The sequence below is a fragment of the Psychrobacter namhaensis genome, from assembly GCF_016107545.1.
Classification (GTDB): domain Bacteria; phylum Pseudomonadota; class Gammaproteobacteria; order Pseudomonadales; family Moraxellaceae; genus Psychrobacter; species Psychrobacter namhaensis.
On the sequence record NZ_JABASS010000005.1, the window covers coordinates 115,344 to 173,014 of the forward strand.

Sequence of the window (57,671 nt, forward strand, 5' to 3'; positions counted from 1 at the left end):
TCAAACAAGTTGTACATTAAGCCGATTTTTGTGGCTGCTTGAGATCTAAGCCTACCGTACATTGCTGTAAATCTTTTTGCATTTTTTTCACATATGGTAGGTTTGAAGGGTCTTTTTTGTCTTGCGCGTAGCTTTCAATTTCCCACATTTGACCGATAGTCATATTGCTGCGTACACCAATCGTGCAATTACACAGTTTGGTCGCATCGCCTTTATCAGCGACTTTATATTTGACCGCACCAGTGACACAGGTATTGATATTTTTTTGTTTAATGTCAACAGCATTTGCTTGTGGCATGGCAAAAATGGCCGCTAGGGCTAGGGGTAATACTGGCAACAACTTCATAAATGTCCTCGTAAATGTGGTATAAGTTTTTTAGATTTTGTACTCAAATTAGACTCAATTCGCTAATAGGTGAGTAATCCGTAACGCTGCTTATATCTCATGATAAATGCAATCGCTCATACCATAACAAGTATAGCGATTAAAATACAACGGCGACGTGCTGTGTTAATGCAAGCGAATGTTTCGCTAGTGTTGACTGCCGCCATTTGCTAGGGCAAATACTGTCTATTAAGACTGGTAGAGGGTTGGGTCAGTGACGCCAGCCTGTGCAAATCCTTGACGGCGTAGCGCACAACTATCGCAGACTCCGCAAGCAAGACCGTTGATATCAGCCCGGTAACAAGAAATCGTTTGCCCATAATCAACGCCGAGTGACAAACCAAGCTCAATGGTTTTCGCTTTTGATAGCTGCTGCAACGGCGTTTGAATAGACAGGTGGTGACCTGTGACGCCAGCTTTTGTGGCAAGATTGGCCATGTGCTCAAAGGCGGCAATGTATTCTGGACGACAGTCAGGATACCCAGAATAATCGACTGAGCTGACGCCAATGACGATATGATTGGCATCGGTTACTTCGGCGACTGCCAATGCGTAAGATAAAAATATCGTGTTACGCGCTGGCACATAAGTGTTGGGAATGGCATCGTTATCAATCTCATCGCGTTTCTTATCAGGGAACTTATCCGCATCACCGTCAGGCACAATCATGCTGTGATCAGTCAGGGAGGAGCCACCAAGTTGAGCGATATCAATATCGATAATTCTGTGATTGACCTCGGCTGCCTCAGCGATGGCTTTGGCCGCGACAAGCTCACTATTGTGACGTTGGCCATAGTTAAAGCTGACTGCCGTCACAGAGGCATAGCGCGCCTTGGCCCAATACAAACAAGTGACCGAATCTAGCCCGCCTGACAGTAGCACGACGGCATTTTGATGTTTATGCGAGGTAGGTAAGTTAGCATCGGACGCTTGAGTGCTAGAAGGGCTTTGCGAGGTAACGTTGGTCATAGTGGTATCTATTATTGGTTTACGTAAATGGTTATTTTAGCAAAAATCGCTCCATTACAGAACCATGTGGCCATGATAAAAGCGCTCTTACCTGTAGAGTGTATTGAGTTATTTATCCCACTCCCGTCGCTTTAAAAAATCTGTGTGTATAAAATGTGCTACTGAGACAAAGTGATCGTTGATAAAGAGACTCACGAATAAAGGAGCTTTGGGTAATAAAGAAGTTGTGACGTTTAACTTTATAATTTAATGTCATATTTTCAATCTATTAGCAATATTTGTTATAATCCTGCTTCTAAAGTAGGCGTGCTAATGATTTTTGCTCACTGCTTTATCATCCCAATTTATGGCCAATGGCTTCATAGCAAAACCACCCTTGTAAAGATATTGAGTAACTTATGACCGCAGCGACCTTGTTTACGCCAAAAATTACGCCTGATTTTGATGATACTGGCTTAGATAACCATGCTTTAGACGCTAATATGGATGGCATGGAATACGATGATGGCGCTGACGATGAGGATTATGAAGACAGTGCTGTGACTGGGCAGTCAGCGCCCACTGAGTCGGCACAGTTTCGTAAGCTACAGAAAAAACTACGTAGGCAAGTGTCTTGGGCGATTCGTGATTTTAATATGATCGAAGAGGGTGATGTGGTGATGGTCTGTGTGTCAGGGGGCAAGGACAGCTATACACTACTGGACATTCTACTGCTTCTCAAGCGCATCGCACCCATTAGTTTTGATATCGTTGCGGTCAATCTTGACCAAAAGCAGCCCGGCTATCCTGAAGATATTTTGCCCGCTTATCTAAACGAGCAGGGTATTGCTCACTATATCTTAGAAAAAGACACTTATAGTATTGTCAAAAGCGTGGTGCCCGAAGGCAAAACGTATTGCTCAGCCTGTTCGCGCCTACGTCGCGGTTCTCTGTACGGCTTTGCCAAACAAATTGGAGCGACCAAGATTGCCTTGGGTCATCACCGTGATGACATGTTGGCCACTTTCTTTTTAAACCTGTTTCATGGAGGTGCCCTCAAATCGATGCCTCCTAAGTTGCTCAGTGACGACAAGCAAAACCTACTTATTCGCCCATTGGCTTATGTCGAAGAAAAAGACATCATTGACTATGCTCGCCTCAAAGAATTTCCCATTATTCCCTGCAATTTATGCGGTAGCCAAACTAATCTACAGCGTGCGATCATCAACGACATGTTGCGAGAGTGGGATAATGCGCACCCTCAGCGTTTGGCGTCCATTTTTAAAGCCATGCAAAACGTGGCACCGTCACAGTTAGCGGATCGTGAGTTGTTTGATTTTGAACAGTTAAGTCTTGACCGTGATGATAATGAGCGTTTATTTGAAGGGGATAATATTCAAGCAGGGCAGACCGACAGTTTGGCGGAGATTGGCTTGCCAGTATCGCCAAAAGCGCAGACGTTTAGCTCGAAGTTTGCTAGCGATAAGCAGGATTCGGCAAGTAAGAATAAAACGGCAGAGGGCAGCCGTAGCACACAGAAAATCCCAACCATTAATCCTGTTCTTTAACGGTTTATCAGAGCGTGTCCTCGTTTTAAGAGTAATGAGGGCATGCCTGAGCCGTTAAATAACTCATAAAAAAACCAGCTCATATTTAGTATGGCTGGTTTTTTTACATTGTCAGATGAGGTAATGGTAAACGTTAACTTTCGGCAAAAACAGGTAATGGATCGAAATTAACCTCTGAGCGTGGCAATTTTGCGACATCTTGCATGCGCCAATCTTCTTTACCGTCATTACTTACTTGCAAGTAGTACTTGGCTTTTATAGGATCCATGTCTACTTGCGCGCTGTACTTATTGCCCTCGACATGCTGAAGCACCACATCACGATCTTTTTTGACGTCAGTTGCGTGTGAGATAGACAGGTCCAGCTTTTCTGGATAAACGAGCGGCGTACCATCCAGTAGTTTACCTGACTGCAAGCTTTGCTCAGGATAATTTAAATAAAAAACAATCTCGCCATTATCAGCAAACTGCATTTTGCCATGCAAGTCTAAATCAGCCGTGAGCTTGTCACGTGACACATCTTGATAAAGTGTCTTGCCATCCATATACCAGTCGTCACGTACCACGCTGTCACGGATTTGATAAGAATAATAAACAAACCAAAGGCAGGCGATCACAACCGCAGCTGGCATGCCAATCACAAAGATAACGACCATGTAATTTTTATACCATGGCTGCGTGTCTTGATGCTTAAAGTTCGGTGCTGGAGTAGACATAAAATACCTATTAACTGTATCGACTAACTGTATCGACGGATAATCTGACGGCTAAATACTGCCAGTTTTATGATAAATCGTAACCCCGTTAGTCCTTGACTAACGGATGCAATATAACAGACTACATAGCTAGACTTTTAATAACTTACTGACCTTGAGTGGTAAAAATATTTTGCTTACTGACCTTGTACTGGCCATCTTCACTGGTCACATTTAAGGTCACAGGGGTTTGCCCAAACTCAATCACATCGGGGTCGCCATAGATACTTACGGGCATATCAAAGCTTTCGCCCGCTTCTAGGGGTACATCATTAAATCGCAGCTCTAAGCTTAAACCCTCTTGCGGTGCAAGGGTTATCGTATAAGAATGAGCGTCCTGCGTCTTATTGGTCAGTTTAACGATATAGCTGTTTTCAATCATGCCTTGATTATTGACTGAAGACAACTGATTACGGTCACGACGAATATCAATCTCTAACGGCACTCGGTCCGTCAAAGCATATATGACGCCACCACATAATATGGCTAACAACGCTAAGTAAGCAAACAAGCGTGGGCGTAACACGCGGCTTGGCTCTTTTTCTGCCAATTGACGCTCTGTCGTATAGCGGATAAGCCCACGTGGGTAGCCGACCTTGTCCATGATTTCATTACACGCATCGATACAAGCCGCGCACTGGATACATCCAACCTGTAAACCGTCTCGAATATCGATACCAGTCGGGCAGACCTGCACACACATTTGACATTCGATACAATCGCCTAAATCTTCAGGATTTGTGCCTTTTTTACGAGGGCCGCGTGGCTCGCCGCGCTCATAATCATAGGAGACAATCAGCGTATCCTTGTCAAACATGACACTTTGGAATCGGCCATAAGGACAGATTTGAATACACATTTGCTCACGCATGTAACCGGCATTAGCATAGGTTGCAAACGTAAAGATAAACATCGATATCCAGACCCACGTTGGCCAGTCGGGAAGTGGTATGAAGCCTATCATTTGCCAGCTTTGATACAAATAATCTGTCCCAGCGACGTAGCTTACAAAAGTCGCTGCTGTAATCACTGAAAATACAAACCAAATAAAATATACGACAGAGCGTTTAAATACTTTTTTTGCGCTCAGCGGTTCTTTATCAAATTTGATTCGTTTGTTGCGATCACCAATGACCCACTTTTCGACATACTGATAAAGATGCGTCCAAATCGTTTGGGGGCAGGCATAGCCACACCAAACGCGCCCTGCATACACGGTCACCATAAACAAAGTAAAAGCTGCAATGATGGCAAACGCAGCAATAAAGTAAAAATCTTGGGTCAAAAACGTCATGCCAAAAATATAGTAATGCTGTGAGGGAACATCAAACCATATTGCTTGTCTACCATTATATCGTAGCCACGGCAAAAGCAGAAACGCAGCCAAAAGCGCATACATCGTGATGACACGAATATTTTGATAAAAACCTGTGACAAACCTAGGGTGAACGCGATGTTTGGTGGCATCAAGATCAACTTGCTGTACAGGAATTTTATTGGGTTGTTGTGCTGACATAAACGTGCCTCTTTTAAAAAAGAATCAGTTTGCTGGCATGATGAACAAACACCTTTGATAATGAGATGTATGAGTGTGCGATGTTATCAATGTCAGTAAGTAGCGGCGCGAACTTTGAACCACAAAGTATCGAATCCACCTACCAAATGATCGATTGTATATAGCTAAATGAGAATCGGTAAGATCTGCTAAAACCAGTGACTAATACACGGTTTTTAGGTGCCGTTATTTTAACATTCTCCCTACTATAAATGGGGTGATAATCTTAAAAAGCAAATAATATATAGTAATAATTATCGATAGCTCAGTCGTGCAAGATGCCCTAAATAAAGGCTTGATGACAGACGTATAAAAAGGGAGAACTGTTTTTACAGTTCTCCCTTTTTTGACACTTATCCATTTATTTCTAATACAGCATATAACGAAACTATATTAGTTAACAGTCGCTTCCACAGTTTCTGGAACCTCAGTGGTAGCAGTTGCTGCTTTAGCAGGCTGCGCGGTCTTATCTGACAGTGAGTAAACATAAGCAGCAAGAAGCATAATACGCTCATTACCTAACTTAGTTTGCCATTCAGGCATCACACCAGCACGACCATAACGTAAAGTCTCACGAATGGTTTCGCGATCGCCGCCATATAACCAAGTATTATCCGTTAAATTAGGCGCGCCAGTAGAGTTCATACCTTTAGCGTCTTCACCATGGCAAAGCACACAGTTGGTAGGCTCATTAAAGATGACCTTACCTTGAGCGACCTTCGTTTGATCAAGATCGTAACCTGGCTGGTTGCCTGATATCGATAACACGTATTCAGATACCGCACGTATGCCATCTTCACCAAGTTGATCACGCCACGCTGCCATACCACCGACTCGGCCGTTATGCAGCGTCGTCAAGATGTTTTCAGGGGCGCCGCCATATAACCAATCATTATCGGTTAAGTTTGGATAACCTGTGGCACCTTTAGCGTTAGAGCCGTGACACACTGAACAGTTCTGTAGAAACAAGCGGCTACCCACTTTTAAAGCATTGGGGTTTTCAGATAACTTTTCTACATAGGGAGCGAGATCCGCCACCTTTTCATCAATCTGAGTTTGCAGATCTGCTGGCGGATTATCACTATGACGCATCGTCGCTTGCATATCCGCAAGTGTCGCTAAAGTCGATGTGGCCCCGCTGGCATCCGCTTTTGCTAAGATGTTTTGTTCAAAGTTATCCGTAAATACTTTGTTATTGCTCTCAAGCTCACTATACAGCTCGTTTTTAGAAGACCATGGTACTGTTTCGCCATCGACTTCTACGGTGGCAATACCGTCCCATTTTGACGGAAAAATAGCTGGAAAAAATACCCAGTATGCAATACCCCAAACGATAGAACCAAAAAATATCACTAGCCACCATTTAGGCAATGGCTTGTCATACTCTTTAATGCCATCATAAGCATGGCCTGTGGTACCGTCCTCTTCTAGTTCTGGCTTGTACTTCAATACCATTAGTAAGACACCGAGGATAGCAGCCCAACACATGATACTTAGTATGGTAATCCAAGAACTCCAAAAAAATGTCATCGTTTATCCTTATTGCGCTGCTCTTCAGACAGAGATTCTATATCCTCGTCATCAAGCGCAAGTTGTGCATCTTCTTCGAAGCGTTTTTTGTTTTTTGGCGAATACGCCCACCATGCAACACCTACGAAGGCAACAAAGGCAGAAACGGTCGCAATTGTTTGTAATTCACCAATACCCATTAGCGCTGTCCTTCCATCGCGGTGCCTAACTGCTGTAGATAAGCGACCAAAGCATCAAGTTCAGTGGCACCAAGTACAGCATCGGGTGCTCCTTCGATATCTTCTTCAGTGTAAGGTACACCAAAGCGATCGCGGAATAGACGCATTTTAGTTTGAACGTTTGCACCATTCACTTCGTTGGTAGCCAGCCATGGGAAACCAGGCATGACTGATTCAGGGACCAGTGAACGTGGATCGATCAAATGCTGCTTTTGCCAGTCTTCAGAATAACGTCCACCAACACGTGCCAGATCAGGTCCAGTACGTTTTGAGCCCCATAAGAATGGGTGATCCCACGTAGATTCAGCAGCACGTGAGTATGGTCCATAACGTTCAACTTCAGCACGTAGTGGACGAATCATCTGAGTATGACAAACGTGACAACCTTCACGAATATAGATGTCACGACCTTCAAATTCTAGTGCAGTCCATGGCTCCATAGAGGGCAGGGGAGCATTCACCCCACCTTCTTCAGGACCCTTGTTGTCATATATCAATGGTACGATTTCAACTAGCGTTGCAAAGCTAATAGCAATAACGATACCGATAACCAACAAGCCTGTATTTTTTTCAATAATTTCATGCGGTGTACCAGACATGATCGCTCCTTATACGTTAGCTGCCGAAGGTTTATCAACACTAGGTTCATGATCAGTAGGATCTGCGATATCGACAGGCTTACCTTCTGGCATCTTAAGTGTTTTATAAACGTTATATGCCATCACAAACATACCCGATACATATAATAGGCCACCAAAAGCACGACCAATATACGGGAAATGCGAGAATTCAACGGTATCAACGAAACTATATACCAACGTACCATCTGGGTTAGTCGCCAGCCACATCATGCCTTGACCAATACCTGAAATCCACATGGATACGATATAGAAGATAGTACCCGCGGTCGCCAGCCAAAAATGCGTCGTGATTAAGCTGATAGAATACATTTTTGGTTTGTTATAGATACGTGGTAACAACACGTATAGTGAACCAATGGTAATCATACCTACCCAGCCAAGCGCACCTGAGTGTACGTGACCGACTGTCCAATCCGTGTTATGCGATAGCGCATTGACGGTTTTGATAGACATCATTGGGCCTTCGAACGTCGACATCGCGTAGAACGACAATGCCACAATCATAAAGCGAATGATTGGATCAGTACGTAATTTATCCCAACTACCTGATAGCGTTAGTACACCGTTAATCATACCACCCCAAGAGGGTGCGAATAGGATGATTGAGAAGACCATTGCCAATGACTGCGTCCAATCTGGAAGCGCTGAATAATGCAAATGGTGACCACCAGCCCACATATATGACGCAATCAATGCCCAAAAGTGAACGATCGACAAACGATAAGAATAAATAGGACGACCAATCTGTACCGGAACGAAGTAGTACATCATTCCAAGGAACGCTGCCGTTAGATAAAAACCTACCGCGTTATGCCCGTACCACCACTGCACCATCGCATCGGTCGCACCGCCAAATAACGAGTAAGACTTAAATGCGCTAACAGGAATCGCCATACTGTTTACGATATGTAGTAGGGCAATCGTAATAATGAAGGCAGCAAAGAACCAGTTAGCCACATAGATATGTGAGGTTTTACGTTTGATGAGCGTACCGAAGAAGACAATGGCATAAGATATCCATACCAGAGCAATTAAAATATCGATTGGCCACTCAAGCTCAGCGTATTCCTTGGTCGACGTTAAACCTAGAGGAAGGGTAATGACGGCTGATACGATAACCGCTTGCCAACCCCAAAAAGTAAACCAAGCTAAGTAAGGCGCGAATAACCTTGTCTTACAGGTGCGCTGAACAATATAGTAAGACGTTGCGAACAGGGCCGAGCCTCCGAACGCAAAAATAACCGCATTAGTATGTAGCGGTCTTAAACGACTAAAGGTCAGCCATGGGATGTCAAAGTTCAGTGCTGGCCATGCTAACTGTGAAGCAATGAACACACCAATACTCATGCCGACGATGCCCCATACCACGGCCATTATCGTAAAGAATCTTACGACAGTAATTTCGTACTCACGGTCCACTGGGGCGACTGCTGTGTTTTGTAAACTCATTGGATGATTCCTTTACAGCCCGAATTATCAACAGAATTAACTAACTCTCCGCATCATCTGCACTATACAAATAATCACCAGATAACGATTGCGGTACATGCGGTTTTTTGACCTACTTATGACAGTCACGTTATTAACTATCAATCTAAGCTTTCGCTCTACATCAGCTAGTATTAGTAGACAGAAGAGACGTTGCAAACGCCCTGCGCTTGTCGCTAATTGATAGTAGGATTATTAATAAAACGTCAAAGTACATAAGAAGGTGCGCCGTTTTTGAGCATCAAACATCTCATGAGGCTAAGTATTTATCTTAATTATTACCCAAAATCTGTACGAATGAAGATAGATACTAATATCCATAGGATCGTAAAAAACACATTAACCCTAGATGTGTGCTAGCGGCAGCTGACAAAAAAACATGTTTACGTAATGTTTAGTTAAAACTCCTGACTCTGTTTAAGGGTATTGTAACGCAATCCTAATGAAATATCATCAGAACTATGCGGCAAAATACAAACTCTTTGGTAAAAATACTAGCGAGCAACTTATTATTAAGACGCTATCGCCCTATTTTATACTCTATTTTGTCACTATTCTAGCGGTACATTTGAGTGAGGAAATCATAGATCATTGCCCAGCGTTGGCATGACTGAGGGAAGGACTTTTGTAACAATGGCAACCTTAGAGAGATAAATAGGTTTTACTTATCATCAAGCCGCCCTTTATAATAAGGCCGAACACGAATGATAGTGGCGTTCTTTTATATCGCTGTTATCAGCAACTACTCTATAATTTGGTATCCCGTTAGGCGAGGATACTAAAAAACTTTTGCCTAATATAATACTAATTAAGGACAATAATATGGCCGTATTTTTGACAGATGAATGGTTTGAGCAAGTTGAACAGATGGGTCGTGAAGCAGGCGAACTTAACTTACCACCAGCACTTGCAAATATGATCGTCAACCTAAAAGTCTCTGACACTGAGAAAGATATCGAAGCTAACTTTGCTAATGGTTTACTGCATCGCGGCTTAAATGACTCGGCAACGACAACTTTATTACTTGATCGTAGTATCTTACAGTCCATCATCACAGACTTTGATACCAATCAAATTATGGGTGCATTTATGAGTGGCAAGATTCGCGTAGAAGGCGATATGTCACAATTAATGGCGGTACAGACCGCTCGCCCAAGCGCCGAGCAAAAAGAGCTGTACACCCGTATCAAATCAATGACGACGATGGCTTGATCTTAAAGTTGTACGGTTTTTTCAAACCGTGAGAGTCCATTTGGCAAAAAAATCCCCTAATTGACGTTAGGGGATTTTTTATGGTTACCGTCAACAGTAAAGCGTGTTTATCGTTGCATTAACTGGCTTTTGATGGCTGTGCTGTCTTGCTCTGATTTTCTTTATAAATTGCCGCTTGGAGCCAGACGTTTGCTTGTACATAATCCTGCACTTTAATAGAGGCCGTCTCTGGAGTATTAAGCGCGCCAATACGTACCACAAATGGATCGGCGTCTTGCTCACGTAGTATCACCACGTCAAACAGAATAACTGACTTTTCGTTAAACACCGTCTCTTGTTTGCCGAGCACCTGACCTTGGCACCATGCTTCATCTTCTTGCCCCAGCGTATCACCAAACAGATACGCACACATATGACCCAGATTAATCTCTACAGGCGCCATCTGCTCTTTGGTTTCTGGCTTCCATGCTTTAATTTGCTCTTGTAGGTCATCTGGTAGCTTGCCATCATTGGCCGCCACAATGTCGTTAAACGCACGGTGGTAGCGGATGGCTTCTTGATCCTCAACCATAATGACTTCATCTTGATCACTCAGTTTAATCTCATGCGCCCACGCACTCAAATTCACAAAATAAGAGGTGTCTCGCTGATACAAATGGCGATTGGTAGTATAAAGTTGGTCAAAAGCATAAATGATACTGCCATCAGCGGTACGCAAACGTAGGACTGCATCGTGTGAGTTGTCATTAGCGATGACGCGCTCAATTTTACAATTGAGTCCATAAGGGCTATCCACACAAGGGTAGGCGTTGATAAAGCACTCAGGCTTACCATTTTTCATCGCGAGTACTTGATTGATGTGACAAGGCTGGTCTTCAGACAGCAGTAAGCAGCTATCTTGAGCGCTCACATTGCTATTTAGGCCTTTAGGCATCGCTGCTTGTTCAATCATTTTTTGCAACCACTCTGGTACGTCATGACTCATGTCATCGGTCAGAATGCGCCAATGGTCGGCATGGCCCGCAGATTGCTCATCAGTTAAGGTGATTTTGGTGGGAGACTGGATGTTTTTATATTGATAATTAATGGTCATGAAGATACTCAAAGTTAAGTCAGCGTGAGGTTTGGACCTAAAACTGCTATTGCTTACGTATCAGCCAATATTTAACATAATTGGTTTTGATCGTCAGCAATTTGTCATCAGCAAAGGGTCAACAAACAACAATGAACGGTGAATGACAATTGTCCTTAGCATACAATATATAGGTATTGACGCAAGTAATAGCAAGTCCCTCATAAAAAATAGTAACAAAACCGGATTTTTTACCAAAAAATACCGCCAGTTTTTGCTAATGACTGGCACATCTCAGTCAAATTGTGTCAAACTAGCTCCCTTTTGACGGCCATCTTTGGCTCGTCTGAAACCCTGTTGTTGTGTTCGATTTATATGTGAGTGGGGCAAATGCAAGCATACCATGCATTTGCTGTTGCTCGTTTTATAGCCTATATAAAGTCGCACGTAGATAAGATAAAGAGTTTGAATATGTTTCGTCCTTTAGCGTTATTTATCGGCTTACGATACACCCGAGCAGAGCGTAGTAATGGTTTCATCTCCTTCATATCGCTTATCTCGATGATTGGTTTGACTCTTGGGGTAGCCGTATTGATCACGGTGCTATCGGTCATGAATGGTTTTGACCGTGAACTAAAAACCCGTATTTTGGGTATGGTACCGCAAGCAACGGTGGTCTCAACGGAGATTATCGGTGACTGGAAGCAGTTGGCTGACAAGATTAAAGAAGACCCAGAAGTGGCAGCCGTGGCTCCCTTTATCCAGCTGCAAGGGATGTTGACCTCAAATGGTCAGGTCGCAGGTATTATGGTGACTGGTGTTGATCCTGAATATGAAAAAAACGTCTCCATCATCAATGAGCACATGATTGAAGGTAGTATTGACACTTTACGAAATGGCGACTTTAGTATTGTGTTGGGGGAGGAGATGGTGCAGTCGTTAGGGCTGCAGTTAGGGGATAAAGTGACTTTGGTGCTGCCAGAGGCTTCACCTTCACCCGCAGGTGTGATTCCGCGCTTTAAGCGTTTTACCTTGACAGGTATCTTTACCATTAGTCCAGAAGTAGACAGTCTCATGGCCTTTATTCCCATGGGTGATGCCGCAAAACTGCTACGTCTTCCAGATGGGGCGCAGGGCGTGCGCATGAAGCTCAATGATATCTTTACAGCGCCAATAGCCGCAGAAAAAGCCGCCGCGATAGCACCTCAGCAGTTGTATCCTAATGACTGGACGCAAACTCACGGCAATTTGTTTGGTGCAATTCAGATGGAAAAAGCCATGGTGGGGTTGTTGCTGTTCCTTATTATCTTAGTCGCTGCCTTTAATATCGTCTCCAGCCTTGTCATGCTCGTGACGGATAAAAAAGCAGACATTGCGATTTTAAAAACCTTTGGCGCATCTCCTCGTCTGATTACGCAAGTGTTTATGGTACAAGGCGTGGTCATCGGTGTGATCGGTACGATTGCTGGCACGATATTGGGTATTATATTTGCACTCACAGTCAGTGATATTTTGGGCTTTATTAATCAAGTCTTTGGTCTGAATCTGTTTGATGCTTATTTTGTGAATTACCTGCCATCGCAGTTGCGTTTGCTAGATGTGGTGTTAATTACTGGTGCATCGTTTGTACTGAGCTTTTTGGCAACCATCTATCCAGCAAGGCGTGCGGCTAAAATTCAGCCAGCGCAAACGCTACGTTATGAGTAGTCCAAACGCACCAATACCGACATAAATAAAATAAAGGAAGCATCATGTCTGCCATTTTAGAGGCAAAAAACATCAACAAGATATATGATGAGGGGGCGGTCAGTACGCAAGTATTGACTGGCCTTGATTTGACCGTTCATGCTGGCGAGCGCATTGCTATTGTTGGTACCAGCGGTTCAGGCAAAAGTACCTTGCTACACTTGCTTGGCGGCCTTGATACGCCAACCAGTGGAGAAGTCTGGTTACACGGTCAATTGTTAAATAGTATGAATGAGACTGAACGTGGGGCAATGCGTAATAAGCATTTGGGATTTATCTATCAGTTTCATCATCTATTGGCTGAATTTACCGCTGTTGAAAACGTTGCTATGCCTTTACTGATGCGTCCAAAAGTGTCGGTCACTGAAGCGCGTCAACAAGCAGTTGCTATTTTAGAAAGTGTGGGTCTTGAGCACCGTTTGGCGCATCGCCCAGGTGAGTTATCAGGTGGTGAACGTCAGCGTGTGGCCATTGCCCGTGCGCTTGTCACTAAGCCGTCGCTTATCTTAGCCGATGAGCCGACAGGTAATTTGGATTATGACAATGCACAAAGCGTTTTCGGACTGCTGTCAGAATTGCAAAATACCATGCAAACAGCATTACTTATGGTGACCCACGATCGCAATTTGGCGGCGCTAGCAGATCGTCAGCTACTGCTACGTAATGGTCATTGGGAGCAGTATTAGACGGGTTACAAGCAAGGCTAGATAGTTGAGTAAGGCCTGTTTACCATTGTCCTATCAACAAACGCATAGCAGAAGTTACAATTAAGAAGTTATAAACGAGAAAAGAGGTTATAAACAAGGTTGGCAGTGAGCGGCCATGTTCACTTATAGGAAGGTATATAATGACTGAAGATGACAACCCAATCGATGCCTTTGGCAGTGCTGAAGAAGGCGTAGAACCATTAAAACCTTATATGGATCCGACGTTGTTCGATACGATTGATAAACAAGCACAAATAGATTTACTCACCCCTGTTTTTGATGCCATCACTTTGGCGGGTGTTGATTATGACCTAAAGGCTCAAGATAGTGCGACAGGCAAGCGCTACACGCTCCTAAAAGATGAGGAGGTGATTGATGTTTTTGTGATGGACATGAATCTTACCGACAACATTCTTGATGCTATAGAGCAGAACAAAGAAGACTGATTTGCCCAAAGAAATATGGTGGCGTTAAGGTAAAAACCCTAAGTTTTTGGTGTTTTATCAGAAGACTGCTGCTGACGCTTTTGCCAGCTGACGACGGTTCTATAACGCCAAACGGCTTTAAACGCCAGTCCACAAATGAGGCTGGTGACAATCGCTAAGATGGTCAGCCCTATACAAAATGCCGCAATCGATACGGTGCCGCGATAGGTGATGAATGGATTGGCACCGTCTGATAATGCCCATAAGCTAAAATCAGCAATCATTCGACCGATGAGTCGTAGGCTAATCATTGGTACGTCGATGATTTTGGCGCCGACATAGTAGCCTGCATAAAAGATAGGCAAACTGGTGAGGGGATTGGTGATCCAAGTGAGACCAAGTGCCATAGGAACATTGGCACGGAAAACCAATGAGCCGATTAGCGCCAGTAACATTTGTCCTGGCAATGGGAAAAAGGCACTAAGCACACCAATGTAAACCGCTTTATTTAGGCTATGACGATTGAATTGCCACAACCGAGGGTCAGCCAAATGTGGTGCGAACAGTTTTAAGGTGCGACTTTCTAGGATTTTCTCTGGTGTAGGAAGCAGGTCCTTCAGACGTTTTTGGGGCACAGGATCGCCTTTAATCGTTAACGACAGTCCGCTCAATCGCATTGATGGACTGCTATAAAGTGATATTATTAATAAAAAATATGGGTAAGGGTATATAGGATGATGATGCCAGATTATCGTCAGCGCAATATGTCTAATCAGTATAGGGTAATATAAATATAAATGCTATTGCATCACGTATCAGTTGTTATGGCGGATTTAACCACCCGTTTATGCTCAGGTATTTTTTTCGATCATACATAACCGCTCATACGAGTATAGTACTGTCGTTAGCTGGCTTATAATATTCATATCATCAAGCAAGGAGCGCTGGTGTACTGGTTGATGGGTAGTTTGATTGTTGTCGCTATGATGGGCGTTTTGGCGGTCGCGGATAGTGTGGCGATGCCGATTGGTTCACTGCTCGTGGATAATACTATTGCGCCCGCCTTACCTTTATCACTTATTACTCTTGCCATCACTCTGCTGGTGCTTGCTCAATTTAATGTCCCTTCCGTAAACAGCAGTAGTATTTCTCAAAATTCTCCTAGCTATTTATCTTGTCATCCCAACCGTGCCTGCCGTATCCTCAATCATACTTTAGTCGTTGCATTAGCCATGGCGCTCGTTATGGGCAGTGCCTTGCAAGCGATGATTAGTCATCAGCAAGCAGAAATGACAGAAGTTACTAAGCCCATGCGCGTGCAGGCACTAGTGACTATCGAGGGGATAAGTGACAGTGTCTATGACGCTGCCACAGATAGTAGTTATAGACAAGTTGCTACCATCACTTACGTATCACCTTTAGTGTCTGAGTTAACCACTCAAGATTTAGATACGCTTACAATGAGTGAGTTAGATAAAAATAGGAGTAGTGACAGCAAACACCGCGTACTACTCAACGCTTATCCAAAAAAGTCGTCAAATAACAGCCAGCTTGCACGCTTAAACCACTTGCAACCAGGCGATCAGTTGTTTATGAGCTTAACCCTTGCGCCTTTGGCTACTTCTGAGCAAGCGATAAACAATCCGTCTGGTTTTGATAGCTATCGCTGGCTACGAGGTCGTCATATTGATGGGGTAACGAATGTCTTGGCCACCAGCACACCGATTGTGAGTACCAGTTCATCAGCATTAGCGCCTACTTCTCACTCGTACCTACAGAGTTTGCGCACGCGTATTGATCAAGGACGTTGGCAGTTACGACAGCACTTTTATCAAGATTGGGCAGAGCAGACCACAGACGCGCAGCAAGCAAAGGCGGTCACATTAAGCTTGCTCACAGGCGATCGCAGTTTAATCAATCGTGATACCAAAGACTTGTATCAGCTGGCGGGCATCTCGCATTTGCTTGCTATCTCAGGGACGCACATTTTGTTTTTAGCGATCATGTTGGCTGGGGCCGTTGTACTGATCTTTAATCGACTGTGTCCTCTGGTTTATCGTTACGTTCCGCGTTGGCAAGTACGTTGGTGGGTGATGATTGGGGCGGCTTTTATCTATGCGCTATTCACTGGGTTTGATGTGCCAGCAGCACGTACTGCATGGATGCTATTGGCGATAGGGGTGGTGCGTTTAACATTGTTGCCGATTAGTACTATGCGTGTTTTGTTGGCGCTAGCAGTACTGATGGCATGGCAAGACCCATATGTACTTTGGCAGGCAGGTTATTGGTTGTCTTTTATTGCCGTGGCCTTGTTACTCAAATATGACGACACGTCATACAAGTATGCGCAATCTACTGTCGCGTCCCATAGGACCAAGGCAGGAAATGCGCTTGTTAAGCGTGTTTGGGCTCTATCTAAGCGCATGTTTAGATTACAATTTTGGTTATTTATTACTTTATTACCCATCACATTGCTATTGTTTGGCAAAGCATCGCTGTGGGGACTGGTTATAAATCTATTTGCAATTGGTCTGTTTGGCTGGGTGATCGTTCCGCTGAATCTACTGGCTGGACTGTGTTACCTTTTATCTCCCGTTATAGCTGATAGTATTTGGGCGCTCGTTATTGCCATCGTGGCTGGTTTGCATGAATGGATAACAGGGCTAACTTCAATGCCCGTGTTGGCAAAAGCGTGGCTGTACACACCAATAAACATGGCCATACTGCTTATGGTATTACTAAGCATATTGCCTTGGCTACTACCACGAGGGTTAGTTAGTCGTTGGCTGGCACTGCCTCCTCTAACCTTGTTAATAATGACGGTCTATGCCAATCAGCAGTCACTGATGACGATACCGACGTTGTACATTTTGCCAACGGGTGATCGCTATGTAAGCGCCGTGTTGTTGCAGTATCCTATTGTCAATGATGAGAATGCTAGTAAGAATAATAATAGTCAGTCACTAGCGACAGGCCAAACGAAGAAGAACGTTAGCTGGCTGTTTTTAGCCGATCATCGGCCCACAACCACACGAACGGTGCCAAGTCATTTGACGGCAGACAAGCTCTCTATGAGCTTAGAGCAGCAGCTAGGCAGCTTATCAGTCAACAAACTAGAAGGCATCGTCGTGCAGAGTGCTAGGGTTGGTTTGACTGCCACGCTGACTACTGACCATAAGCGCACGGTCTCGAATGCTGCGCCCTCTGAGCTACTACCAATGACAGTGGCTCAGTTAAATCAGCGACTACCTGTCAGTCAATACTGGCAAGCAGGACGCTCTGATCGTTGGCCTAAGATGCAGCAAGCCTATCAAACAGGCAATCACTCTAAGAGCTTATCCACATCGGCTATCAGCGCTCAACGTTGCGAACAAGGAAAATTATGGCAATTGGCGACTGGGGGTTTGTCCATAGAGGCGATGACGGGCTGGAGCAAGATAGGTGATGCCAACGTTTGGGACTGTACCGTGGCTATCGATACTCATTTACCCATGCGAGTGTTAATATATAATGCTGCCGATCCAATGAGATCGCTATCTGCCACTGCTCAAACACTCACACCAAGTGTCCAATCATCGCCTCACCATACTCAGGCGTCTTCATCACGCGTTGTTTTAAATGCAGACACGCATCAGCGCGTTTGGCAAATGTGGTCATTACTGTGTGTCGCTGAGAAAACGGATAAAGAGACAAGGTTTGATGACGTCATTTGGCTGGGTCATAGTGCCTCTGATATAACGGCCGATGTGTTACGGCAGCAGCGCATAAATAAGATCATGACTTATGATGAGAAGGCCTTAGAAGTAGCCTTAGCGTTAAATACTACCGTAAGTTCGAAATAAAATCGATTCGTTAGTAGTTAGTAGTTAGTAGCCACGCGCGACTGGTATAAATTTTCCTTACTTACTGTTATCACAGAGGCCACAAAAAATTCATTCCAGTCGCGCTGTATCGGTTTTACAGTGAGCCGCCTACATTGACCATGCTAGTGATACAGGCCATTAAAAAAATGGCTTATATGATCAGCGTTACAATATGGTGATATTTCACAGTTATACTATTGAACCAGAATTGAAATACCACCATACTTAGCAGCTTGTGAATACAGATGACAAATACAGTGAGGGGACATGATCTTCTTACTCTATCTATTTTTTATGTCATTTTTATCGTTTTAGATTGTTTCTGACTTAGGAAGTTATATGCCCAACTGGCCACCAGACCCCAACAAACGTCCTGACAATTCGACAAATCAGCCCACACCGATTCAGCAGCCAAACCAGCCGAGTGGACAAGAATGGCGACTGCTGGAAACTACTTTATTGGCTAGTGTGGTTGAGCAGCGTCGTGCCCGTCGTTGGAGTATCTTTTTTAAACTACTCACCTTTGGCTACCTATTGCTGATATTTTTGCTGCTTGGGCGTAGTTGTACCAGCCAAGCGCCTACAGGGTTAGATGGTGTTGATACGAGCCAGCCGCATTTAGCGGTGGTTGAGCTGCAAGGTGTGATTAGTAGCGGTGATGTGGCCAATGCTTATGATGTCAATGAGGCATTAACTCGCGCCTTTGAAAATAATAACTCAAAAGCGGTGGTATTAGAGATCAACTCGCCTGGTGGGTCACCAGTACAGTCTGATGAAATTTGGCAGAATATGATGGACTTGCGCCAAGAATATCCTGACAAAAAGCTTTATGCGGTGATTGGTGATATTGGTGCATCAGGCGCTTATTACATTGCGTCGGCCGCAGACGAAATTTATGTCAATCCCTCAAGCTTGGTTGGTTCTATTGGTGTGATTATGCCAAGCTATAACATTGAAGGTTTAATGGATAAGGTTGGTGTAGAAGATCGTACGATCACGGCTGGTGAATACAAAGATATCTTAAGCTTATCGCGTCCATTGACTGATTATGAAGAAAATCATGTCGAAAAAGTCTTGGCCAATACGCATCAGCACTTTATCAACGCGGTCAAAGAAGGTCGCGGTGACCGCCTAAAAAATCCTGAACAAAACGAGCTGTTTTCAGGGTTATTTTGGACAGGTGAGCAATCTATTGAGCTTGGCTTAGCAGACAAAAAAGGTAGCATCGCAACCTTAGAAAAACAGTTAGAGCTTGATAATGTAGTCAACTACAGTCCAACAGATCCGTTCCAGATGTTTATGGATCGTTTTGCTGTTCAGTTGGGTGCAGGCATTGGTTCTAGTGTCAGCCTTGATAAAATATTACCGCAAGAAGAAGGTAATGCGCAGATGCGTTAAGCGTTTTATGTTTTAGATTTAGCGTGTATGATTGTTGAGGCTGAGCGTAGGATTATGCTCAGCCTTAATTGTATGTAAGCGTTAAGCACCATAAAAAATATTTACAATGAGAGCCGTCATGAGTGATGAAATCAGTTTGCAGACCTTTGCTGCGCTATCTGTCTCTAAATTAACAAAAAAGCCCGTTCTACATTTTGCCCACGCCAATGGGATGCCAAGTGCGGTCTATCAGCCTTTTTTTGAGAATCTGGCGAAATTTTTTACGATTGAGTATATTGCGATGTTGGGTGCCACGCCCGACTACCCAGTCGATGACCACTGGCGCAGTCTCACGCAGCAGATTGTCGATAGTGTAAAACACACCTGTGAGAAGCATGGTGTCACACAAGTCGTCGCGGTCGGTCATTCGCTTGGTGCCATGTGTACGTTGCAAGCCTTGTATCGTGCGCCTGACTATTTTGCCCAAGCGGTACTGATGGATCCCCCTTGGATTTATGGCAAAGTCAGTTTGCTGTGGCATTTGGCAAAGACCGTAGATAGATTGCCATTCATGAATCATCGTTTGATGGATAAATTATCGCCAGCTGGCGTGTCCAAACACCGCCGTGACGTGTGGGATAGCCGCGCAGAAGCCTATGAAAAAATGCGACACAAAGGGTTTTTTAAAAATTTTGACGAGCGTAGTTTTCAAGGATACATCGATCATGGCTTACATGAACGTGCAGACGGTAAGGTGACATTGGCCATTCCTAAGGTCAGTGAAGTGGCCGTATTTCGTACCAATCCCTCTTGGTATTGGCTTGCACCAAATCGTGGGCCTAAGCCGCCTGTTACCTTGATTATCGGTGCAGACAGCATATTTTTAAAACGACAATTTCCGCAGCAAGTCAAATCAAGATTAGGCATTCCTTATCAGACTCACGCTGGTGGCCATATGTTCCCACTTGAATATCCAGACTCTGTCGCGCAGCAGGTGTTGACTGTGATTAAGCAGCAGTTACCAAGCTAGTCGCTAATGATTTATTGTTGACGTTTATGATAGAGATGGGCTGATAGAGCACTTTTTGAGTTATGATACTATGCTAAAAAACGTTACCGCTTCACACAATTTGACGACGGCAGCTAATAAGCCACCGCCACTATTTTCACGCTTAGGGGCGTTTTTGCTGACGATAGGAATGGTGCTGGCGTTTTTTATCAGTCAGCTACTAGGTGTGTACATCGCTGGCACGTTAGTATTACCGGCTCATAAAACCTCAACCGCCAGCGAGATATTCTTTTTCGGTAGTAATGATGGGACAGTGGTGAGCCTCTCCATTATGATTGGCTGTGTGCTCTTAGTAGCGATTAGCGTTTTAGTGATTCGTTTAAGAGGGGGGCGTGTTCGTCAGTATCTGGCGTTAAAGCCTTTTTCCTTTGCAGTAGGCATGGGCATGTTTGGGCTGCTGTTGCTATTTATGATTATCAGTCAGGCGTTGACGTACTGGTTTGATGAGACACCATTGGTATTCGTCGATCCTTTATATCAGTCTGTCAGTTCAGTATGGTTGCTGGTGGTTGCAATGGTGATCGTTGCACCGCTATATGAGGAGTTGATCTTTCGCGGTGTACTATGGTCGGCGATTGCTGAGCAGTATACGCCGCTAGCTGCTTCAGAGCATCGCGGAGCGATAGTCGCGAGCCTTGTGACCAGTTTGATATTTGCGGTGATTCATGTGCAGTATGGCATCTATGAGATCAGTACCATCGTGGTGTTGGCGTTGATATTTTGCTATGCGCGTGTCAAGTCGGGTTCGTTATTATTGCCGATGTTATTGCATGTCATTAATAATGGGGCGGCGATGTGGCAGTATCTTGCGCAAGCGGCGTAAATACCCTAACGGTTATCACTATGACCGTTAGGGTATTTCGATAAAGCTGACTATGCATCAGGATTTAATAGTAAAACCTCGTTTGCTGCGCGTTTGACATCATCGAGGGTTAGCTGAGGTTTGCCACTCAGTGCCTGTCGCCACTTGCGTGCCCCCATCAGACCTTGAAACAAGCCTAGATAGTGGCGGGTCATCGTGGGCAGCGCTTCCCCTTTTTCAATTTGCTCTTGTAGATAAGGATATAGCTGTTCTAAAATTTCTGAACGCTTAGGGGCTGGCTTGCCCCATAAGCTATTGGCTTCTGCCAGCAAATAAGGGTTGTGATAAAATGCTCGTCCAATCATCACGCCGTCGATATGCTGCAAGTGGGCTTCAATATCAGCGACGGTATCGATACCACCGTTAATTTCAATATCCAGTTCTGGAAAGTCTTGTTTTAGACGATAGACATCATCGTAACGCAGCGGCGGTATCTCACGGTTCTGCTTGGGACTAAGCCCTTGTAGCCAAGCAGTACGCGCATGAACGATAAAACGTGTACAGCCAGCAGCAGCAACCGTCTGGACAAAATCTACCATAAACTCATAACTGTCAAAATCATCAATACCAATCCGATGCTTCACTGTCACAGGTATGTCGACCGCGGCTTGCATGTGTGTGACTAAGCCTGCAACGATTTTAGGCTCTGCCATTAAGCAAGCCCCAATCTTATTGTGCTGCACGCGATCAGAGGGGCAGCCAACGTTGATATTGACTTCATCATAGCCGTACTGCTGAGCAAATTCGGCGCACTGTGTCATCTCAGTGATGTCTGCGCCACCAAGTTGTAGCACGAGCGGATGCTCAAGCGTATCAAAGCGCAGATGCCGTGCTCGATTACCATGTATCAAGGCACCCGTACTGATCATCTCGGTGTATAAATAGACATGCGGATTAAACAGCCGCGCAAAGTAACGGTAATCTGTTGTCGTCCAATCAATCATGGGGGCGACAGAAAGTCTCTTGTTGGTCATATCAACCATGGTTCTTTGCCTTAATATTTAAATGTTTGAACATTGACACGAAGGTTTTTATCGTAAATAGAGGAATAAGGCGTAACGGATGATAGACCGCATCACACCTTAAGTTTAATCGACACGCTCACTAGATAACATGATTGAGCTTTTTGAATTCAGGCAAGTTATAAAAATATATGCCCATGATGATGCCAATGAAGCCGATAAAAGCGATATAGAGCGCTGGTGAAAAGCTCACATACAAAGTGGCATAGCCAAGCCCAAAAGGCACCAATACACCCACAATACCGTAGGCCACATTATAACAAAAAGTCATCCCTGTTAGCCGTACATTGGTTGGAAATAACTGTACTAGGATAGCGGGTATCATACCAACGATACCGGCACAAAAACCCAAAAGCGCATACATGATTAAAATATAATCACCGCTTCCCTGCAGATGGTAAAAGAACACAAACATCTGAGCGATTAATAAAATGGAACCAATCGTCAAAATTTTACCAAAGTTTTGATGGTTGGATATTATTCCATAAAACACACACCCAAAAATCATAAACACAATACCCAAACTGTGAGAAAAATCAAATAAATCGTTGTCTAGTGTAAAGCGTAATTCAATTAAATCAGGGAGCAAAAGCACAATGACCGTGGTGATACTAGACACAATTACAGTGAGAAGCATACCAATAAATATGGCGTGTTTGCAGTGCTTAAAGAGGAGTCTGAATGGCTTGGCAACGTAGTCATTCGGTTGGGATTTTTTTAATTCAATAAAAAAAGGTGACTCATCTATCCAGCGCCATGCCAATAGCGGCAAAACACTCAAGATAGCTGCGATAAAAAATGGCAAACGCCAACCGTAGTCCGCCAGCTGCTCAGTACTCATGGTATTCGTCAGCCAAAGAAAAAAAGCGTTGGAGAATAATACGCCGACATAAAAACTGGCCGTGACATAACTACAGGCCACTGACAAATACTGCCGAGGAACATGCTCTGCTACAAAAACCCAAGCGAGTGGGACAAAAAGCCCAAATGCGATACCTTGTATGAGCCGTAGGGTAATAAACAAGGCGGGCGCGATCAAACCCCATTGTGTATAAGTCGGCAAGCATGCCATCGCCAATAAGCTGCCTGCGGTCACTAACAGACTGATTAATAGGACAGGCTTTCGGCCTTTAATATCACCATAACGACCAAAGATGATACCGCCAATAGGACGGGCTAAGTAACCAATCGCAAAAAGTCCAAGCCCTTGAATTTTTGTAATAGCGGGATTGACATTGGCGGGAAAAAAAGCGGCCGCCACAATGTCTGAGAGATATAAATAAATCAAAAAATCAAAAAATGCGACTGCGCTGCTGAAGCACATAAAAAGGACTGTATTTCTGTCTTTAGAAGACATTAGTGCATATTGAGAACGAGAAGGCATAATAGGTCGCGCATCCACATGTAAAAGTGCTCGTTAAGACAGTTATCTAGGTAACTGGCTATAATAAAAAACGACAAATCAGTACAGACAGTGATTTGCCGAAAAAATAAAGGGGTTTGAACTAAAAAATGTTTGAAAAAAAATAATTGACTTAAGGGCGCTCAAGCCAAAAGTGGTCCACTCAAGCGCTCTATTGCTAGTTAAATATGAATGAATAAGTTTTCTTAGGTTTCTTAGGTGCGACAGCTATAGTAGCCAATCGATCGGTAACCATGACATGATAGTGAGCCAAATATGGTCACCCACATCGACGCGCGGCTCTGAATCGTAAACCACTTTTTGATCGTCTTCCATGGTATGCCACTGCAGTTTGCCGTTATCCAATAATTTCACTTCATAAGCTTGGTTTAATAAGTCATCACTAAGCGCGCCATGTAACTGTTTTGCAAGCTGATCATCATTGATAATCACGCCCATCTCAGTATTGATGTTGGCAGAGCGGGGGTCGACATTATAAGAGCCTATGAATACTTGATAGTCATCAACGGCAAAGGTTTTTGCATGTAAGCTGGTTGAGGATTGACTGCGGGCTTTCCATAATTTGTTTTCACGTTTTTCTTCAGACGCTGTCGATTTTAGCTCATAGATTTTGACGCCGGCGCGTAGCAGACTAGGACGCCATTGGCTGTAGCCAGAATGAACGGCTGTCACATCAGTGGCATCAAATGAGTTGGTCAAAATTTTAATGTCAATACCAGCCTCAGCCAGTTGTACCAATGTATTGACGCCATCTTTAGTCGGTACAAAGTAAGAGGAGATGATGGTTAGTTGCTTGGTTGGACTGCCTAACAAGGTACGCAGCTGATGCACCAAGTTGGTCTCAGACGGGACTGTTTTGGTAAGCTTGCCCACGTCATCACTCAAAAATTGCATGTCTGTCCAGCGAAACGGCACCCGTTTATTGATTAAATCACTGTCTATCGTGGATTCTTCAATAGCGGCTTTATACACAGTCAAATCGCTATTGGTGTTGTTTGCTTTTTCTGGACCAAGCTTGTCTAAAGCCGCTAAGAAGTCAGAGGTTTCGCTACTGTCCGGTGTGACTAAGGTTTCGATGTCAAATGACAAAGGAGATGACCAGTAACTGGCAAAGCTGTTATCAATGTCTGCGACTACTTTACCGATGAGTAAAACGTCTAAGTCCGCAAATTGGCTATTTTGATCATTACTGAGATATTCGTTGCCAATGTTACGTCCACCAATAATGGTGATTTGCTTATCAAAGGTCATACTTTTATTGTGCATACGGCGATTGATACGCGGCAAACCTGTGACATAATTCAAGGTTTGAAATTTGCGGTGCATCAAAGGGTTAATAATACGCACTGCAATGTTAGGGTGACTAGAAAAGCGTAACAGATGCTGATCGAGTTTGGCGTTATTATTAAAATCGTCTAATAACAACCGTACAATCACGCCGCGCTCTGCTGCTTTCCATAAGTCTTTTAAGAGTAGCTGACCGGCTTGGTCGTCATGCCAAATGTAGTACTGAGCGTCGATATTGCGTGTGGCCATGTCTGTTAAGATACTGCGGGAGGCAAAAGCGTTGGCACCTGTCACGATTGGGTGATAGCCTGACAGATCCGGATGAATGTCGTTTTGCTCGCTAATAGCGCCCACCAGATCGACACTGTTGTTAGTGGTGGCGGCTGTGTCATTTTGTTCTATTTTTTGGTTATTCTCTGGTTGATATAAGGCATTAATTCGTGCTGATAACGCTTGGCTCTCAGGCAAATGGGGCTGCTTAGGTAAACTCTGACAGGCACTAAGACTCAAGGTCAGTCCGAGTGTTAGACTCAATGATAAGTTGCTTGGTTCCATACTGAGCATCGACATAAATGAGTTACCTTAGTGAGCCTTAATACAATCAATAAGTGGCTAAAAAATGAGCTTGCGCTTGCGGTCGGTTTTTATAGATGATAGCACTGATTATGAGGCGTATAATAATTTCGTCCAAGTCAAAATCTAAATCGCCGCTAAGCTTAGCAGCTGTAAACCTCTCTGCCTATTATAAATACGTTATTTTTATTGTATTCAGTGCCGAATTCAAAACCGGGCAGTCAGGGTTTTCTCTCGGCTGCCATTCCGCGTTAATAATCCGCGTTAATAAATAGAGAAACGGGTATGCAAAAACAACATTTAGCACTCACCTGAAACCAGCTGTTTGGAATAAGTTGACATGATATGATAACGCTGGTGCCCTAGAGGGTGTCCCCAATTCATTCGATAGTCAAAAAATACGCAGTCATTTTATAACAACTCAAGCAACGGAACCTTTATGAGTCAGTCGCAAACCCAAGACGAGAACAATTTAAACCAAAAAAACGCAATGGACAAATTAGATCCAAACTGGCGCAACGATGCCTTAGATTTAGGGCTTGATTATGGTATGCAGACCATCGCAGTGCGGGCGGGTCAACACCGTACGGATGAAGGGGAGCACTCAGAGCCTATTTTTACCACCAGCTCTTATGTTTATCACTCAGCGGCTGATGCAGCGGCGCACTTTAATGGTACCAAAACCGGCAATGTCTACTCGCGTCATACCAATCCAAGTGTGCGTACCTTTGAGCGTCGATTGGCGGCATTAGAGAATGGCGAACGTGCCGTTGCGACCGCCTCTGGTATGGGCGCTATTCTCACGATGTGCTTGGCGTATCTAAAAGCGGGCGATCATCTACTGGCGGCTAATCAGTTATTTGGCTCCTCTATTGGTCTGTTTAATAACTATATGGCGAAGTTTGGTGTTGAAGTCAGCTACGTTGATTGCTTCGACAATGACGCGTGGGCAAAAGCGGTACAACCAAATACCAAGGTGATTTATTGTGAAAGCCCAAGTAATCCGTTGGCACAAATTTGCGATATCGGTTATTTAAGTCAGTTGTGTAAAGCCAATGACCTCTTATTGGTGGTGGATAATTGTTTTGCCACTCCGGCACTGCAACGCCCGCTAGATTTGGGTGCTGATGTTGTCATTCATTCTGCCACTAAATATCTAGATGGACAGGGCCGTGTACTGGGCGGGGCATTGGTTGGTAGTGATGCGCTGATGCAAGAGGCGTTTACTGTCGTCCGCTCAGGTGGTATCAGCATGAGTCCATTTAATGCTTGGGTGTTTACCAAAGGGCTTGAGACGCTTAAATTACGTATGCAAGCGCATTGTCATAATGCCAACCAAGTGGCCCAATTCTTGGTCAATCATCCTAGTGTGAGTAAGGTGCATTTCTCAGGATTGAGCGATCATCCCGCGCATGAGCTGGCAACGCGCCAACATCATATGCAAGACGGCTACGGTGCTATCATGGGGTTTGAAGTGATGCCATCTGACAGTAGTGATTCAAATAGGCGCGATCCAAAAGCCGCTGCTTGGCACGTGATTGATTCAACCCAAATGGTCTCTATTACCAATAATTTGGGCGATGCCAAAACCACGATTACCCATCCTGCGACCACCACTCACTTTCGCTTGACCGCTGAAGCCCGCGCCGAAGCAGGTGTCAAAGATGGCTTGATTCGTCTATCGGTCGGTCTTGAAGATGTGGAAGATATTATCAAAGATTTGGCGCGTGGTTTAGACAGTTTGTAAAGATAACGGTATAATCGTCAGTAACGCATTCACGTTACGTTATCAATCATTACTTATTACTATAAAAGACAAAGAGGCAACTATGAATATTCAAGCACTGATGCAACAAGCTCAAACGATGCAAAAGAAAGTCGAAACAAACGTTGAAAATGCCAAAAAAGAGTTGGCTAACAAAGAAGTACAAGCCGAGGCGGGCAGTGGTTTGGTAAAAGTAACCATGACGGGTCGTCATGTGGTTAAACGTTTGACCATCGATCCAAGCTTGCTAGAAGATGAGCCAGATATGATCGAAGATCTTATTGCCGCTGCTATCAATGATGCGGTACGCCAAGCGGATGAGCTATACGAAGAAACCATGGCGGGCGCTACTTCAGGTATGGGTCTACCACCAGGTATGCAAGGTATGTTCTAATATCCGTCCCAAAAACAAGCTAACTTTGTCAGACTCGCTAAGCCTACTAAAAGTAGCGCTAGCACTCGTCTTCTTCGTTATCTTGAGTTTCTGGGATTGATACACGACTTGTTTTATATTTAGCTAACGGTATGTTATCTGTCTATATTCATGAAGGAAATGGGGTTGTTATCGACACGATACGACCCCATTTTTATAGCTATGGTTTATAAATAAAGGAAGTAACTTTGCTGACAGCCAAATTTGATCAGCTGGTCAAACAGCTGCGTGTTTTGCCAGGTGTGGGGCAAAAAAGTGCCCAACGTATGGCGCTACATTTGCTCACCAAAAAACGCCCGCAGGGGATGGCGCTCGCCCAAGCGCTTGATGACGCGATGCGTGATATCGTCGAATGCCAGCGCTGTCATAGCTTTAGTGATGATACTGTCTGCCCGTTGTGTCAAGACCCTAGGCGTGATGATGGAATGTTATGTGTGGTTGAAACAGCGGCAGATGTTATGGCGATTGAGCAGACCGCAGGGTACCGTGGACGCTATTTTGTGTTAGGCGGCCATTTATCACCGATTGATGGTATCAGCGCGGACGACTTAAATATTGATCAGCTGGTATGGCGAGTCAAGCAAGAGCCGGTTGGGGAGTTGATACTGGCAACAGGTACGACCGTTGAAGGACAGACCACAGCCCACTTCATCAGTGAGGCGGTGAGCCGCCATGTCGATAAAATTACCCGTTTAGCGCAAGGGGTGCCCATGGGCGGTGAGCTTGAATACCTTGATAGCATGACGCTCGGTCAAGCCATGCAAAATCGTTCTTTTTTGTAGCACCGCTCCTTTTTATATAGTCCATTCTATTTAAGATCGATACAGAGTGAATGGGATAAATTTTTCGCAGCCTTTGTCACGCCTGCGAACAGCAAGCAAGAAAAATTTATCCCATTAGAACGAGGATAGTAACGTATCGATTTTATTTTCAACCGACTATAGTATGGTTATAACAGCAAAGTCTGATTTATTTGACGATGTTGTTATAATGGCTTTATTACTGTTTTTTATCCCATTTTATTAAGACGCTGTTTAGCGTTTTATTTTATTCTATTTATGCAGGTATCTGCCCGTGTCCAATAATGCTAACAATGCTTCAAACCCTCAAGCAAATACTCCTGATGTGTCTGATGAGTTAAAGGCGTCAGAAAATACTAGGATGACGTCAGTAGACGTGCCTTCAGAGCCAGATATCGAGGCGTTGTTAGACATCGCTGATGAGGTTGAGGTTACTTGGGTGCGCGAGCAAAGCCAGTTGGCGGAAGTGATTGATGCGTTGGCCACTTGCGGGCGCGTGGCACTAGATACTGAATTTATCAAGCGTGATACGTATTATCCGCGCTTGGCATTGGTCCAGCTAAACATTGGCGATCATATCTATTTACTAGATGCCCCGCAGTTGCAGTTGGCGGAGCTATGGCAAGCGCTCCGTGACGTTGATGTGGCCATTTGGCACGCTTGCGGTGAGGATTTGGGTATTTTCTACTTGTTGTCTGGCTGTCCGCCATTGACCAATATTTTTGATACGCAAATTGCGTTGTCTTATTTGACCGGTCAATTACAAATGGGTTATCAGCAAGCGCTTGATGATCAGTTGGACATGCATATTGACAAAGAACAAAGCCAATCAGATTGGCTACAGCGCCCACTATCAGATGAGCAAGAGCAATATGCGATTGACGATGTACGTTATTTGCCAGCGCTGTATTTAAGTCTTGAGTACGAGCTAAAAAAGCAGGGTTTATACAATTATGTATGGGCAGACTGCCAGCTTTATGCCAGCGATTTGTATGCCGCTCAGCATGTTGAAGATGAGGCAATGTATTTAACGATGGCAGATTATCGCTATACCTCGCAGCAGATGGCGATACTAAAAGCGGTCGCTACTTGGCGAGAAGAGCTGGCACGGGCGACCAATCAGCCGCGTACTTTCGTCATCAAAAAACAAGCCGTGCGTGAGATGGTCACTGAAAAACCAAATAGCATGCGCGAGCTGGCGCATAAAACGACGATGCACCGTAGTATGTTGCGACTGTACGGTGAAGAGTTGCTTAAGGTGATAAGAGACGCAAAAAATCTGCCACCTGCTGAGCATCCAGATTGTCTATTGCCACCTTATCGCTCAAAAAACAAAGTGCTGTCTAAAGCTGTGCAGCAAGCAATTGATGATCATGCGCGTAGCATAGGCGTACCAGCGAGTGTCCTCATGCGCAAAAAATGGCTGGGTCAACTGTATGAAGTGATTGCTTTTGATAAAGATCTAAGCGAGTTGCCGCAAGGGTTAAAGGGCTGGCGCAACGACTGGGTGATCCAAACCCTGATTCCAGTCATTGAAAAGCACAAAACTGAACTACAACAAGGCATGGGTATTAGGGTTTGACGGGTTTTTAGACACTTAGTTATTAAGCGTTTCACGTTTAAACTGCCCATGCTCTAAAAAGTATCTTGTTTGCTCAGCGACTTCTTTATCCACCAGCATGCCAGTGTGCGAAACTGGCATGACGATATGGTCAGACGCTGTCTCAATTTTAGTCTCTGCCACATAAACGGTGCCGTCATGGACAAGTTGTTCTTTTAGTAATGGCTTGCCTAATTTATGCAGTTTGCGGTTATGATAGTGCAAAAATAACTGTCCCAGACCGTAGGGCTGATTGCCCGCAATAACGCCAAGGGTTATGTGCTCTGGTAAGGGTGCTACGGTTCCATCTAGCGCGTCAATATATGAGCGTCCCATCATAGCAGGCGTTAAGCGCCAGATATAATCGGCACAAACACTCCCTATATGCGGTGTTCCGAGTGTGACGCAGCGGCCAATCTGCCACTTGGGATACTGAGTGACAAAGTCACGAACGATCAACCCTCCCAAACTGTGGCCGACTAGATCTACTGGCTGGTCAGGATGGTGATGTTTTTCCAGCCATGCGTTTAGGTGAGCACTGTTGGTGTTGATACTATCGCGCAGGCTACGGTAGCCGTATTGATGGGTGTTAAATCCTGCCTTTTGCAAACGTTTGGCAAGAGGGCGCATAATCCAAGCCGTTTGATGCAGCCCATGTAATAGAATGACGCGGTTTTTTTGTTGCATGTTTGCTTCCAACAAAGTAAATAGTGGATATAAGTACACATGAATTTTATGCTATCGCTAAATACTATCATTTATAGTTAATACTATTGAACACGATGCGCAAAATAAAAACCTCCAAGTCAGCTGCTGACTTGGAGGTTTTTTTGATAAAGAAACTATTTATAGTTTACCGAAATTATCATTTACCGAAAACTTCGACTACATGTAGTTTTCGATACTTGGGCAAGAGCACATAAGGTTTTTGTCGCCATAAGCGTCATCAATGCGCGCCACACTTGGCCAGAACTTGTGCGCGCGAACGTACGGTAGCGGGAATGCAGCCGTATCACGACTGTATGGGTGCGTCCATTCGCCACTAGTAATCATAGCAGCGGTATGCGGTGCATTGACCAATGGGTTATCTTCTAGTGTCCAATTATCTTCACCGGCTTTGGCTTTCATGGCCTCCGCTTTGATAGATTTTAACGCACTGATAAAGCGGTCTAGCTCCTCGGCCGACTCAGACTCTGTTGGCTCAATCATCAAGGTGCCTGCTACTGGGAAGCTCATTGTTGGTGAGTGGAAACCATAATCCATCAAACGTTTGGCAATGTCGCTTTCAGTGATGCCAGTCTCTTCTTTTAACGGGCGAATATCGATGATACATTCGTGCGCCACGCGGCCGTTTTTACCGGTATATAGAACAGGGTAGTGGTCCTTAAGCTGGCTTGCTACGTAGTTGGCGTTTAGTAGTGCCAACTCAGTCGCCTTTAGCAAACCATCACGTCCCATCATGGCAATGTACATCCATGAGATAGGCAGAATGCTGGCTGAGCCATAGGGTGCTGCCGATACGGCCGAGCAGTCTTTTTGTGCATTGTGGACAGGGCTTAAGGTATGGTTGGCCATAAATGGTGCCAAATGTGCCTTCATACCAATAGGGCCCATGCCTGGACCGCCGCCACCGTGCGGGATACAGAAGGTTTTATGCAGGTTCATGTGTAGGACGTCTGCGCCAACGTCAGCTGGCTGCATCATACCTACCTGCGCATTCATGTTGGCGCCATCCATATAGACCTGGCCACCATGTTTATGAATGAGGTCACAAATATGACGGATACCTTCTTCAAATACACCATGCGTCGATGGGTAGGTAATCATTAAGGCACCTAAACGATCGCTGTGCTCTTCACATTTGGCCGTTAAGTCATCGATATCAACGTTGCCGTTTTCATCGGTTTTAACCACAACCACTTGCATGCCCATCATCATGGCAGTAGCAGGGTTGGTGCCGTGGGCTGACATAGGAATCAAGCAAACATCACGATTGTTTTCACCAAGTGATTCGTGATAACGGCGGATAGCGAGCAGACCGGCGTACTCACCAGAGGCGCCAGAGTTTGGCTGCATTGACACATCGTCAAATCCGGTGATGGCTTTTAGCTGGTCTTGTAGGCTATCAATCATGGCAATGTAACCTGTGACTTGATCGCGCGGTGCAAAAGGATGCACGTTGGCAAACTCAGGCCAAGTGATTGGTAGCATCTCACTGGTCGCATTCAATTTCATGGTACAGCTACCCAAAGAAATCATACTGCGGTTCATCGCCAAGTCTTTGTCTTCAAGCGATTTTAAGTAGCGCAGCATTTCATGCTCGGTATGATGCGAGTTAAAGACGGGATGCGACAAGATGGCGTCAGTACGTAAGTGTGCGCTATCAAGAGACACGCTGGCTGCTTCAGGTAGTTCGTGGGCTTTACTAACGAACAATTGGGTTAAAACCTTGAAGTCTTGCTGATCACTGGTTTCACTAAAAGCAACAGCCAATTTTTGCTCGCCAAGACGCCATAGGTTGTAGCCAACATTGTCTGCATTTTCAAAAATTTGTGTGGCCAGCTTTTCAGAACCACAATCAACAACGACCGTGTCGAAGAACTGATCGTGTACCACGCTTAGATTGCTATCGTTTGCTTCTTTGATAACAGTGGCAAAGGCGGTAGCAAACGCATGAATACGTGTCGCAATACGCTTCACACCTTCTGGACCATGATAGACGGCATACATACCTGCTAAGTTGGCCAGTAGTACTTGTGAGGTACAGATGTTTGAGTTGGCTTTTTCACGGCGGATATGCTGCTCACGGGTTTGTAATGCCATACGTAGCGCCGTATTGCCTTGCGCGTCTTTTGATACACCAATGATACGACCAGGCGCAGAGCGTTTGGCTTTATCAGAGAAAGCAAAGTAAGCGGCGTGTGGACCGCCAAAGCCCATAGGTATACCAAAACGCTGTGTACTACCTAGCGCCACATCTGCGCCCATGTCTGCTGGTGATTTTAACAGCACCAAGCTCATGATATCGCTTACGACACTGACGTACGTTTTATTTTTCTTAACGGCGGCGATAACGTCAGTTAAATCTGTAACATCGCCTTCAACCCCGACATATTGGAATAACGCACCGAAGTAATCGCCAGATTTGGCGGTTTCAAAATCACCCACGACCACTTCCCAACCGAAGTATTTGGCACGAGTATTGATGACATCTAGCGTTTGTGGATAAATGCGGTCATCAACAAAAAACTGGTTTGATTTGCTTTTGCTCACACGCTTTGACATCGCCATGGCTTCTGCTGCCGCCGTGGCTTCGTCCAATAATGAGGCACCTGCCATCTCCAAACCCGTTAGATCAATACAAACTTGTTGGAAGTTAAGCAGTGCTTCTAGACGACCTTGCGCAATTTCAGCTTGATATGGGGTATAAGCGGTGTACCAGCCTGGGTTTTCAAGAACGTTACGCTGAATGACCGCAGGCATACGCACAGGCGAGTAACCTTGACCGATATAGCTTTTATTCACGGTGATATCATCAGCCATCGTCCGCAATTTGGCTAAGGCTGCATGCTCACTCATGGCCACTGGCAGGTCCAATTCTTTATGTAAACGTACGGGCTCAGGCACGGTATCGTTGATGAAGCTTGCCATATCTTTATAACCAACAGCGTCAAGCAAGTCAGCTTGTTTGCTGTCATTTGAGCCTAGGTGGCGATAGACAAATTCAGCTTCGTTGAATAGTCCTTGAAAGGTATCAAACGTTGGATTTTGAGAGATAGTCATGACAGTCCTTGGTTAAGGGAGTAATAAAAGGATTTACTAAAATAACGGTATGATGCACTACACATAGTGCACAAACTGGTCCTGATCAAAACGAAATTGGGTATTGTAGACGCCATTGTCAGCACGCTCGCCGGCACCAATCATCATAACGATATGCTGATCGTCGTTTAAACCTAATAGACGTTTCATCGCTGGCTCATCAAAGCCGCCCATGGGACAGCTGTCGAACCCATGTGCTCGTAGTGCGAGCATCAGATTTTGGGCAGCAAGAGCGGTGTTATTGGTTGCCCAATTTTTGGTGTCTTCAAACGTATAGTAAGGCGATTTGATCGGCCCTTTGACCCGTCTGACCACTTGCGTTGCGCCCCATTTCGCTGCTGATACCACGTTGGCTGGACCACGTAAAAAGTCCATAGTAACGACTTTGGTGTAGTAGTCTTTGACCTTTTTGGGTACTGGCTTATCAGGATATTCACGTAAGATTTGCTGAGCGTGATCGTGCCAAATATCCGTACGAGCAACAACAGCGATTAAGCGCGCTGAGGTTTTCGCTGCATTTTGATTCATGCAGTTTTTGACTGCCTGCTGACGACTTTCAGCACTATCAATCACATAAAATTCCCACGGCTGCAGATTGCTAGAGTTGGGCGCTAGCATAGCCAGACGCAGACAGTCGGCTAGGACATCATCCGGTATCGGCGTGTCCGTAAAACGACGTACTGAACGACGTGACTCTACCACCTCGCGAAACGCTTGTAGCTGCGGTGTGTCACTAGGCGTAGCAATACGGTCTTTATTGTCAGTGTTGGAGGTCATATGAGAATCCATGCTGGGGCTTGAGTGATCAACTTGAGGCATTATTGAGTACGTTTTTCAATCGCGCCTGACAAGTGACTAATACGAATAAACTGGCTAGTGGTTGTGAGCCAATAAGTTGGGCGATGACATTTGTTAGTAAACAGTACAGATACCGACTGGCGTCAGTATCCATAGTAATGAGGTTTGTTATCTGGTTAATAAGCAGCGGTATTCTAATGAAACACCGCCTTTAGGTGAGTAAGTTAAAGCTGATATTACAGCTCGTTTTCGTACTCGTCAGCAGTCAGAAGGGCTTCGTAATCAGCGATGTTGTCAGGCTTCATTCTAAAGAACCAACCTTCGCCATATGGGTCAGAGTTAATGATTTCAGGATCATCTTCTAGCGCCTCGTTGATGGCAACCACTTCACCTGACAGCGGGGCATACACGTCAGACGCTGCTTTTACCGATTCAACCACTGAGATTTCATCATCAACAGCGATGATGTCGCCCACGTCTGGTAATTCAACAAATACCACGTCACCCAATAAGTCCTGTGCATGGTCAGTGATACCCACTGTGATCGTACCGTCGTCTTCTAAGCGTAGCCACTCGTGGCTGGCGATATATTTTAACTCTGCTGGGATATTGCTCATGGTCTCTCTCCTAAACGATAGAGGTTAATTAACAAAAAATAGGGAACACTACAGCCAATCGAGGCTAATAATAGAATTTATAAAGCCTATGAGTCAAACTGCTGTTTGCCATTACGGACAAACGGGAGCTTAAGAACGCGCACATCAACGAACTTACCTTTACCGCGCAGATCAACTTGAACGCTATCGTTATCTGACAAGCTGGCAGGCACACGGGCAATAGCAATTGAGTTTTTTAAGCTAGGGGAGAAGGTGCCACTGGTAATCACACCAGTTTGCTCGTTGTCTGTGCCTTGATTGATGGTCACCGTCATGCCTTCACGTAAGACGCCGCGTGTCGTTAGTAGTAAGCCGACTTGTTTCATGGCGGTATTGTCGTCTTTTGCTTGTTTGCGTTGGCTGACGAGAGCATCACGGCCAACAAAGTCACGGTCATCTTTTAGCGCGAGTGTCCAGCCCATGTTGCATTCATAAGGGTTGATGGTCTCATCCATATCATGACCGTAAAGGTTCATGCCTGCTTCCATACGCAAAGTATCGCGTGCGCCAAGGCCTGCAGGTTTGATGCCATTGGCTTTTAGTTGCTCAAAGAACGCAGGTGCATCATCGCCATGCATGATAACTTCGACACCATCTTCACCAGTGTAACCAGTACGGGCAACGAACCAGTCTGTGCCTTCGAGGTCCGTTAGGTCAGCCCCAACAAAAGGCTTAAGCGCGGCTAACGTATCGGCCCAGCTTGGTTTGGTTTGCGCCAATTTCTCAACCGCATTCGGTCCTTGAACGGCAATCATGGCAAGCTCTGGACGTTCAGTGAGGGTAATATCGAAGTCTTTAGCGACTTTGTTAAACTGTGCCAAGTCTTTATCGCGAGTGGCGGCGTTAGAGACGATACGGTACTCGGTCTCATCTGCATTCATCAAATAGACGATTAAATCGTCAATGACACCGCCTTGCTCATTTAGCATGCCCGAGTAAAGCGCCTTACCAACCGTTTTTAACTTAGCAACATCATTGGCCAGTAGCTTTTGGAGCCACGCTTTGCTATCAGTGCCTTTGATATCGGTCACGACCATGTGTGAGACATCAAACATGCCGGCATCGGTACGAACGGCTTCATGCTCTTCAATTTGTGAGCCATAATGAATCGGCAGCTCCCAGCCAGAAAAATCCACCAGTTTGCCCTCACTGTCGACGTGAGACTGATACAAGGGGGTGCGTTGGGGTGTGGGATTTTGAGCGCTTTGAGAGATGGTATCTTGAGAATTGGTAGCTTGAATATCAGTCATAACAAATCCTTATGTGTACATCAGTCGCACTTAATCACAGTACGATGGCTGATGCGCATTATCATAGTAGCGAGAAGCAATATTGCAGGGTGCAAATATTACCTCAAAGGGTGGCACAGAAAATAAAGATGAAGCCGTCAGCCAAACAGACGCTGAACGCCCGTTTAAGCAAAAGCCCTATCTGTCCTGTGACCTGAGATTTTCAATACGAATCATCATGTGTGGGTATTTATATGAACCCTAAAGTTGATGATAGCGTATTTTCTCCCCTTCGGTGGGTAAGACGTCGTCCGTTCTTACCGCTCTCCAGATTTGTTATGCCTTATGTTTGTGGGTCATGTGCGATTGATAGCACACTACTAAACCATAATGACATGTGTTTTTCAGTCCTTTTACCTGAGCGATTGGCAGGGTAGATGCGCCTTCGGTGGTCATGTAGCAATGATATACGTCGTATTACCGATGCGGTGGGATATGGTATATATGCTCACAAACTCTCTCCTGAAAAACGCTTTTATTATGAAAGGTTCAAGATGCTTTTACAAGCCATCAACGACATTAAAATAGATAATTTTGGCAAAAATGACTTTTTGTAAGAATAATGGGTCAAAGTGCAGAAAGGACAAGTACTTTTATTTTTAGAGTGTGGCATAAGTTTTAAAGCAAAACACCATCGCAAAACCTAAAGCCCTTACTGATATTTGCCCAAATGTGCTAACCTATGACCATACATAGTTTCTGATAGGATGCTTTTATGCATTGTGATATTTATAAATTTCCCAAACACGACGATATGTATGTCTATATTGCGCGTCCTGATTATCCCGACGACACCGACGAGATTAAGGATTGGCTGGGGGTTTTGCCAAAAGATTTCCGTGCAGGCTTAGGTCGTAGCAAGTTTGTCATGCATCTAGATTTGGCAACCACGCCAACGCTTGCTCGTGTCGATAAAGCAGAGGTACTCAAAAAGCTACAATCTCAAGGATACTTTGTCCAAATGCCGCCGCAAGATGTCATGCGTCGTCAAGCAGAATTACGTGCCCGCGAAGCACAAGACAATATTTACGATTAATGCCCGTTTTTTGCGAGCTGATTATCAGTCCCTTCTTTCACAAGTAAGGGATCAAACGTCTACGAAACATTTAGTCACATGTATTTCACTAGAAGGTCGTGATAAACTAGCGGCCTATTAAGTGGGCATATTGATGGGGTGTTCGGTCTTATTTATAGATCTGTCAGAACGCCTCGTACTGTATTCAGTACAGAAATGTGTCGCACAATTTTAAACGCAGGTAATAAAACACGCATGGACTGGTTAAAAAGTATCTTACACAGCTTACCACTGGAAGCCATCAGTGACATTCTCGGCGAAATTGTTATTTGGTGGGGACAGCTGGTAAAAGACGTGCCACCCGCCGACTTACCAATGTATGCTTATCTTGGTGGTGTCATTATCGTGCTGGTATTGTGGTTGTTGGTCGCTCGTATGCTACCACGTCCGCTCGGCGGTATGAGTTGGATGGTGCTGTTTGCGGTATTGTTAGCACCAGGTACTGCTATTGGTGACCCTAGTGTGATTGCCCCAGCCAGTATTGGGGTGGTTTATGCGATTATGATGAAAGACACGGTAGGTGCGATCACTCATATGTTACCTATATTAGTGGTGCTAGTGGTGGGCTTGTTTGTTGGTTTTATTTGGCAGCTTATTCGCGGTGCATTTGAGTCAAGTTTAGACAAAGCTCGCAGTCGTACAGCAGAAGATACGCAAGCAACGATGCAGCTGACTACGGGCAATTATTTGACAGAAAATGCAACTTTACCTGAACAGGCAGATGTCACGCAGCAAGCTAATAAAACTCCTTTAGCGGCTAAGACCGAAACAGAAGTTAGCTTAACCAAAGATGGCTTAGCCACAACCAAAGCCAAAGCCAAAGATAGCGACAGCACCTTGGCTAAAAAACCTAATGTCGAAAAACCTGATAAGCTATAGATTGAGACAGCGCCTTTAGTCACTTGCTCTTAAGTTTAATAAAAAACTGTCTGACAGATAGGTTTTATTAAATAAATTTAATAAATAAAAAAGACACCACGCGTGTCTTTTTTTGTGTGAGATCATTTACTAATAAGCGATGAAATGAGCAGTTGACAGCTGTCAGAAGTGGATCGCATGTCTGAATAACTGCGAACGCATGAGTATTTTGGCAATGGGCAAGGCTGTGCTAATCTAAATGTTTACGTATCCGCCGTTTATGACCTCTAAACGTTTTACGGTATAACAATAACTGAGACTTGATTATGACTGATAACCCTAAAAAAAGCTTTACTGGTACCCAAAATTATATTGCCACTGACGACTTGCAGCTCGCGGTCAATGCGGCGATGACGCTACAAAAGCCCTTGCTGATTAAAGGGGAGCCGGGTACTGGCAAGACTTTACTGGCAGAAGAGGTGGCTGAGAGTTTAGGTATGCCGCTGATTACTTGGCATATTAAATCGACGACCAAAGCCGAGCAGGGGCTTTATGAATATGATGCGGTATCGCGCTTGCGTGATTCGCAACTGGGGGATGACAAGGTTTATGAGATTGGGAACTATATCAAGCCCGGCAAACTGTGGGATGCTTTTACCAGTAAAGAGCGAAGTGTGCTATTGATTGATGAAATTGATAAAGCGGATATCGAGTTCCCAAATGATTTGCTACACGAACTTGATAAGATGTCTTTTTATGTCTACGAGACAGGCGAGACCATCACCGCTGAGCAGCGCCCCGTGGTTATTATCACCTCAAACAATGAAAAAGAGTTGCCAGATGCGTTCTTGCGTCGCTGTTTTTTTCACTATATTGACTTTCCTGAAGCAGAAACCATGCGCCAAATCATCGAGGTGCATTTCCCTAATATTCAAGAAAAGCTGGTCAATGATGCGCTGGATATCTTTTATAAGCTGCGCGGTGTTCAAGGACTCAAAAAGCCACCGTCAACTTCAGAATTGGTCGATTGGTTAACGTTATTGCTGGCCGATGATATGGCCCAAGCAGAATTAGAAGAAAATCTGCGCGGTGAAAAATCTATTCCGCCGTTGTACGGTGCCCTGCTAAAAAACGAAGCCGATGTGAGCTTATTGCAGCGTTTTGCCAATATGATGCGTCGTTAAGCAGATATGAGCAGCGACATTAGGATAGAACCACTGCAAACGTCCAAATTGTAACCATATCAGCCAATAAGTGATGCGACTCTTATGTTTATCAAACTATTTTATACCCTGCGTACTTATGGCGTGCCCGTCAGTACGCGTGAACTGCTCGATCTAAATGCCGCCCTAGATCAAGGGTTGATGATGCAGCCGCATCCTGAAAACCCAGAGCTGTCTACCTTTGCTAGCCGAGAGGACATGTATCGTCTGATTCGTTTGTGTATGGTCAAAGACGAGCGTCATTTTGATAAGTTTGATCGCGCGATGGCAGACTATTTTGAGGGCGTCGATAGTCTCGATATGGACGAGCTATTGGCGAAGCTGACCGATGTGCCAAAAGAGTGGCTAGATCTAAAACTAGATCCAAAAAACTTGACCGAAGAACAACGGCGACTGCTAAAAAAATACGGCTCACTTGAAGAATTGATGAAAGCGCTTGAGGAGCGCTTAAAAGAGCAAAAAGAGCGTCATCAAGGGGGCAGTAAGTGGGTCGGGACAGGCGGCACGTCACCGTTTGGTGCTTACGGCGATCATCCAGAAGGGGTACGCGTCGGCGGTGAATCTCGTAAGCGCAGCGCTGCAAAAGTTTGGGAGCAGCGTAAATACCGTAATCTCGATGACGACAATCAGCTTGGCACGCGCCAAATTCAGATGGCACTGCGTAATCTGCGACAGTTTGCCCGTACAGGCAGCGCCGATGAGCTTGATATTCATGAGACCATCAAACGCACTGCCAAAAAAGGGGTGCTGGATATCTCTATGCAGGCGGAACGTCGTAACCGCGTCAAAGTGTTGATGCTGTTTGACGTCGGTGGGAGTATGGATATCCATGTTGAGGCGCTTGAAAAGCTGTTTTCTGCCGCGAAAAATGAGTTTAAAACCTTAGAGTTTTTTTACTTTCACAACTGTCTGTATGACTATGTGTGGCAGGACAATAACCGTCGCCATAGCGCACCGATGCCAACTTATGAGCTGCTTAATAAGTATGGCCGAGAGTATCGCGTCATCTTCGTGGGTGACGCCTCAATGTCACCGTATGAGCTCATGACAGTAGGCGGTAGTGTTGAGTACATGAATAATGAAGCGGGTATCGTGTGGCTCAAGCGAGTACTGAATCATTTCGATAAAGTAGCGTGGCTCAATCCTGAAAACCCCGCCTATTGGCAATATACGCAAACCATTGTTGAGATAAAAAAGTTGTTTGAAAATAAAATGTATCCCATGACGTTGCATGGCGTGGAAGAAATGACCAGCTATTTAGCGCGGTAATTTTAATGTTTGGCCTACATAGTAGCGCCTGTTAACACTGATTGATTGTTTAATAAAGCAGCCGCTGAGACCTCTCAGCGGCTGTCTTTTTGTCTAAAGACGTCCAATTTATAGTCATTACCATTGGTGCGCTCAGTAAAATGTGTTAACATTCATTTTAAATGAATGTTATAGTGCTACTTTGACTGGTGACGCTAAGAGACTTTTGCTCAAAAGAATCTGCTCAAAACAATTTGCTAAAAAGAGTTTGATGGCAAGCGTCTATGAAGTCTATCTAGTGACCGTTGCTCATTTAAACCCTCATTTTCTGTTCTTTAACTCTCAATTTGTTCAATGACTAAGAGAAGTAACATGGCCTCACCACAAACGTTAGAAATCGTAAAAGCTACTGTCCCCGTACTCGAGGAGCATGGAACGGCAATCACCACCGTGTTTTATAAAAACATGTTTGAAGCGCACCCCGAACTGTTGGACATATTCAATGAAACCAATCAAAAATTAGGCCGCCAACAGACCGCATTAGCGATGACGGTGCTAGCCGCAGCCAAGCATTTGGATAAACTGGCCACACTATTGCCGCAGGTGACCCAAATCAGTCACAAGCATCGGGCTTTACAAATCCTGCCTGAGCACTATCCTATCGTTGGTAAGCATTTGATCGGGGCGATAAAAGAAGTACTGGGGTCGGCTGCGACTGATGACATTATTAACGCTTGGACCGAAGCTTACGATGAAATTGCCTCGGTATTTATTCAGATTGAGCATGGTATGTATGAAGAGGCGATGTGGCAGGGTTTTGCTCCCTTTACCATCACTGAAAAAAGGGCCGCGGCCACAGATATCGCCGCTTTCACCGTTGAGCCAGTCAATGATCGTTCAAAGAAGGCTCAAGACATCGATTTAAGCAAACTAAATTTGACAGCTGGTCAATACATCACCGTCAAAACAGACCCAAAAGACAGTGACCATATTGCCCTACGTCATTATTCTTTGTACTCGGCGAGTAGTGAAAAAGGCATCCAGTTTGCAGTAAGACGTGACAACCGTAATGAGCATCACGGCTTGGTGTCCAATTATCTGCATGATCATTTGGAGATTGGTGATACGGTTTTGCTGTCAGCGCCTGCAGGTGACTTTGCTCTGAATCAAAATCTGGTACAACAAAACGAGATCCCACTAGTGCTGATGAGCGCGGGTGTCGGCGTCACCCCTGTGTTGTCCATGCTAGAGGCCCAAGTGTCAGCCAATCCAAAACGCCCAATCATCTGGGTGTATGCTTGTCAAAATAAAGCGCATCACGCCTTTGCTGCTGAGGTAAATCAGTTATTGGAAATGGCTGCAACCGTAGAGACGCACCTGTTTTACTTTGACTCTGGGCAAATATTGGATGAGGCGTGGCTTGCTAAATTGCCTAAGCCTGCTGATATTTATGTCTGTGGTTCGATGCCGTTTATGGAGAGTATGATTGATGGGCTAATGGCATTAGATCATGGCGTTGATAGCGTCCATTATGAACCATTCGGTCCTAAAATGAGCTTAGGGGGCTAGTTTTAACCCTTGTTTTCAGAAATAGGTTTAAAAAAGTACTTAGCGTTAAAGTCATGCTAAGTGCTTTTTTAGAGGCAATGAATAGGGATTTGTTGTACACGCAGGGCGCTCTGGTGTAGAAGTTGGAAAATCTTCTAAAAGCGTTAAAATCAAACTACTTTGCCTTTTTTTCAACCAATCCAATCATCACACCCATCTCTTTTTTATCATGTTTGTCGATACTGGGCGCATATAACGCCGAAGCAATCCCGCCATCTAAAAATAAAGCATTCGGACAGTCCAACTCATTTTTGAATAAGGTGGCAAATTGATAAAATGTCACAGGTACCTCACTATTGGCAAATTTTATGCGGCCATCATGGCAAACGCCTACCGCGTTACGGATTTTGAGTGAGGTACTATCAGGATTGAACTGGGGATGGATCTCGTCATTGATGACCAGCATCGGACCAGACTGTGTGGCATACCAAGGCTTTGCGTCATCACTTTTTAGCCGGTCACCTAAAGCACGGCTTTCTGTAATTTGCACGTTGCCAGATTTATCCCACCAGAGCACGCCATTGGGCAGTAGATGAAAATTTCCGCCGCCTTCTTTGAGGTTTAAAGCGCGCTTTTCTTCACCCTCAATAACGGTATAGCCAATCGGTGCATAAGTGTCATTGTACATACCGGCATTCATGGCAAATTTAAGCGTTTGATTTGCTGGTAACGTTGTTAATAATGCATCAAAGGTCAGTAGGGGTTGCGTACTATCAGGCTGTTGCCAAAATAACTGTAAAGCATAGCGATCACTAGTCAACGCTTCAGCTTTAACGCTACAAGTGTTATAAGCAAAGGGGGCGTCTTCGGTCTGACAAGACCAATTCTGTGGGTCACTGGCAGAGTCGTTATTATTTATTGGCTGGCAAGCACTGACACTTAGGACACTGAGCAAGAGTAGGGCGGCGGCCCATAACGGTAAGGAAGGAGCAAAACTTGGCATCAATCGTGAGTCTTTTAAAAGGTGGAGTGAAAGGTAGAGAATTTTAACGGACAGCGTTTTCATCGCAGAATTTTACTCACTGCTATGCGGAAAGTCACGAAAGGTATTATTGACGTTACCGATTAACCTGCCACCGTCAACGATGTCATCCAAGCTGCCAAGGCTTTGTTCTGTTGGCGCACTGGTCTCTTTACCTTTATCGCGTGAGTCTTTGTTGTAAGCAATCAGCGCATCATTATTCGCTAAGAAGCTATCAGGATTTGCCATGACCCACATCTGATTAAACACATCCGCACGGGCGCTTTGATCGAGTAATGCCTCTTTGTCAGTAAAATAAAAGTACTTCGATAATAACTTTATCTGCCCGTCATCTAAACGGCGAGCAATATGATACGGCTGCAATTGGCTTGGGTGTTGTAGACCCACGGCACCAACGATACTGGCAAGCGACTTGAGCGTGTTTTTATGGAAGCTTGCGACTCGCTCCGCTTTACTTGGGACGTCTAAGGCTTTTTGGCGATAGGGATCTTGGGTGGCAACACCTGTCGGGCAAGTATTGGTATGACAAGAGCGCGACTGAATACACCCAACGGCAAACATAAAGCCGCGCGCTGAGTTGCACCAGTCTGCACCCAAGGCAATCATACGAGCGATATCAAAACCAGAGACGATTTTGCCGCTTACGCCAAGCTTAATTTTGTCACGAATACCTGCGCCGACCAACGTATTGTGTACCAATAAAAACCCTTCCACCATTGGCATGCCGACGTTATCCATAAATTCAACAGGGGCGGCGCCTGTACCACCTTCCGCACCATCGATGACGATGAAGTCAGGGTAGTTGTCGGTCTCTATCATCGCTTTAACAATCGCCATAAACTGCCAAGGTTGTCCCACACATAGCTTAAAGCCCACTGGTTTTCCGCCTGATAATTCACGTAACTGTTGCCAAAAGGCGACAAGCTCGCGTGGGGTGCTAAAAGCGGTATGAGATGATGGTGAGATGCAGTCTTGTCCCATGGGCACATGACGCGTTTCGGCTATTTCTTGGGTGATTTTCTCGGCTGGTAGCACGCCGCCTTTACCAGGCTTTGCTCCTTGAGACAGTTTGATTTCGATCATTTTAACTTGAGGGTCGACCGATTTTTCGGCAAAAGCCTGAGGATCAAAGTTACCATGCTCATCACGACAACCAAAATATCCGGTACCCAGCTCCCAAATCAAATCGCCACCGAACTTGCGATGATAAGGGCTGATGGCGCCTTCGCCTGTATCGTGGGTAAAGCCGCCAATTTTTGCGCCTTGATTGAGCGCCATAATGGCATTGGCAGATAAGCTACCAAAGCTCATCGCTGAGATATTAAACACTGACATGTCATGTGGCTGCTGACAACGCTCACCACCAACCGTGATGCGAAAGTCTTTATTTTTTAGAGGCTGACTGATCGCTGACTGTAAAAACCACTCTTTGCCTTGTGTATATAAATTATCTAACGTACCAAAGGCATTGGTGTCACTGACATTTTTAGCCCGCTGGTAGACAAGGGCGCGTTGCTGGCGTGAAAACGGCACTTGCTCTTTGTCGTTTTCTAACAAGTACTGGCGAATCTCTGGGCGAAAGTCCTCGAGCACGTAACGAATGTGTCCGGCAACCGGATAATTGCTCAAGATAGAATGCTTGGATTGAATCAAGTCATATATGCCCAGTGCGACCCCGAAACCACCAATAATAATTAGCCACCAGTTAGTGAGTAATAGACCGGCCAATAGGATCAATATGGCAGCACCAAAAGTACTAAAGCGCAGTAATAAACCGACCACATAAGGCAAACTGGCTTTGGGTTCAGGATTTAGATTGGTACGAGATTGGGGCATAACAACACTCAACAGGCATATACAAACATTAAAAAAGGCGAAGATCACTGAAGTAGAAAGACGACTAAAGAGGACTCTACCACTATCAAATGCCAGTAAGCGTCCAGAAGTATCGTCTACATCCTCCATATATGATATCACTGCCTAGAATTAATTGGGTAACAGTGTGCTAAAGTAATTCAGGTAGATGGCATACATGCTGAGACTGACTGTTTACCCCACCTTTGAGTTTACCTAATAGCTCAAATTTAGCCAGTTCAAACTATCCGATTAATGAGAATAAAAATAGCCTAAGTAAAATTATCACTCATCCCATAATCGATAATCAGATTTCAGCTGATATTGAACCCATTGATGCCGTGCAATTGACGTACGTGATACAGATTTTGAGCTAAGGACATATCTTTAATCTCCATTACCAATCTTTTTAGCCAACGCCTGCAATTTTGGCACAATGATCAAAGCATAGTCATCCGCGTCCCAGTTGGCACTCGGGACACTGGCATTGATTGAGTAAGCGTGTTGTCCAGTGGCGACATCATATACGCCAACAGCGACTGCCAATATATCAGTAGAAAACTCACCGTCAGAGACGGTATACCCATACTTTTTATAGTGTTCTACTGCCTGTTCTAAGGCGGTTTGCGCGCTATGAAACATGTCTTTAGGTAAATGCTCTTGTAGATTATTACTAATCATAGCCTGTCTTGTCGCTGAGCTGACAGCATAAAACGCGCGGCCAATAGCAGTGTATGCCACGGGCACTGCTGAGCCAACTTGTAGATTAACCGATAGACGAGCAGGGCTGCGACAACAGGCGTGATAGCGCATCTCTCCTTCGACCTCAGTGGCTAAATTCACCGACACCTCATTTTCGCTGGCGAATTGTCGTAATAATGGCGCTGCAGCAGCGATCATATCATGACGACTCCACGCAGTAGCGCTGAGCCGTACTGCACTACTGCCCAATTGATAGTGTCCGTGTTCAGTGGTGCGCAAAAACCCAAGCGTGGTTAAGGTATGGATGAGACGGGTGATGGTCGCTTTTGGCAATTGAGTCATTTGACACAACTGCTGATGGGTAAGTCGCTCGTGATGCTCAAAGGCGGCAAGCAATGTCAGTCCGCGACCAAGCGCTGTCACAAACTGCCGGTCATTGTCGTTTTTGCTTTGGCTAAGCGTGTTGTTTATTCGATCCAGTAGAGGAATGGCTGTGGATAAGGGTTTTGTCATTTTATACTCATATTTTTTTGATAAAGGTTTACAGCGTGGCTTAATTTTGCTTAAATAGTTTATATTATGAAACTAAGTTTCGCACAGCGGAATTATAAAGTCAATAACTTGCTAAATCAGTTTATGACATTTATCACTACTCGTCAGTCAGGATGACTGATATCAAGGAGAGACACATGGCAACATCGACCAACCCTCGTTTTAACTGGGAAGACCCTTTTTTATTACGCAACCAGCTCACTGACGAAGAGCGTATGGTGACGGACAGTGCTCAGCAGTTTTTTCAAAAAGAGCTGATGCCGGGCATTATCAATGCCAATCGCAATGAGCACTTTGATCGCAATATCATGCGTCAAATGGGTGAGATGGGCCTGCTTGGGGTGACGATTGATGGCTACGGCTGTGCTGGTTTGTCAAGTGTTGCCTATGGTTTGATTGCCAAAGAGGTAGAAGCGGTCGATTCGGGCTACCGCTCAGCGATGAGTGTCCAATCGAGCCTTGTGATGCACCCTATTTGGGCATACGGTACAGAAGAACAAAGAGAAAAATACTTGCCGAAGCTTGCCACGGGTGAATACGTTGGCTGCTTTGGTTTGACAGAGCCAGACTCTGGTTCAGATCCGTCATCGATGTCGACACGTGCGCGTGCAGTCGATGGGGGTTATGAGCTAACTGGTAATAAAATGTGGATTACCAATAGTCCTATCGCTGATGTGTTTGTCGTTTGGGCCAAAGATGATGCAGGGGACATTCGCGGTTTTGTGTTAGACAAAGGCATGAAAGGGCTGTCTGCGCCAAAAATTGAAGGCAAGTTCTCACTGCGGGCCTCAGTCACGGGTGAGATCGTCATGGATAAAGTGTTTGTCCCTGAAGCGAATGCCTTCCCAGATATTCGTGGTCTAAAAGGTCCTTTTGGCTGCTTAAATAAAGCCCGTTATGGTATCGCTTGGGGTTCGATGGGTGCGGCTGAGTTCTGCTGGAAAGCGGCGCGTCAATACACGCTAGATCGTAAGCAGTTTGGTCGTCCGCTGGCCGCAACACAGCTGGTGCAGTTGAAGCTGGCCAATATGCAAACAGAGATCACTTTAGGTCTACAAGCCGCGCTACGTGTCGGTCGTCTGATGGATGAGGACAACGCTGCCCCTGAGATGATCTCTATGATTAAGCGTAATAACTGTGGTAAAGCACTTGAGATCGCTCGTATCGCTCGTGATATGCATGGTGGTAATGGTATCTCTGATGAGTTCCATATCATCCGTCATGTCATGAACTTAGAAGCCGTCAATACCTATGAAGGTACACATGATATTCATGCCCTTATCCTAGGTCGTGCACAGACAGGCATTCAAGCATTCTTTTAAGTGTTTTTATAGTCAGTTGAAAATAAAATCAATACGTTAATATCATCGTGCGAATGGGATGAATTTTTCTGGCTTGCTGTTCGCCAGCGTGACAGAGGCTACAAAAAAATTATCCCATTCACTCTGTATCGGTTTTCAATAGAATGGCCAAAAATGTTTAACACAGAGATGCTTCACTGCGTACGTTGCGGCTTGGACTTTTGTGAAAAAGAGCATCAATAGTAGCGTACGTTTTTAGTTGTTATTCATCATCTAACTGCTGAGGGGCTAAATGATGAATAACAGTTTTATTATTAGAAAATCAAAAAAACAGGTTAAAAAATAAGGGACTCTTATGACTGATATGCCAAAAGGCGCGTTGAATGGTGTCAAAGTGCTTGACTTATCGAGAGTGTTGGCAGGCCCTTCTTGCACGCAGGTGCTGGCGGATCTTGGGGCAGAAGTCATCAAAGTTGAGCGTCCTGGCATTGGTGATGAAACCCGTCACTGGGCACCGCCAAAGTTCAGCGATAACACGTCCGCTTATTATGCCACCATCAATCGCAATAAAAAATCGCTCACCGTAGACATTACCACGCCAGCGGGGCAAGCCATTATCAAACAGCTTGCCATTGATAGCGATATTCTAGTAGAAAATTTTAAGGTCGGCGGGCTTAAAAAATACGGCTTAGACTACGACAGCCTAAAACAAGACAATCCGCGTCTGATTTATGCGTCTTTAACAGGATTTGGGCAGACAGGGCCAGATGCCAAGCGTCCCGGTTATGATTATATTATCCAAGGTCTGTCAGGGCTGATGAGTATCACGGGTCCCAGCGATGGCGAACCACACAAGGTCGGTGTGGCAGTCGTTGATTTATTTGCAGGCTTACAGCTGACCATTGGTATCCAAGCGGCGTTATTGGCCCGTCAAAATACAGGACTGGGACAACATGTGGATGTGGCATTGCTCGATAGTGCGCTTGCCATGTTGGCAAACGTCGGTATGAACCATCTGGCGTCAGACAAAGTACCACCAAGACTGGGTAATCAACATCCAAATATCGTGCCTTATCAAGTATTTACCGCTAAAGGGCAAGCGCACTTTATTTTAGCTTGTGGCAATGACAGCCAGTTTGCCAAACTATGCGATGTCCTCTCAGTCGATTGGCACACTGACGAGCGTTTTATGACCAATCCTGCCCGCGTTGCCCATCGGGAGCTTCTGTGTGATGCGCTGACCAAGCAATTCGCTCAGCGTCCACGCGCCCACTGGTTAGAGGTTTTAGAGCAGGCAGGTATTCCGTGCGGGGCGATTCATAATATCGCTGAAGCTCTGTCCATGCCGCAAGCGCTGGCCCGTGAGATGATTGTTGATTTTGCAGCGCTTGGCAGTCCTGTACGCGCACTTGGCAATCCGATCAAACTATCCGCTTCACCTATAAGCTATCGCTCGCCGCCACCCAAGTTGAGTGAGCATACCGATAGTACCTTGGCTACGCTCGGTTACGATAATGATATGATCGCCAAACTCAAAGCCGATGGAATTGTTTAGTGAAGTGTTTAAAAGAAGCGCAACATTAACCCCTTTATCTTAATGAGCGCTAAAGCCCAAACGTTGCTCAATTTGCTCAGCCAACTCAATCAGCACGGCACTGACTTCAGCCCGCTTTGCTTCGTACTCTCCTTGCAAAAAACTGACTGCCATACCAGCGACGGCAGTGCCTGAAGCATTACGGATATAAGTGCCTAAGCAGTACATACCATCGCGCAGTTGCCCATCATCGAGTGACACTCGACTTTCATGTATCGCTGCAAGCTCGATGGATAAATCTGTAAAATTACTGACGCCATGTTGTGTCATGGGCGTCGGAAACCTCTCTTTATACAATAACTTTATGCTGTCCATAGACATGGTTGACAGCATGGCTTTACCTGTCGCAGAAAATACGGCAGGTACTCGAACCCCTGCTCGAAAGGTAAAGCCGAGCGGGGCGGGTGACTCATGACAGGCCAAAAACACCACTTCCCCCAGATCCAGCTTAGACAAGGTGACCGTGTGCTGAAGTAGGACTGGGTACTGTACGATAAGGTCTTTAAACAACTGTACAACGCCTTGCTGCTGCTCATATTTGCCTGCCCAATACATCAAATAAGAGCCTAGATGAAAGCGACTGTCCGTATCTTTATAGATGACATGTTTGTTCAGTAAGCTTTGCAAAATATTATGGGTTGAGCTACGAGGAAGCGCCAACTCTTTAGCGATATGAGCAGCAGTAAGAGGGTGAGGACTGTCTGTAATCAAATCCAAAATTTGAAACGTTTTGTCCAATGCAGGGACAGCGGTCGAGCTCATAAGTAACCTATCAAAGTTAATAAAATCAATATTGTATAAAAATGTCGCGATAAATAATCATGAAAATGCGAATAAGGGTTGCAAACCAGAAGCGATCATTCCTATAATGATGTCTCATATATAGAATACTTGTTCAGTATATTGAACAAGTATGAAAGTATCAATAATTATTTGACAAACCTATTATATCCATTCTTATAAATATTTAACCTTAAATGACAAGGAGCGTCAAAATGTCACAGTCTACGCTACAGTTATCGAATCCTGATCTACTCAAACAATCCTGTCTCATCAAAGATGGTTGGCATGCGGCCAGTGATGAAGCCACCCTTGAGGTCAATAATCCCTTTAACGGTGAACTTATTGGTACGGTGCCAAGTCTCACTACCAAAGATGTGAATGACGCAGTTGCCTACTCGCATGAAGTACAAACCGCTTGGGCGGCCAAAACTGCGCAAGAGCGTGCAGATCTGTTGCAAAAATGGGCAGATCTCATCGATGCCAATAAAGAAGATCTTGCTATTATCATGACGGCTGAGCAAGGTAAGCCTTTAACCGAATCACGTGGTGAAGTTGGCTATGCCAATAGCTTTATTCGTTGGTTTGCAGAAGAAGGCAAGCGTGTCTATGGCGATGTCATCCCTGCGAACAAGTCACAACTGCGCCATGTCATCCTAAAACAACCCGTTGGCGTTTGCGCAGCTATCACCCCATGGAACTTTCCAGCGGCAATGATTACGAGAAAGGCGGCGCCTGCATTGGCGGCAGGCTGTACGATGATCATCAAACCTGCGACCGAAACCCCATTTTCTGCTCTAGCATTAGGCGTATTGGCTGAGCAAGCGGGCATTCCAGCAGGCGTTATTCAAGTGGTCACTGGCAAAGCATCAACCATCGGCGACATTTTAACAGGCGATGCCCGTATTCATAAGCTATCGTTTACTGGCTCTACTGAAGTCGGTCGAACGCTGATGGCTCAATGTGCGCCAACCATTAAGAAGTTATCACTAGAGCTTGGTGGTAACGCACCATTTATCGTCTTTGACGATGCCGATTTAGAGGCAGCGGCGGATGGCTTAATCGCCTCTAAATACCGCAATGCTGGGCAAACCTGTGTTTGCGCCAACCGCATCTATGTGCAAGACAGCATTAAAGATCAGTTTTTAGACGTGTTCGTTAAAAAAGTGGCTGAGCTTAATGTTGGTAATGGTATGGATGACGGCGTCGATATCGGCCCTCTTATTAATCAAAAAGCCTTAGAAAAAGTACAAGCACTGCTAAAAGATGCGCTAGATAAAGGGGCCACGCTCATCGCTGGTGGAAGCACGAATAACGCCTCAGAGCTGACCTACAATCCCACTGTGATTACAGATATTAGCCACGATATGGACATTGCCTCTGAGGAAATCTTCGGTCCGATCGCGACCATCTTTACCTTCAAAGACGAAGCAGAGGTCATCCGTCAAGCCAACGACACGATCTATGGTTTGGCCGCGTATTTTTACAGTGGTGATTATGCACGCTCATGGCGCGTGACCGAAGGACTTGAGTACGGCATCATCGGCCATAATACGGGTTTGATTTCGACGGAAGTTGCGCCATTTGGCGGCGTGAAGCAGTCAGGCTTTGGCCGTGAAGGCTCAAAATACGGCATTGAAGAGTATGTGGTGACCAAATACTGGTGCTCTGATATCAGTTAATAGTGTCGATAAACGATTCATTATTAGTAAGACATTTTAGACATCTTTGGGGGTTTACGACAAACGAGTCCCATTCGCGGTCTAGCACATATCCAATAAACCAGCAGTCAACCGCCAATCAACTAATGGCACTTATGTTACAAATAAAGAAAAGGACATTCTTATGACAACGACCAATCAATCACTACTAGAGCGCCGCAAAGCGGTATTACCAACAGGACTTGGTGTGGCCTTTCCTATCTTTGCAGAAAAAGCAAAGAACTCAGAAGTATGGGATATTGAAGGCAATCGCTATATCGATTTTGTCGGCGGCATCTCAGTATTAAACACGGGGCACAGCCATCCAAAAATCACTCAGCGCGTGCACGAGCAGCTAGACAAATTTACGCATACTGCTGCCCAGATGATCAACTATGAGTGCTATGTTGATTTGGCTGAGAAACTGTGCGAAAAAGCCCCTATCAGCGGTGACACAAAGGCTTTCTTTTTGACCACGGGGGCAGAAGCCGTCGAAAACTGCATTAAGATTGCTCGTGCTAAAACGGGGCGTCCAGGGGTGATCTCTTTCGTTGGTGGCTGGCATGGCCGCACCTTAATGTGCATGAGTCTCACGGGCAAAGTACTGCCTTACAAAAAGAATTTTGGTCCTATGCCAGGCCCTGTGTTTCATGCCCTGTTCCCTGCTGAAGAGTTAAATGTCACAGAAGCACAAGCCCTACATAGCCTTGAGATGATTTTCCAAGCAGATATCGACCCTAGTGAAGTGGCGGCAATGATCATAGAGCCAGTACAGGGTGAGGGCGGCTTTCACCAAGTAACCCCATCATTTGCCAAAGCGTTACGCGATATCTGTGATATGCACGGCATCGTTCTTATTTTTGATGAAGTACAGTGTGGTTTTGCCAGAACAGGTACGCTGTTTGCGAGTGAGCAGTTGGGCGTTGAGCCGGATCTGATGACCAGTGCCAAGAGTTTGGCGGGTGGTTATCCTATCTCGGCAGTTATTGGTCGCGCTGAGATTATGGACGCGCCGCAAGTGGGCGGTTTGGGTGGTACTTATGCTGGTAACCCATTGGCGTGTGTGGCTGCGCTTGCCGTCATAGAAGTGATCGAAGAAGAAAATCTGCTTGAGCGCAGTGTTGAGATTGGCGACAAAATTGAGGCGTTCTTAAAAGGTCTCAATCTAAGCAGTATCGGTAATATTCGTCACAAAGGCGCTATGTTAGCGTTCGATTTGATCGATAGTGAAGGCAGACCCGATACCGTGGCAACTGCTAACCTAAAAGCAAAATCATTTGAGCAAGGTTTGCTATTAGCGTCTTGCGGAATGTATGGCAATGCGATACGTGTGATGGTGCCACTGACCGTTGAAGACGAAGTACTACAAGAAGGCCTTGATATTATCAAAGGTATTCTAACGGCTTAAGAGGTAGCAAGCCTCATTTTATTTACTATAGCGACGGATCGCTTTTAATCACACACTGACTTTGGTTAAAAAGTTGTAGTTACGATAATGGCAAGGCTGCCCTCATGACACTCGCTTTGAGTGTGTTGTTCAACGGCGCCTTGCAAATCAAGGCGCCGTTTCTGTTTCTGTTTTTGCTGTGGCTGTTGGGCACTAGACAAAGAACACACGACCGCTTTGAGACGCAACGGCGTACATAGTAAATACGATGGGTGCTATTCCACTAAACACAAATGGTGTAACTGTAAAAGGTTCACATGGATGACACACAGACAAGGAGTAGGTTATGTCTGAACTACGAAAATCGCTAGGGACGTTAGATATTATTGCCCTCGCATTTGGTGCTATGGTTGGTTGGGGCTGGGTGGTTTTGGCTGGCGGTTGGATTTTATCTGCGGGTACTTGGGGGGCGATGCTGGCATTTTTGGTAGGCGGGCTGGCGGTGATACTGATTGGTGTGACTTATGCTGAGCTTGCAGCCTCAATGCCCATCACCGGTGGAGAGCATACTTATACGCATCGAGCACTAGGGGTCAATGTCTCCTTTATCTGCTCGTGGAGTATTTTATTTGGTTATTTTTCAGTGGTGGCTTTTGAAGCCGTTGCCCTGCCGACGGTCGTAGAGTACTTTATTCCTAACTACAGCCAAGGTTATCTCTGGACCATCGCTGGCTGGGACGTCTACGCCACTTGGGTGGGTGTCGGGATGCTGGGATCGGTCATTGTCACTTGGCTGAATGTACGCGGTATGGAAGTCAGTGCTTGGTTTCAAAAAACCGCAGTACTGGGTATTTTGTTTGTCGGTACCTTATTGTTCATCGGTGCTGTCTTGTTCAATCCTGAGACTTCAAACTCAGTGCAAGCACCAGCCTTTATCGGGGGTATCGGCGGTATCATGGCCGTTATTGTGATGGTGCCCTTTATGTTTGTGGGTTTTGATGTCATTCCGCAGGCGGCAGAGGAGATTGATCTTACTCGTCCTAATATTGGCAAATTTCTGATTGTTTCTATTGTCGTTGCCGTCATATGGTATGTCGGTATTGCTTGGAGTGTGGGTACAACGTTGCCATTGGTACAAGCAGAAAACTCGACGCTTGCGACTGCTGACGCAATGACCAATGCATGGCAAGGCAAATGGGCGGGTATTTTATTGGTGATTGGTGGCGTGCTTGGTATTTTGTCCAGCTGGAATGCGTTTTTGATTGGTGGTAGTCGTCTGCTTTATGCCATGTCAAAAGCCCATATGTTGCCAGCGTTCTTGGGCAAACTGCATCCAAAATACAATACGCCCGTCAATGCGATTTTGTTGATTGGTGGTTTGGCGACGCTTGCGCCATTATTTGGTCGTAAAATGTTGGTTTGGATTGTTGATGCTGGTGGTTTTGGTATCGTCATTGCCTATACCTGTGTTGCGATATCGTTCTTGGTACTTCGTTATCGTGAGCCTGATATGGTGCGTCCATTCAAAATACCCGCCGGTAAGCTGGTCGGCATGATAACGATTGCACTGAGTATTGGTATGTTAATATTATATATGCCAGGTATGCCCTCAGCACTGACAGCGATTGAATGGTGGATCTTCTTGGGTTGGACAGTGCTTGGTATCGTGTTGTACGGTTATGCAAGGGTGAAATATCCGGGGATTAGTGAGTCGATTATGGCAGAAGAGCTGCGTGAATTAAAAATCGTCAATCAGTTGTGGTTAAAAGACAATCCACCTAAACGATAAAATTGTTAATGAGAGACGTTTTTAAATAAGTTGTCCTTCAAAACAAAAGCCTAACATGCAATGTTAGGCTTTTTTTCTGAACTGTCCCGTCCTGAAATAAATTATCATATTTAGGTCAAAATGAATTGATGATAGACCTAGACTTATAGATCTTTGTTGTTTTGAACGATACCTTTTTGAACGATACTTTTTTGGCTGCTATCGTCTTGAACGGTGTCTGAGTCAGTTGGCATCTTGGACTTATTTGTCGTTTTAGGCGTTTTTTTTAGCAGCTTGACTTTAGCGTCTTTATTTGGAGGCTCAGGCTGTAGAGTGGTGGTCGCAGCGTTTGTATCAGGCGACTTACGGACAGCGTCAGAGGGTTTTTTTAAGCTTCTTTTGATTCTACTTACTGCTACGGCATCGGTTTCGGCTTGTTCTTCTGCTAGTGCTATGTCGTATAGATCTTGATAGACGGCTAGGGTTTCTTCAATCATCTCGCGCATGGTGAATTTATTTGTCATCTCAGGACGCGTGACGCTTTCTAATTGGTTTTTAACGGCTTTACACAGGGCTTTGGCGTTGTACTTTTTAACCAGACCTTGCGGATAGAGCGGCTGTAGAATCTCACTAAAAGCCGCTTGGTCCCAACCAATAACAGGCGTGCCTAAATGAATCGCTTGTAGGGCATTGATACCAATCGATTCAGGCTCATTAGCAAGCGCCATCACGATATTCGCTGCTGAGAGCCACTCACGCATGTCGTTACGTTTGCTGCCTACGTAAGTGATGCGATCGGCCAAACCTAGTGCATTGGTACGCTGACGAAAGTCTTCATGAGCGACGTCATCATCTCTGTAATCCTCATCCATAATAATGACGTGGATATTAGGAAACTGCTCTTGTAAATTGCCCAAAATATCAATCAACCACTCTTGGCCGTACTCGTTACCGATGACCGTGGGAAACACCAGCCACTTCTTATGCTCAAGCTCAGGGTATTCAGCGAAAGTGTGCCGTAACCAATAGACTGAAGGGTTATGCCGGTAAGGGTAGCGGCGAGTATCGACCCCGCGATAGATTCGTTTAATGGTTTTAGGGTCGGCGTCTTCAAGACGTAGCCCTTTTTTTAGATAATTGGTCACACTATCAGACACCGTAATGATGGTGTCGACAGCAAGCAGTGCTTGTGAATATTTATTGATAGGATAAAAGCCATACATGGTTGAGACCAGTTTTGGCATGCGCTTGACACGCGCGCGACGTAGGGCTAAATGTAGTATCCAAGCAGGCGTACGCGAATGCACATGAATAACGTCAGGATCGTATTTTTCAATCAGCCGGCGCAGTGCGGTGACTTGCAGTAGTGATAGCCAAGACTTTTTATTCATATGCAGCTGATGATATATATTCCCGTCACGCTTTAGGCGTTTCACCAAATCATTGTCCTCATCAGCGCTGGAGACGATGATGGAGGTATGCTCGTTTTTGACCAAGGCGCGTCCAAGATGAAAAATACCGCGCTCGGATTCATCATGCTTTAAGGACGACAGTAAGCGCATAACTTTCATAATAGCGTGGGTCACCAGTTAATATAATAATATCAAGCTGCTATTGTCAGTTAAAAGTGATTAAAACTCAACCTTCACGCACTAAAAAAGGCCTTGAGTACGCAAGGCCTTTTTTAGGCGTAGTCGTTATCTATTCTCAATACTTTAAGGGTCGCTTTACGGCTACTGAACCTTTGCTCGTATAACCACGGTTTGTGTGGCATTAGGGTCGAGATTTACCAAATTCCACTTAAGACCAGAATAGCTCTCTTGAATGACGGTGGTCTTGCCAACTTGTTGAATGGTTTGATAACGGTTGCCACCCGTGGTCGCAAGCGTTGGCAACGGGCTATTTAATGATAGTAGCTGTATGCCATTTGGTAACGAAACCATCGCATTGATGTCGTTTACTGGCTGAGTTGTCGTATTAGTATAAGTGGTATGGTATTCAATGATATCACCTGGCGCGATATGATTGGCAGGAACTGCGACTTCACGGCCAGCGCTATTTTTTAAGATTTTCATGACCTTGGTTTGGGCGTTGACGATATCAGGCGTACTAAATGTTGGTGTTAGTTGCAGGGCGTCTAAAGAAGTCGTT

Annotated in this window: 47 protein-coding genes and 2 riboswitches (1 of these 49 only partly in view); of the genes, 23 read left to right on the top strand and 24 right to left on the bottom strand. The window is 45.1% G+C overall.

Annotated features, from left to right (window positions below; translation table 11 throughout):
* Nucleotides 1-16 precede the first annotated feature (16 nt).
* Both JFC06_RS06045 and queC read right to left on the bottom strand, forming a co-directional pair.
* Nucleotides 17-346: a hypothetical protein gene (locus tag JFC06_RS06045; protein WP_193005129.1), complete on the bottom strand. Its 330-nt coding sequence runs from the start codon at nucleotides 344-346 to the stop codon at nucleotides 17-19.
* Nucleotides 347-574: 228 nt separating this feature from the next.
* The gene (gene queC, locus JFC06_RS06050; protein ID WP_193005128.1) at nucleotides 575-1,354 is read right to left on the bottom strand and encodes a 7-cyano-7-deazaguanine synthase QueC; all 780 of its coding nucleotides are present in this window, start codon (nucleotides 1,352-1,354) and stop codon (nucleotides 575-577) included.
* Nucleotides 1,355-1,752: 398 nt separating this feature from the next.
* Between queC and ttcA the strand changes: the two genes are divergently transcribed.
* Complete coding sequence (ttcA, locus tag JFC06_RS06055; protein WP_198334342.1) at nucleotides 1,753-2,901, top strand: tRNA 2-thiocytidine(32) synthetase TtcA; 1,149 nt, start codon at nucleotides 1,753-1,755, stop codon at nucleotides 2,899-2,901.
* Between the two features lie 133 nt (nucleotides 2,902-3,034).
* On the opposite strand, the gene JFC06_RS06060 is transcribed toward ttcA, so the two are convergent.
* The 6 genes from JFC06_RS06060 to ccoN form a co-directional block, all read right to left on the bottom strand.
* A complete protein-coding gene (locus JFC06_RS06060; RefSeq protein WP_198334343.1) occupies nucleotides 3,035-3,616 on the bottom strand; it encodes a FixH family protein in 582 nt (193 codons plus the stop codon).
* Between the two features lie 145 nt (nucleotides 3,617-3,761).
* Complete coding sequence (gene ccoG, locus JFC06_RS06065; RefSeq protein ID WP_198334344.1) at nucleotides 3,762-5,171, bottom strand: cytochrome c oxidase accessory protein CcoG; 1,410 nt, start codon at nucleotides 5,169-5,171, stop codon at nucleotides 3,762-3,764.
* 432 nt (nucleotides 5,172-5,603) lie between these two features.
* The gene (gene ccoP / locus JFC06_RS06070; protein ID WP_198334345.1) at nucleotides 5,604-6,740 is read right to left on the bottom strand and encodes a cytochrome-c oxidase, cbb3-type subunit III; all 1,137 of its coding nucleotides are present in this window, start codon (nucleotides 6,738-6,740) and stop codon (nucleotides 5,604-5,606) included.
* On the bottom strand, nucleotides 6,737-6,919 hold the full coding sequence (locus JFC06_RS06075) for a cbb3-type cytochrome oxidase subunit 3 (protein ID WP_183618778.1): 183 nt from the start codon (nucleotides 6,917-6,919) through the stop codon (nucleotides 6,737-6,739). Before JFC06_RS06075 ends, ccoP begins: the two co-directional genes overlap by 4 nt.
* Entirely contained in the window at nucleotides 6,919-7,557 is a 639-nt protein-coding gene (gene ccoO, locus JFC06_RS06080; RefSeq protein WP_193005123.1) for a cytochrome-c oxidase, cbb3-type subunit II, read from the bottom strand. Before ccoO ends, JFC06_RS06075 begins: the two co-directional genes overlap by 1 nt.
* Nucleotides 7,558-7,566: 9 nt before the next feature.
* Nucleotides 7,567-9,048, bottom strand: coding sequence for a cytochrome-c oxidase, cbb3-type subunit I (ccoN, locus tag JFC06_RS06085; protein ID WP_198334346.1), 1,482 nt, complete (start codon nucleotides 9,046-9,048; stop codon nucleotides 7,567-7,569).
* An 861-nt stretch (nucleotides 9,049-9,909) separates the two neighbouring features.
* Here ccoN and JFC06_RS06090 point away from each other — a divergent pair.
* Nucleotides 9,910-10,299 (top strand): SCP2 sterol-binding domain-containing protein, encoded by a 390-nt coding sequence (locus JFC06_RS06090; RefSeq protein ID WP_193005121.1) that lies wholly within the window; start codon nucleotides 9,910-9,912, stop codon nucleotides 10,297-10,299.
* Nucleotides 10,300-10,417: 118 nt separating this feature from the next.
* Here JFC06_RS06090 and JFC06_RS06095 read toward each other — a convergent pair whose 3' ends face one another.
* Entirely contained in the window at nucleotides 10,418-11,392 is a 975-nt protein-coding gene (locus JFC06_RS06095; protein ID WP_198334347.1) for a hypothetical protein, read from the bottom strand.
* A 450-nt stretch (nucleotides 11,393-11,842) separates the two neighbouring features.
* Here JFC06_RS06095 and JFC06_RS06100 point away from each other — a divergent pair, with 450 nt between their 5' ends.
* From JFC06_RS06100 to JFC06_RS06110, 3 genes are all read left to right on the top strand, one after another.
* On the top strand, nucleotides 11,843-13,078 hold the full coding sequence (locus JFC06_RS06100; RefSeq protein WP_198334348.1) for a lipoprotein-releasing ABC transporter permease subunit: 1,236 nt from the start codon (nucleotides 11,843-11,845) through the stop codon (nucleotides 13,076-13,078).
* A 44-nt stretch (nucleotides 13,079-13,122) separates the two neighbouring features.
* A complete protein-coding gene (gene lolD, locus JFC06_RS06105) occupies nucleotides 13,123-13,803 on the top strand; it encodes a lipoprotein-releasing ABC transporter ATP-binding protein LolD (RefSeq protein WP_198334349.1) in 681 nt (226 codons plus the stop codon).
* 161 nt (nucleotides 13,804-13,964) lie between these two features.
* A complete protein-coding gene (locus tag JFC06_RS06110) occupies nucleotides 13,965-14,270 on the top strand; it encodes a hypothetical protein (RefSeq protein WP_193005117.1) in 306 nt (101 codons plus the stop codon).
* Between the two features lie 38 nt (nucleotides 14,271-14,308).
* Here JFC06_RS06110 and JFC06_RS06115 read toward each other — a convergent pair whose 3' ends face one another.
* The gene (locus JFC06_RS06115; protein WP_198334350.1) at nucleotides 14,309-14,926 is read right to left on the bottom strand and encodes a DUF2062 domain-containing protein; all 618 of its coding nucleotides are present in this window, start codon (nucleotides 14,924-14,926) and stop codon (nucleotides 14,309-14,311) included.
* Between the two features lie 270 nt (nucleotides 14,927-15,196).
* Between JFC06_RS06115 and JFC06_RS06120 the strand changes: the two genes are divergently transcribed.
* The 4 genes from JFC06_RS06120 to JFC06_RS06135 all read left to right on the top strand — a co-directional run bounded on the left by JFC06_RS06120 (nucleotide 15,197) and on the right by JFC06_RS06135 (nucleotide 21,381).
* The gene (locus JFC06_RS06120) at nucleotides 15,197-18,091 is read left to right on the top strand and encodes a ComEC/Rec2 family competence protein (RefSeq protein ID WP_198334351.1); all 2,895 of its coding nucleotides are present in this window, start codon (nucleotides 15,197-15,199) and stop codon (nucleotides 18,089-18,091) included.
* A gap of 360 nt (nucleotides 18,092-18,451) precedes the next feature.
* Nucleotides 18,452-19,510: a signal peptide peptidase SppA gene (sppA, locus tag JFC06_RS06125; protein WP_193005115.1), complete on the top strand. Its 1,059-nt coding sequence runs from the start codon at nucleotides 18,452-18,454 to the stop codon at nucleotides 19,508-19,510.
* A 118-nt stretch (nucleotides 19,511-19,628) separates the two neighbouring features.
* Nucleotides 19,629-20,519, top strand: a complete 891-nt coding sequence (locus tag JFC06_RS06130) for an alpha/beta fold hydrolase (RefSeq protein ID WP_198334352.1) — start codon at nucleotides 19,629-19,631, stop codon at nucleotides 20,517-20,519.
* A gap of 70 nt (nucleotides 20,520-20,589) precedes the next feature.
* A complete protein-coding gene (locus tag JFC06_RS06135) occupies nucleotides 20,590-21,381 on the top strand; it encodes a CPBP family intramembrane glutamic endopeptidase (RefSeq protein WP_265088191.1) in 792 nt (263 codons plus the stop codon).
* Nucleotides 21,382-21,431: 50 nt separating this feature from the next.
* Here JFC06_RS06135 and dusA read toward each other — a convergent pair whose 3' ends face one another.
* From dusA to JFC06_RS06150, 3 genes are all read right to left on the bottom strand, one after another.
* A complete protein-coding gene (dusA, locus tag JFC06_RS06140; RefSeq protein WP_198334353.1) occupies nucleotides 21,432-22,403 on the bottom strand; it encodes a tRNA dihydrouridine(20/20a) synthase DusA in 972 nt (323 codons plus the stop codon).
* A 121-nt stretch (nucleotides 22,404-22,524) separates the two neighbouring features.
* Nucleotides 22,525-23,766 (bottom strand): MFS transporter, encoded by a 1,242-nt coding sequence (locus JFC06_RS06145; RefSeq protein WP_227670153.1) that lies wholly within the window; start codon nucleotides 23,764-23,766, stop codon nucleotides 22,525-22,527.
* A 306-nt stretch (nucleotides 23,767-24,072) separates the two neighbouring features.
* The gene (locus tag JFC06_RS06150; RefSeq protein WP_193005111.1) at nucleotides 24,073-25,722 is read right to left on the bottom strand and encodes a phospholipase D family protein; all 1,650 of its coding nucleotides are present in this window, start codon (nucleotides 25,720-25,722) and stop codon (nucleotides 24,073-24,075) included.
* 493 nt (nucleotides 25,723-26,215) lie between these two features.
* On the opposite strand from JFC06_RS06150, the gene JFC06_RS06155 reads away from it, so the two are divergent.
* From JFC06_RS06155 to JFC06_RS06170, 4 genes are all read left to right on the top strand, one after another.
* Nucleotides 26,216-27,472: an O-succinylhomoserine sulfhydrylase gene (locus JFC06_RS06155; protein WP_198334378.1), complete on the top strand. Its 1,257-nt coding sequence runs from the start codon at nucleotides 26,216-26,218 to the stop codon at nucleotides 27,470-27,472.
* Nucleotides 27,473-27,554: 82 nt separating this feature from the next.
* On the top strand, nucleotides 27,555-27,884 hold the full coding sequence (locus tag JFC06_RS06160) for a YbaB/EbfC family nucleoid-associated protein (protein WP_193005110.1): 330 nt from the start codon (nucleotides 27,555-27,557) through the stop codon (nucleotides 27,882-27,884).
* Nucleotides 27,885-28,111: 227 nt separating this feature from the next.
* Nucleotides 28,112-28,705, top strand: a complete 594-nt coding sequence (gene recR, locus JFC06_RS06165; protein ID WP_198334355.1) for a recombination mediator RecR — start codon at nucleotides 28,112-28,114, stop codon at nucleotides 28,703-28,705.
* Nucleotides 28,706-28,997: 292 nt separating this feature from the next.
* Nucleotides 28,998-30,305, top strand: coding sequence for a ribonuclease D (locus tag JFC06_RS06170; protein ID WP_198334356.1), 1,308 nt, complete (start codon nucleotides 28,998-29,000; stop codon nucleotides 30,303-30,305).
* Nucleotides 30,306-30,320: 15 nt separating this feature from the next.
* On the opposite strand, the gene JFC06_RS06175 is transcribed toward JFC06_RS06170, so the two are convergent.
* The 5 genes from JFC06_RS06175 to gcvT form a co-directional block, all read right to left on the bottom strand.
* Nucleotides 30,321-31,010 (bottom strand): esterase/lipase family protein, encoded by a 690-nt coding sequence (locus tag JFC06_RS06175; protein WP_198334357.1) that lies wholly within the window; start codon nucleotides 31,008-31,010, stop codon nucleotides 30,321-30,323.
* 198 nt (nucleotides 31,011-31,208) lie between these two features.
* Nucleotides 31,209-34,106 (bottom strand): aminomethyl-transferring glycine dehydrogenase, encoded by a 2,898-nt coding sequence (gene gcvP, locus JFC06_RS06180; RefSeq protein WP_198334358.1) that lies wholly within the window; start codon nucleotides 34,104-34,106, stop codon nucleotides 31,209-31,211.
* Between the two features lie 57 nt (nucleotides 34,107-34,163).
* On the bottom strand, nucleotides 34,164-34,922 hold the full coding sequence (locus tag JFC06_RS06185; protein ID WP_198334359.1) for a nitroreductase family protein: 759 nt from the start codon (nucleotides 34,920-34,922) through the stop codon (nucleotides 34,164-34,166).
* 257 nt (nucleotides 34,923-35,179) lie between these two features.
* Nucleotides 35,180-35,560, bottom strand: coding sequence for a glycine cleavage system protein GcvH (gcvH, locus tag JFC06_RS06190; protein ID WP_144297111.1), 381 nt, complete (start codon nucleotides 35,558-35,560; stop codon nucleotides 35,180-35,182).
* An 86-nt stretch (nucleotides 35,561-35,646) separates the two neighbouring features.
* On the bottom strand, nucleotides 35,647-36,849 hold the full coding sequence (gcvT, locus tag JFC06_RS06195) for a glycine cleavage system aminomethyltransferase GcvT (protein ID WP_198334360.1): 1,203 nt from the start codon (nucleotides 36,847-36,849) through the stop codon (nucleotides 35,647-35,649).
* 171 nt (nucleotides 36,850-37,020) lie between these two features.
* A riboswitch (glycine riboswitch) is annotated at nucleotides 37,021-37,169 on the bottom strand.
* A gap of 54 nt (nucleotides 37,170-37,223) precedes the next feature.
* Nucleotides 37,224-37,363: riboswitch (glycine riboswitch) on the bottom strand.
* A 240-nt stretch (nucleotides 37,364-37,603) separates the two neighbouring features.
* Between gcvT and JFC06_RS06200 the strand changes: the two genes are divergently transcribed.
* The 5 genes from JFC06_RS06200 to JFC06_RS06220 all read left to right on the top strand — a co-directional run bounded on the left by JFC06_RS06200 (nucleotide 37,604) and on the right by JFC06_RS06220 (nucleotide 42,861).
* The gene (locus tag JFC06_RS06200) at nucleotides 37,604-37,924 is read left to right on the top strand and encodes a YcgL domain-containing protein (RefSeq protein WP_193005104.1); all 321 of its coding nucleotides are present in this window, start codon (nucleotides 37,604-37,606) and stop codon (nucleotides 37,922-37,924) included.
* A 234-nt stretch (nucleotides 37,925-38,158) separates the two neighbouring features.
* Nucleotides 38,159-38,842 carry a hypothetical protein gene (locus JFC06_RS06205; RefSeq protein WP_198334361.1) on the top strand — a complete coding sequence of 228 codons (684 nt, stop codon included), beginning with the start codon at nucleotides 38,159-38,161 and terminating at the stop codon, nucleotides 38,840-38,842.
* Between the two features lie 305 nt (nucleotides 38,843-39,147).
* Complete coding sequence (locus tag JFC06_RS06210; RefSeq protein WP_193005102.1) at nucleotides 39,148-40,005, top strand: AAA family ATPase; 858 nt, start codon at nucleotides 39,148-39,150, stop codon at nucleotides 40,003-40,005.
* 84 nt (nucleotides 40,006-40,089) lie between these two features.
* Nucleotides 40,090-41,313, top strand: coding sequence for a vWA domain-containing protein (locus JFC06_RS06215; RefSeq protein WP_193005101.1), 1,224 nt, complete (start codon nucleotides 40,090-40,092; stop codon nucleotides 41,311-41,313).
* 351 nt (nucleotides 41,314-41,664) lie between these two features.
* Nucleotides 41,665-42,861 (top strand): globin domain-containing protein, encoded by a 1,197-nt coding sequence (locus JFC06_RS06220; RefSeq protein ID WP_198334362.1) that lies wholly within the window; start codon nucleotides 41,665-41,667, stop codon nucleotides 42,859-42,861.
* A gap of 154 nt (nucleotides 42,862-43,015) precedes the next feature.
* Here JFC06_RS06220 and JFC06_RS06225 read toward each other — a convergent pair whose 3' ends face one another.
* From JFC06_RS06225 to JFC06_RS06235, 3 genes are all read right to left on the bottom strand, one after another.
* On the bottom strand, nucleotides 43,016-43,843 hold the full coding sequence (locus JFC06_RS06225) for a phosphodiester glycosidase family protein (protein WP_198334363.1): 828 nt from the start codon (nucleotides 43,841-43,843) through the stop codon (nucleotides 43,016-43,018).
* Between the two features lie 72 nt (nucleotides 43,844-43,915).
* Nucleotides 43,916-45,718, bottom strand: coding sequence for an FMN-binding glutamate synthase family protein (locus JFC06_RS06230; RefSeq protein ID WP_198334364.1), 1,803 nt, complete (start codon nucleotides 45,716-45,718; stop codon nucleotides 43,916-43,918).
* A gap of 405 nt (nucleotides 45,719-46,123) precedes the next feature.
* On the bottom strand, nucleotides 46,124-46,951 hold the full coding sequence (locus JFC06_RS06235) for an IclR family transcriptional regulator (protein WP_198334365.1): 828 nt from the start codon (nucleotides 46,949-46,951) through the stop codon (nucleotides 46,124-46,126).
* A gap of 176 nt (nucleotides 46,952-47,127) precedes the next feature.
* On the opposite strand from JFC06_RS06235, the gene JFC06_RS06240 reads away from it, so the two are divergent.
* Both JFC06_RS06240 and JFC06_RS06245 read left to right on the top strand, forming a co-directional pair.
* Complete coding sequence (locus tag JFC06_RS06240; RefSeq protein ID WP_198334366.1) at nucleotides 47,128-48,312, top strand: acyl-CoA dehydrogenase; 1,185 nt, start codon at nucleotides 47,128-47,130, stop codon at nucleotides 48,310-48,312.
* A 334-nt stretch (nucleotides 48,313-48,646) separates the two neighbouring features.
* A complete protein-coding gene (locus JFC06_RS06245) occupies nucleotides 48,647-49,846 on the top strand; it encodes a CaiB/BaiF CoA transferase family protein (RefSeq protein WP_230708484.1) in 1,200 nt (399 codons plus the stop codon).
* Nucleotides 49,847-49,885: 39 nt separating this feature from the next.
* On the opposite strand, the gene JFC06_RS06250 is transcribed toward JFC06_RS06245, so the two are convergent.
* Nucleotides 49,886-50,647, bottom strand: coding sequence for an IclR family transcriptional regulator (locus JFC06_RS06250; protein ID WP_193005095.1), 762 nt, complete (start codon nucleotides 50,645-50,647; stop codon nucleotides 49,886-49,888).
* A gap of 233 nt (nucleotides 50,648-50,880) precedes the next feature.
* Between JFC06_RS06250 and JFC06_RS06255 the strand changes: the two genes are divergently transcribed.
* The 3 genes from JFC06_RS06255 to JFC06_RS06265 all read left to right on the top strand — a co-directional run bounded on the left by JFC06_RS06255 (nucleotide 50,881) and on the right by JFC06_RS06265 (nucleotide 55,541).
* Nucleotides 50,881-52,347 (top strand): NAD-dependent succinate-semialdehyde dehydrogenase, encoded by a 1,467-nt coding sequence (locus tag JFC06_RS06255; RefSeq protein WP_198334367.1) that lies wholly within the window; start codon nucleotides 50,881-50,883, stop codon nucleotides 52,345-52,347.
* A gap of 163 nt (nucleotides 52,348-52,510) precedes the next feature.
* Nucleotides 52,511-53,773 (top strand): 4-aminobutyrate--2-oxoglutarate transaminase, encoded by a 1,263-nt coding sequence (gene gabT, locus JFC06_RS06260; protein ID WP_198334368.1) that lies wholly within the window; start codon nucleotides 52,511-52,513, stop codon nucleotides 53,771-53,773.
* 325 nt (nucleotides 53,774-54,098) lie between these two features.
* Nucleotides 54,099-55,541 carry an APC family permease gene (locus JFC06_RS06265; RefSeq protein WP_198334369.1) on the top strand — a complete coding sequence of 481 codons (1,443 nt, stop codon included), beginning with the start codon at nucleotides 54,099-54,101 and terminating at the stop codon, nucleotides 55,539-55,541.
* A gap of 143 nt (nucleotides 55,542-55,684) precedes the next feature.
* On the opposite strand, the gene JFC06_RS06270 is transcribed toward JFC06_RS06265, so the two are convergent.
* Nucleotides 55,685-57,091, bottom strand: coding sequence for a glycosyltransferase (locus JFC06_RS06270; protein ID WP_193005091.1), 1,407 nt, complete (start codon nucleotides 57,089-57,091; stop codon nucleotides 55,685-55,687).
* Nucleotides 57,092-57,253: 162 nt separating this feature from the next.
* Nucleotides 57,254-57,671 carry the 3' portion of a hypothetical protein gene (locus tag JFC06_RS06275; RefSeq protein ID WP_198334370.1) on the bottom strand. The gene runs 353 nt beyond the window's last position, so the window shows 418 of its 771 coding nt (coding positions 354-771); its start codon lies off the right edge, out of view; its stop codon occupies nucleotides 57,254-57,256.

Bases quoted from the DNA above. Each gene is read 5' to 3' on its own strand.
- JFC06_RS06045 (WP_193005129.1), bottom strand. From the start codon at position 346: ATGAAGTTGTTGCCAGTATTACCCCTAGCCCTAGCGGCCATTTTTGCC.
- queC (WP_193005128.1), bottom strand. From the start codon at position 1,354: ATGACCAACGTTACCTCGCAAAGCCCTTCTAGCACTCAAGCGTCCGAT.
- ttcA (WP_198334342.1), top strand. From the start codon at position 1,753: ATGACCGCAGCGACCTTGTTTACGCCAAAAATTACGCCTGATTTTGAT.
- JFC06_RS06060 (WP_198334343.1), bottom strand. From the start codon at position 3,616: ATGTCTACTCCAGCACCGAACTTTAAGCATCAAGACACGCAGCCATGG.
- ccoG (WP_198334344.1), bottom strand. From the start codon at position 5,171: ATGTCAGCACAACAACCCAATAAAATTCCTGTACAGCAAGTTGATCTT.
- ccoP (WP_198334345.1), bottom strand. From the start codon at position 6,740: ATGACATTTTTTTGGAGTTCTTGGATTACCATACTAAGTATCATGTGT.
- JFC06_RS06075 (WP_183618778.1), bottom strand. From the start codon at position 6,919: ATGGGTATTGGTGAATTACAAACAATTGCGACCGTTTCTGCCTTTGTT.
- ccoO (WP_193005123.1), bottom strand. From the start codon at position 7,557: ATGTCTGGTACACCGCATGAAATTATTGAAAAAAATACAGGCTTGTTG.
- ccoN (WP_198334346.1), bottom strand. From the start codon at position 9,048: ATGAGTTTACAAAACACAGCAGTCGCCCCAGTGGACCGTGAGTACGAA.
- JFC06_RS06090 (WP_193005121.1), top strand. From the start codon at position 9,910: ATGGCCGTATTTTTGACAGATGAATGGTTTGAGCAAGTTGAACAGATG.
- JFC06_RS06095 (WP_198334347.1), bottom strand. From the start codon at position 11,392: ATGACCATTAATTATCAATATAAAAACATCCAGTCTCCCACCAAAATC.
- JFC06_RS06100 (WP_198334348.1), top strand. From the start codon at position 11,843: ATGTTTCGTCCTTTAGCGTTATTTATCGGCTTACGATACACCCGAGCA.
- lolD (WP_198334349.1), top strand. From the start codon at position 13,123: ATGTCTGCCATTTTAGAGGCAAAAAACATCAACAAGATATATGATGAG.
- JFC06_RS06110 (WP_193005117.1), top strand. From the start codon at position 13,965: ATGACTGAAGATGACAACCCAATCGATGCCTTTGGCAGTGCTGAAGAA.
- JFC06_RS06115 (WP_198334350.1), bottom strand. From the start codon at position 14,926: ATGCGATTGAGCGGACTGTCGTTAACGATTAAAGGCGATCCTGTGCCC.
- sppA (WP_193005115.1), top strand. From the start codon at position 18,452: ATGCCCAACTGGCCACCAGACCCCAACAAACGTCCTGACAATTCGACA.
- JFC06_RS06130 (WP_198334352.1), top strand. From the start codon at position 19,629: ATGAGTGATGAAATCAGTTTGCAGACCTTTGCTGCGCTATCTGTCTCT.
- JFC06_RS06135 (WP_265088191.1), top strand. From the start codon at position 20,590: ATGCTAAAAAACGTTACCGCTTCACACAATTTGACGACGGCAGCTAAT.
- dusA (WP_198334353.1), bottom strand. From the start codon at position 22,403: ATGGTTGATATGACCAACAAGAGACTTTCTGTCGCCCCCATGATTGAT.
- JFC06_RS06145 (WP_227670153.1), bottom strand. From the start codon at position 23,766: ATGTGCTTCAGCAGCGCAGTCGCATTTTTTGATTTTTTGATTTATTTA.
- JFC06_RS06150 (WP_193005111.1), bottom strand. From the start codon at position 25,722: ATGTCGATGCTCAGTATGGAACCAAGCAACTTATCATTGAGTCTAACA.
- JFC06_RS06155 (WP_198334378.1), top strand. From the start codon at position 26,216: ATGGACAAATTAGATCCAAACTGGCGCAACGATGCCTTAGATTTAGGG.
- JFC06_RS06160 (WP_193005110.1), top strand. From the start codon at position 27,555: ATGAATATTCAAGCACTGATGCAACAAGCTCAAACGATGCAAAAGAAA.
- JFC06_RS06175 (WP_198334357.1), bottom strand. From the start codon at position 31,010: ATGCAACAAAAAAACCGCGTCATTCTATTACATGGGCTGCATCAAACG.
- gcvP (WP_198334358.1), bottom strand. From the start codon at position 34,106: ATGACTATCTCTCAAAATCCAACGTTTGATACCTTTCAAGGACTATTC.
- JFC06_RS06185 (WP_198334359.1), bottom strand. From the start codon at position 34,922: ATGACCTCCAACACTGACAATAAAGACCGTATTGCTACGCCTAGTGAC.
- gcvH (WP_144297111.1), bottom strand. From the start codon at position 35,560: ATGAGCAATATCCCAGCAGAGTTAAAATATATCGCCAGCCACGAGTGG.
- gcvT (WP_198334360.1), bottom strand. From the start codon at position 36,849: ATGACTGATATTCAAGCTACCAATTCTCAAGATACCATCTCTCAAAGC.
- JFC06_RS06200 (WP_193005104.1), top strand. From the start codon at position 37,604: ATGCATTGTGATATTTATAAATTTCCCAAACACGACGATATGTATGTC.
- JFC06_RS06205 (WP_198334361.1), top strand. From the start codon at position 38,159: ATGGACTGGTTAAAAAGTATCTTACACAGCTTACCACTGGAAGCCATC.
- JFC06_RS06210 (WP_193005102.1), top strand. From the start codon at position 39,148: ATGACTGATAACCCTAAAAAAAGCTTTACTGGTACCCAAAATTATATT.
- JFC06_RS06215 (WP_193005101.1), top strand. From the start codon at position 40,090: ATGTTTATCAAACTATTTTATACCCTGCGTACTTATGGCGTGCCCGTC.
- JFC06_RS06220 (WP_198334362.1), top strand. From the start codon at position 41,665: ATGGCCTCACCACAAACGTTAGAAATCGTAAAAGCTACTGTCCCCGTA.
- JFC06_RS06225 (WP_198334363.1), bottom strand. From the start codon at position 43,843: ATGCCAAGTTTTGCTCCTTCCTTACCGTTATGGGCCGCCGCCCTACTC.
- JFC06_RS06230 (WP_198334364.1), bottom strand. From the start codon at position 45,718: ATGCCCCAATCTCGTACCAATCTAAATCCTGAACCCAAAGCCAGTTTG.
- JFC06_RS06235 (WP_198334365.1), bottom strand. From the start codon at position 46,951: ATGACAAAACCCTTATCCACAGCCATTCCTCTACTGGATCGAATAAAC.
- JFC06_RS06240 (WP_198334366.1), top strand. From the start codon at position 47,128: ATGGCAACATCGACCAACCCTCGTTTTAACTGGGAAGACCCTTTTTTA.
- JFC06_RS06245 (WP_230708484.1), top strand. From the start codon at position 48,647: ATGACTGATATGCCAAAAGGCGCGTTGAATGGTGTCAAAGTGCTTGAC.
- JFC06_RS06250 (WP_193005095.1), bottom strand. From the start codon at position 50,647: ATGAGCTCGACCGCTGTCCCTGCATTGGACAAAACGTTTCAAATTTTG.
- JFC06_RS06255 (WP_198334367.1), top strand. From the start codon at position 50,881: ATGTCACAGTCTACGCTACAGTTATCGAATCCTGATCTACTCAAACAA.
- gabT (WP_198334368.1), top strand. From the start codon at position 52,511: ATGACAACGACCAATCAATCACTACTAGAGCGCCGCAAAGCGGTATTA.
- JFC06_RS06265 (WP_198334369.1), top strand. From the start codon at position 54,099: ATGTCTGAACTACGAAAATCGCTAGGGACGTTAGATATTATTGCCCTC.
- JFC06_RS06270 (WP_193005091.1), bottom strand. From the start codon at position 57,091: ATGAAAGTTATGCGCTTACTGTCGTCCTTAAAGCATGATGAATCCGAG.